General features: G+C 60.9%; 58 protein-coding genes (1 of these 58 cut by a window edge). 27 read left to right on the top strand and 31 right to left on the bottom strand.

Going from position 1 to position 54,603, the window contains the following annotated elements:
• Together HX801_RS27655 and HX801_RS27650 are read left to right on the top strand one after the other, a co-directional pair.
• Positions 1–607, top strand: partial view of an AzlC family ABC transporter permease gene (locus HX801_RS27655; protein ID WP_177023090.1) — the 3' portion only. It extends 86 nt beyond the left edge of the window; only the last 607 of its 693 coding nucleotides appear in the window; its start codon lies off the left edge, out of view; it ends in the stop codon at positions 605–607.
• Positions 607–918, top strand: coding sequence for an AzlD domain-containing protein (locus tag HX801_RS27650; RefSeq protein WP_008432487.1), 312 nt, complete (start codon positions 607–609; stop codon positions 916–918). Before HX801_RS27655 ends, HX801_RS27650 begins: the two co-directional genes overlap by 1 nt.
• A 152-nt stretch (positions 919–1,070) precedes the next feature.
• On the opposite strand, the gene HX801_RS27645 is transcribed toward HX801_RS27650, so the two are convergent.
• Positions 1,071–1,331, bottom strand: coding sequence for a hypothetical protein (locus HX801_RS27645; protein ID WP_003212600.1), 261 nt, complete (start codon positions 1,329–1,331; stop codon positions 1,071–1,073).
• Between the two features lie 109 nt (positions 1,332–1,440).
• On the opposite strand from HX801_RS27645, the gene HX801_RS27640 reads away from it, so the two are divergent.
• Positions 1,441–1,794 (top strand): hypothetical protein, encoded by a 354-nt coding sequence (locus HX801_RS27640; RefSeq protein ID WP_087693907.1) that lies wholly within the window; start codon positions 1,441–1,443, stop codon positions 1,792–1,794.
• A 141-nt stretch (positions 1,795–1,935) separates the two neighbouring features.
• On the opposite strand, the gene HX801_RS27635 is transcribed toward HX801_RS27640, so the two are convergent.
• From HX801_RS27635 to HX801_RS27605, 7 genes are all read right to left on the bottom strand, one after another.
• A complete protein-coding gene (locus HX801_RS27635) occupies positions 1,936–2,640 on the bottom strand; it encodes a YoaK family protein (protein WP_087693906.1) in 705 nt (234 codons plus the stop codon).
• A gap of 77 nt (positions 2,641–2,717) precedes the next feature.
• Positions 2,718–3,746, bottom strand: coding sequence for a DNA topoisomerase IB (locus HX801_RS27630; RefSeq protein ID WP_008432490.1), 1,029 nt, complete (start codon positions 3,744–3,746; stop codon positions 2,718–2,720).
• Between the two features lie 91 nt (positions 3,747–3,837).
• On the bottom strand, positions 3,838–4,923 hold the full coding sequence (gene modC / locus HX801_RS27625; RefSeq protein ID WP_177023089.1) for a molybdenum ABC transporter ATP-binding protein: 1,086 nt from the start codon (positions 4,921–4,923) through the stop codon (positions 3,838–3,840).
• Complete coding sequence (modB, locus tag HX801_RS27620) at positions 4,923–5,603, bottom strand: molybdate ABC transporter permease subunit (protein WP_003212595.1); 681 nt, start codon at positions 5,601–5,603, stop codon at positions 4,923–4,925. Before modB ends, modC begins: the two co-directional genes overlap by 1 nt.
• The gene (modA, locus tag HX801_RS27615; protein ID WP_256344303.1) at positions 5,604–6,371 is read right to left on the bottom strand and encodes a molybdate ABC transporter substrate-binding protein; all 768 of its coding nucleotides are present in this window, start codon (positions 6,369–6,371) and stop codon (positions 5,604–5,606) included.
• A 119-nt stretch (positions 6,372–6,490) separates the two neighbouring features.
• A complete protein-coding gene (locus tag HX801_RS27610) occupies positions 6,491–7,555 on the bottom strand; it encodes a nitronate monooxygenase family protein (RefSeq protein ID WP_177023088.1) in 1,065 nt (354 codons plus the stop codon).
• 110 nt (positions 7,556–7,665) lie between these two features.
• Entirely contained in the window at positions 7,666–8,544 is an 879-nt protein-coding gene (locus tag HX801_RS27605; RefSeq protein ID WP_177023087.1) for an alpha/beta fold hydrolase, read from the bottom strand.
• Between the two features lie 176 nt (positions 8,545–8,720).
• On the opposite strand from HX801_RS27605, the gene HX801_RS27600 reads away from it, so the two are divergent.
• On the top strand, positions 8,721–9,305 hold the full coding sequence (locus tag HX801_RS27600) for an ABATE domain-containing protein (RefSeq protein ID WP_177020092.1): 585 nt from the start codon (positions 8,721–8,723) through the stop codon (positions 9,303–9,305).
• Positions 9,306–9,311: 6 nt separating this feature from the next.
• Here the strand turns inward: HX801_RS27600 and ada are convergent, their stop codons facing one another.
• From ada to HX801_RS27575, 5 genes are all read right to left on the bottom strand, one after another.
• Positions 9,312–10,376, bottom strand: coding sequence for a bifunctional DNA-binding transcriptional regulator/O6-methylguanine-DNA methyltransferase Ada (gene ada, locus HX801_RS27595; protein ID WP_008432501.1), 1,065 nt, complete (start codon positions 10,374–10,376; stop codon positions 9,312–9,314).
• Between the two features lie 76 nt (positions 10,377–10,452).
• The gene (gene alkB, locus HX801_RS27590; RefSeq protein WP_134326567.1) at positions 10,453–11,133 is read right to left on the bottom strand and encodes a DNA oxidative demethylase AlkB; all 681 of its coding nucleotides are present in this window, start codon (positions 11,131–11,133) and stop codon (positions 10,453–10,455) included.
• Positions 11,123–11,839: a 2OG-Fe(II) oxygenase gene (locus tag HX801_RS27585; protein ID WP_177023086.1), complete on the bottom strand. Its 717-nt coding sequence runs from the start codon at positions 11,837–11,839 to the stop codon at positions 11,123–11,125. Before HX801_RS27585 ends, alkB begins: the two co-directional genes overlap by 11 nt.
• An 82-nt stretch (positions 11,840–11,921) precedes the next feature.
• A complete protein-coding gene (locus HX801_RS27580; protein ID WP_166742130.1) occupies positions 11,922–12,086 on the bottom strand; it encodes a hypothetical protein in 165 nt (54 codons plus the stop codon).
• An 11-nt stretch (positions 12,087–12,097) separates the two neighbouring features.
• Positions 12,098–12,400, bottom strand: coding sequence for a DUF1883 domain-containing protein (locus tag HX801_RS27575; RefSeq protein WP_003212586.1), 303 nt, complete (start codon positions 12,398–12,400; stop codon positions 12,098–12,100).
• Positions 12,401–12,612: 212 nt separating this feature from the next.
• Between HX801_RS27575 and HX801_RS27570 the strand changes: the two genes are divergently transcribed.
• The 4 genes from HX801_RS27570 (at position 12,613) to HX801_RS27555 (ending at position 15,023) form a co-directional block, all read left to right on the top strand.
• Positions 12,613–12,963: a hypothetical protein gene (locus HX801_RS27570; protein WP_003212585.1), complete on the top strand. Its 351-nt coding sequence runs from the start codon at positions 12,613–12,615 to the stop codon at positions 12,961–12,963.
• Between the two features lie 195 nt (positions 12,964–13,158).
• Positions 13,159–13,809, top strand: coding sequence for a c-type cytochrome (locus HX801_RS27565; protein ID WP_256344302.1), 651 nt, complete (start codon positions 13,159–13,161; stop codon positions 13,807–13,809).
• Entirely contained in the window at positions 13,806–14,729 is a 924-nt protein-coding gene (locus HX801_RS27560; RefSeq protein ID WP_177023085.1) for a c-type cytochrome, read from the top strand. Before HX801_RS27565 ends, HX801_RS27560 begins: the two co-directional genes overlap by 4 nt.
• A 63-nt stretch (positions 14,730–14,792) precedes the next feature.
• Entirely contained in the window at positions 14,793–15,023 is a 231-nt protein-coding gene (locus tag HX801_RS27555) for a hypothetical protein (protein WP_003212582.1), read from the top strand.
• Here HX801_RS27555 and HX801_RS27550 read toward each other — a convergent pair whose 3' ends face one another.
• Together HX801_RS27550 and HX801_RS27545 are read right to left on the bottom strand one after the other, a co-directional pair.
• Complete coding sequence (locus HX801_RS27550) at positions 15,024–15,308, bottom strand: hypothetical protein (protein WP_003212581.1); 285 nt, start codon at positions 15,306–15,308, stop codon at positions 15,024–15,026.
• Between the two features lie 144 nt (positions 15,309–15,452).
• Entirely contained in the window at positions 15,453–15,638 is a 186-nt protein-coding gene (locus HX801_RS27545; protein WP_003212580.1) for a hypothetical protein, read from the bottom strand.
• 307 nt (positions 15,639–15,945) lie between these two features.
• Between HX801_RS27545 and galU the strand changes: the two genes are divergently transcribed.
• Positions 15,946–16,785 (top strand): UTP--glucose-1-phosphate uridylyltransferase GalU, encoded by an 840-nt coding sequence (galU, locus tag HX801_RS27540; RefSeq protein WP_003212579.1) that lies wholly within the window; start codon positions 15,946–15,948, stop codon positions 16,783–16,785.
• Positions 16,786–16,840: 55 nt separating this feature from the next.
• Here the strand turns inward: galU and HX801_RS27535 are convergent, their stop codons facing one another.
• Positions 16,841–17,608, bottom strand: coding sequence for a helix-turn-helix domain-containing protein (locus tag HX801_RS27535; RefSeq protein WP_177020095.1), 768 nt, complete (start codon positions 17,606–17,608; stop codon positions 16,841–16,843).
• A 133-nt stretch (positions 17,609–17,741) separates the two neighbouring features.
• On the opposite strand from HX801_RS27535, the gene HX801_RS27530 reads away from it, so the two are divergent.
• Complete coding sequence (locus tag HX801_RS27530) at positions 17,742–19,880, top strand: TonB-dependent siderophore receptor (RefSeq protein ID WP_134326572.1); 2,139 nt, start codon at positions 17,742–17,744, stop codon at positions 19,878–19,880.
• 56 nt (positions 19,881–19,936) lie between these two features.
• Positions 19,937–21,295 (top strand): glutathione-disulfide reductase, encoded by a 1,359-nt coding sequence (gene gorA, locus HX801_RS27525; RefSeq protein ID WP_003212576.1) that lies wholly within the window; start codon positions 19,937–19,939, stop codon positions 21,293–21,295.
• Here the strand turns inward: gorA and HX801_RS27520 are convergent, their stop codons facing one another.
• On the bottom strand, positions 21,296–22,303 hold the full coding sequence (locus tag HX801_RS27520; protein WP_177023084.1) for a DNA-binding protein: 1,008 nt from the start codon (positions 22,301–22,303) through the stop codon (positions 21,296–21,298).
• Positions 22,304–22,464: 161 nt separating this feature from the next.
• On the opposite strand from HX801_RS27520, the gene HX801_RS27515 reads away from it, so the two are divergent.
• The 3 genes from HX801_RS27515 to ahpF all read left to right on the top strand — a co-directional run bounded on the left by HX801_RS27515 (position 22,465) and on the right by ahpF (position 25,797).
• Entirely contained in the window at positions 22,465–23,391 is a 927-nt protein-coding gene (locus tag HX801_RS27515; protein ID WP_177023083.1) for a site-specific integrase, read from the top strand.
• 149 nt (positions 23,392–23,540) lie between these two features.
• Positions 23,541–24,104, top strand: coding sequence for an alkyl hydroperoxide reductase subunit C (ahpC, locus tag HX801_RS27510; RefSeq protein WP_003173835.1), 564 nt, complete (start codon positions 23,541–23,543; stop codon positions 24,102–24,104).
• 127 nt (positions 24,105–24,231) lie between these two features.
• Positions 24,232–25,797: an alkyl hydroperoxide reductase subunit F gene (ahpF, locus tag HX801_RS27505; protein WP_003212573.1), complete on the top strand. Its 1,566-nt coding sequence runs from the start codon at positions 24,232–24,234 to the stop codon at positions 25,795–25,797.
• A 63-nt stretch (positions 25,798–25,860) separates the two neighbouring features.
• On the opposite strand, the gene gloA is transcribed toward ahpF, so the two are convergent.
• Positions 25,861–26,382, bottom strand: coding sequence for a lactoylglutathione lyase (gene gloA / locus HX801_RS27500; protein ID WP_008432524.1), 522 nt, complete (start codon positions 26,380–26,382; stop codon positions 25,861–25,863).
• Between the two features lie 193 nt (positions 26,383–26,575).
• Here gloA and HX801_RS27495 point away from each other — a divergent pair, with 193 nt between their 5' ends.
• Complete coding sequence (locus HX801_RS27495) at positions 26,576–27,112, top strand: DUF4946 domain-containing protein (protein WP_008432526.1); 537 nt, start codon at positions 26,576–26,578, stop codon at positions 27,110–27,112.
• Between the two features lie 170 nt (positions 27,113–27,282).
• On the opposite strand, the gene HX801_RS27490 is transcribed toward HX801_RS27495, so the two are convergent.
• The 3 genes from HX801_RS27490 to HX801_RS27480 all read right to left on the bottom strand — a co-directional run bounded on the left by HX801_RS27490 (position 27,283) and on the right by HX801_RS27480 (position 30,386).
• Positions 27,283–27,648 (bottom strand): histone-like nucleoid-structuring protein, MvaT/MvaU family, encoded by a 366-nt coding sequence (locus tag HX801_RS27490; protein WP_003212570.1) that lies wholly within the window; start codon positions 27,646–27,648, stop codon positions 27,283–27,285.
• Between the two features lie 196 nt (positions 27,649–27,844).
• Entirely contained in the window at positions 27,845–29,389 is a 1,545-nt protein-coding gene (locus HX801_RS27485) for an EAL domain-containing protein (RefSeq protein ID WP_134326575.1), read from the bottom strand.
• 124 nt (positions 29,390–29,513) lie between these two features.
• Entirely contained in the window at positions 29,514–30,386 is an 873-nt protein-coding gene (locus HX801_RS27480; RefSeq protein WP_003212568.1) for a LysR family transcriptional regulator, read from the bottom strand.
• Positions 30,387–30,463: 77 nt separating this feature from the next.
• Here HX801_RS27480 and HX801_RS27475 point away from each other — a divergent pair, with 77 nt between their 5' ends.
• The 3 genes from HX801_RS27475 (at position 30,464) to HX801_RS27465 (ending at position 34,104) form a co-directional block, all read left to right on the top strand.
• Positions 30,464–31,387 (top strand): DMT family transporter, encoded by a 924-nt coding sequence (locus tag HX801_RS27475; protein WP_008432530.1) that lies wholly within the window; start codon positions 30,464–30,466, stop codon positions 31,385–31,387.
• A gap of 249 nt (positions 31,388–31,636) precedes the next feature.
• Complete coding sequence (gene hppD / locus HX801_RS27470; RefSeq protein WP_003212566.1) at positions 31,637–32,713, top strand: 4-hydroxyphenylpyruvate dioxygenase; 1,077 nt, start codon at positions 31,637–31,639, stop codon at positions 32,711–32,713.
• Between the two features lie 158 nt (positions 32,714–32,871).
• Positions 32,872–34,104, top strand: a complete 1,233-nt coding sequence (locus HX801_RS27465; RefSeq protein WP_256344301.1) for a dermonecrotic toxin domain-containing protein — start codon at positions 32,872–32,874, stop codon at positions 34,102–34,104.
• Here the strand turns inward: HX801_RS27465 and rarD are convergent.
• From rarD to HX801_RS27450, 3 genes are all read right to left on the bottom strand, one after another.
• The gene (gene rarD, locus HX801_RS27460; RefSeq protein ID WP_023658818.1) at positions 34,073–34,954 is read right to left on the bottom strand and encodes an EamA family transporter RarD; all 882 of its coding nucleotides are present in this window, start codon (positions 34,952–34,954) and stop codon (positions 34,073–34,075) included. The genes HX801_RS27465 and rarD overlap by 32 nt on opposite strands.
• Before the next feature lie 137 nt (positions 34,955–35,091).
• On the bottom strand, positions 35,092–36,102 hold the full coding sequence (locus tag HX801_RS27455) for an aldo/keto reductase (RefSeq protein WP_177023082.1): 1,011 nt from the start codon (positions 36,100–36,102) through the stop codon (positions 35,092–35,094).
• Positions 36,103–36,178: 76 nt separating this feature from the next.
• Positions 36,179–37,081: a LysR family transcriptional regulator gene (locus HX801_RS27450; RefSeq protein ID WP_008432540.1), complete on the bottom strand. Its 903-nt coding sequence runs from the start codon at positions 37,079–37,081 to the stop codon at positions 36,179–36,181.
• Between the two features lie 100 nt (positions 37,082–37,181).
• Here HX801_RS27450 and HX801_RS27445 point away from each other — a divergent pair, with 100 nt between their 5' ends.
• Positions 37,182–37,886, top strand: a complete 705-nt coding sequence (locus HX801_RS27445; RefSeq protein ID WP_177023081.1) for an SDR family oxidoreductase — start codon at positions 37,182–37,184, stop codon at positions 37,884–37,886.
• A gap of 65 nt (positions 37,887–37,951) precedes the next feature.
• Here HX801_RS27445 and HX801_RS27440 read toward each other — a convergent pair whose 3' ends face one another.
• Positions 37,952–38,305 (bottom strand): hypothetical protein, encoded by a 354-nt coding sequence (locus HX801_RS27440; RefSeq protein ID WP_023658819.1) that lies wholly within the window; start codon positions 38,303–38,305, stop codon positions 37,952–37,954.
• Between the two features lie 254 nt (positions 38,306–38,559).
• On the bottom strand, positions 38,560–39,870 hold the full coding sequence (locus HX801_RS27435) for an MFS transporter (RefSeq protein WP_177023080.1): 1,311 nt from the start codon (positions 39,868–39,870) through the stop codon (positions 38,560–38,562).
• 161 nt (positions 39,871–40,031) lie between these two features.
• On the opposite strand from HX801_RS27435, the gene HX801_RS27430 reads away from it, so the two are divergent.
• The 3 genes from HX801_RS27430 (at position 40,032) to HX801_RS27420 (ending at position 42,966) form a co-directional block, all read left to right on the top strand.
• Positions 40,032–41,138, top strand: coding sequence for a sugar diacid recognition domain-containing protein (locus HX801_RS27430; protein ID WP_003212558.1), 1,107 nt, complete (start codon positions 40,032–40,034; stop codon positions 41,136–41,138).
• A 91-nt stretch (positions 41,139–41,229) separates the two neighbouring features.
• Positions 41,230–42,375 (top strand): glycerate kinase, encoded by a 1,146-nt coding sequence (locus HX801_RS27425; RefSeq protein ID WP_177023079.1) that lies wholly within the window; start codon positions 41,230–41,232, stop codon positions 42,373–42,375.
• A gap of 78 nt (positions 42,376–42,453) precedes the next feature.
• Complete coding sequence (locus HX801_RS27420) at positions 42,454–42,966, top strand: GNAT family N-acetyltransferase (RefSeq protein ID WP_003212556.1); 513 nt, start codon at positions 42,454–42,456, stop codon at positions 42,964–42,966.
• Here HX801_RS27420 and HX801_RS27415 read toward each other — a convergent pair.
• Positions 42,963–43,658, bottom strand: a complete 696-nt coding sequence (locus HX801_RS27415; RefSeq protein WP_177023078.1) for an aspartate/glutamate racemase family protein — start codon at positions 43,656–43,658, stop codon at positions 42,963–42,965. The genes HX801_RS27420 and HX801_RS27415 overlap by 4 nt on opposite strands.
• 126 nt (positions 43,659–43,784) lie before the next feature.
• Between HX801_RS27415 and HX801_RS27410 the strand changes: the two genes are divergently transcribed.
• Complete coding sequence (locus HX801_RS27410; protein ID WP_003212554.1) at positions 43,785–44,279, top strand: hypothetical protein; 495 nt, start codon at positions 43,785–43,787, stop codon at positions 44,277–44,279.
• 110 nt (positions 44,280–44,389) lie between these two features.
• Here the strand turns inward: HX801_RS27410 and HX801_RS27405 are convergent, their stop codons facing one another.
• Both HX801_RS27405 and ccoN read right to left on the bottom strand, forming a co-directional pair.
• Positions 44,390–44,611: a cbb3-type cytochrome c oxidase subunit 3 gene (locus tag HX801_RS27405; protein ID WP_177020105.1), complete on the bottom strand. Its 222-nt coding sequence runs from the start codon at positions 44,609–44,611 to the stop codon at positions 44,390–44,392.
• The gene (gene ccoN, locus HX801_RS27400; RefSeq protein WP_008432550.1) at positions 44,611–46,038 is read right to left on the bottom strand and encodes a cytochrome-c oxidase, cbb3-type subunit I; all 1,428 of its coding nucleotides are present in this window, start codon (positions 46,036–46,038) and stop codon (positions 44,611–44,613) included. The genes HX801_RS27405 and ccoN overlap by 1 nt, the downstream gene beginning before the upstream one ends.
• Positions 46,039–46,246: 208 nt before the next feature.
• On the opposite strand from ccoN, the gene aldA reads away from it, so the two are divergent.
• From aldA to HX801_RS27380, 4 genes are all read left to right on the top strand, one after another.
• Positions 46,247–47,671: an aldehyde dehydrogenase gene (gene aldA, locus HX801_RS27395; RefSeq protein ID WP_177023077.1), complete on the top strand. Its 1,425-nt coding sequence runs from the start codon at positions 46,247–46,249 to the stop codon at positions 47,669–47,671.
• A 76-nt stretch (positions 47,672–47,747) separates the two neighbouring features.
• Positions 47,748–49,058, top strand: a complete 1,311-nt coding sequence (locus HX801_RS27390) for a nitrate/nitrite transporter (RefSeq protein WP_003212550.1) — start codon at positions 47,748–47,750, stop codon at positions 49,056–49,058.
• Position 49,059: 1 nt separating this feature from the next.
• Positions 49,060–50,277 carry a mandelate racemase/muconate lactonizing enzyme family protein gene (locus HX801_RS27385; RefSeq protein WP_008432553.1) on the top strand — a complete coding sequence of 406 codons (1,218 nt, stop codon included), beginning with the start codon at positions 49,060–49,062 and terminating at the stop codon, positions 50,275–50,277.
• A 27-nt stretch (positions 50,278–50,304) separates the two neighbouring features.
• Positions 50,305–51,915 (top strand): GMC family oxidoreductase, encoded by a 1,611-nt coding sequence (locus HX801_RS27380; RefSeq protein ID WP_177023076.1) that lies wholly within the window; start codon positions 50,305–50,307, stop codon positions 51,913–51,915.
• Between the two features lie 114 nt (positions 51,916–52,029).
• On the opposite strand, the gene HX801_RS27375 is transcribed toward HX801_RS27380, so the two are convergent.
• Both HX801_RS27375 and HX801_RS27370 read right to left on the bottom strand, forming a co-directional pair.
• Positions 52,030–52,950, bottom strand: coding sequence for a pyridoxal-phosphate dependent enzyme (locus HX801_RS27375; protein WP_177023075.1), 921 nt, complete (start codon positions 52,948–52,950; stop codon positions 52,030–52,032).
• A gap of 37 nt (positions 52,951–52,987) precedes the next feature.
• A complete protein-coding gene (locus tag HX801_RS27370) occupies positions 52,988–54,391 on the bottom strand; it encodes a sodium:solute symporter family protein (RefSeq protein WP_134326584.1) in 1,404 nt (467 codons plus the stop codon).
• Positions 54,392–54,603 lie beyond the last annotated feature (212 nt).

Below are 54,603 nucleotides of genomic sequence, written 5' to 3'. Positions count from 1 at the left end.
GCTGGCCGGTTCGACTGCAATTGATGCCCAATTCACGCCGCTGGAAGCCCAGGGGCTGTCGACCATCGTGTTTGCCGGTGCCGCACAATTGGTGGCCATCGGTATGGTCAAGAGCGGCGCCAGCCTGATTTCGATCCTGCTGACCACCTTGCTGCTGACCTCCCAGCATTTGCTCTACGGCATGCACATGCGTCCCACGCTGTCGCCGCTCAAACCACGGTGGCGCATGAGCCTGGGCTTTTTGCTGACCGACGAATTCTTCGCCCTGGTCAGCCAGTACGACCGCCAGACCTTCAATCGCTGGTACGCCCTGGGCGTCGGCCTGACGTTCTATATTATCTGGAACGTCTTTACCTTCGCCGGCATCGTGCTCGGCAAAAGCATTCCCGGGCTGGATCAACTGGGCCTGGAATTCTCGATCGCAGCGACCTTTATCGCCCTGATCACCCCGGTAGTGCGCGACGTGCCGACCATCGTCTGCGTAGCCGTGTCGTTGCTGTGCTCGGTTTGGCTGAGCTACCTGCACTGGGAATCGGCGGTGGTGGTGTCCGGTGTGTTGGGGATGAGCGCAGGGTATGCCTGCAAGCGGCTGGGAGTAGGGCAATAATGATCTTCGTGATGATTTTTGGCATGGGTTTGATCGTGTTTCTCAACCGCTACCTGTTTCTCGAGCCGCGCCTGCCGGTGCGCCTCAATCGCGGGGCGCGGGAGTTTCTCGGGTTTGCCGTACCGGGGATGCTCACCGCCATCTGCGGCCCGATCATTTTCCTGGCTGATCACAAGCTCAACCTGAGTGTGGGCAACCCCTACCTGCTGGCCGGAATCAGCGCCGTGGCGTTGATGTTCTGGACCCGTAGCGTGCTGATCACCGTGTTGCTGAGCATGGCGCTGTTCTATCTGTTCCGCTGGCTGCTCTGACCAACAAACTCCTGCTACGGGGGGAGCAAAACCAAGGCAAAAAAAAGCCTGCGGGAGGGCAGGCTGGAAGGGAGACTTCTTAAAAATGAGCCTGCCGACTATAGGCGGCGAGGTCTTCCTTCACAGTGAAACAAAGTTCATGAATCTGTCAGCTATTCGATAACCGGGGCGGCGGCTTTCTTGTTGGCTTTCGCCTCGGCCGCCAGGCATTCCAGGGCAAATTGCTCGGTGTAGGTCATCTGGATCGGGGTGCTTTCGCCCTTCACGGTGCGCTCGCCGTCAAGGATGTAGCGGATGCGCTTGTCGGTCACGCCGATGCGTTTGGCGATCCACGAAGGCGTCTGGCCGATGCGGCTGATCAGCTTGTCGGCGTAGTCGGTGGAGGGGTTGTAGCGCTCGGCATTGGGTGTCATGGGGTTTCCGGGTAAAAGCGGGTTCGTAAGTAGGCGGCAGGGTGACGCAATAATCCTTCGGTGTCGCCTGCTAATGGTACAGTCGCGTTTTTTCCAAGGAAGCTTCGGTATGCGGATGGTGGTAATTGGCGCTTTGGTCCTGGCATCGCTGGCCGGTTGCGCGGGCTCGAAGATGAAAGAGGCGCGTACCGGCGCGCCCTACAAAACCCTGGCCTCGGACAAGGCTCCGCTGGTGGTTGCCCAGTGCATCCAGTTCGGCTGGCAGGATGAAGCGGTGTTCGGGGTGGATGCCGGTGGTTTCATGGAGCCTGCACAGGCTGGTGGTTTCACCATCTACACCACGGCAGGTGACTATTTTGTCGACGTGCGCAGTGCCGGCGCCGGCGCCTCCGTCAACTATTACGCGGCCCAGGATGACTATCCGGCCAAGCGCCGCCTGGCGGCACTGGCGACCTGCCTGTAATCCATTCCGTTAGAAAAGTTCAGAAATGCCCTGCGGACAGTCCCGCAGGCATTGTTTTAGTATTTTCCCGCTCACCCGGCGTGACGGCTCTTTACCGGTACAGGGATGTCGAGGCCGGAGCGTCGGGAGGGCAACTGTTTTCTAGCGGGGCATGTACCCCAGGTGCCAGCGCCGCGGAATCTTCAGCGACACCAGCCCCAACAGCGCCGACAGCACCCCGCTGACCAGCAGCGCACGAATCCCCATGTGGTGCTCCAGCAACGCACCGATCACCGCACCCACAAACATCCCGGCCCACGGGATCAGTTGCACGCGCCAGCCGTTGCGGCGTTCACCGAGCATCCAGCGGCCCAGTCCGCGACCAAAGCGTGACAGCGCCCCGGTGACATAGGTAAGCCCCACGGGCAACCCGTTCACTTCTTCGACGGCGGCATTCAGCATGCCCATGGCGATGATCGCTGCCAGCAACGCCGGCAATTGATCGGCGAACGGCCAGGCCGCAGCCCCGCACAGCAGGGTGGCGATGCACAGCAACAAGGGCAGGGCGTGGCGCCGGCTGACGCGGCTGACCATCACGCCCAGCGCATTCCCGGCGATAAACGTCGCCACCAGCAGTGTCAGGCGCGCGGTAAGGCCCAGGTCGCCTTCGCTGATCGCCACGGCGAGGCGCGTGGTGTTGCCGCTCATGAACGACACAAAATCCCCGCTGGCCATGAAACCAATCGCATCGGTCATGCCCGCCAGCACGGAAAGGCTGGCCACCAGCAGCAACCCGACACGCCCGCGCCATTTGTGGCGATGCAGCAAGGCGGCGTTGGTGTAGGGCTTCAGGGATGAAGGCAGCATGGGGCCGGGTTCCTCGGTGAGATTATCCGGCCACTACCGTAGGGCGCTTCGTGCTCCGCTGCAATGACTTGGCGCACTTACAGGCGTTCGGCCAGTTGCTCCAGAAACATCGCCAGCCCGACTTCCTCGGCTTTCAAGCCTTTGCGCACTCGGGGCTTGGGCAGCTTCGCCAGTTCGCCCAGGCTGAAATGCTCCAGCACCGCCGGGTGGATGTAGCACTTGCGGCACACCGCCGGCGTGTTGCCCAGTTGCTTGGCAACGTTCTTGACCATCTCCACCACATGTTTCTTGGCGTCGGATTCCGGCTGCCACTCAAGCTCGCGCAGCACTGCCAGCGCCAGGGCGCTGCCGGCCCAAGTGCGGTAGTCCTTGGCGGTAAAATCCGCGCCGGTTAGGGTGTGCAGGTAGGCATTCACATCGGTTGAGCTGACGGTATGGCGCTCGCCGTTCTCGTCCAGGTACTGGAACAGGTTCTGCCCCGGCAACTCCAGGCAACGCTTGATCACCGTGGCCAGGCGCCGGTCCTTGACGCTGATCTGGTGCTCGATGCCGCTCTTGCCGCGAAACTGGAACAGGATCTCACTGCCCTTGATATCCACATGGCGGGTGCGCAGGGTGGTCAGGCCGTAGGAGCGGTTGTCGCGGGCATATTGGGTATTGCCGACGCGGATCAGGGTGGCGTCGAGCAGCAGCACCACCGTGGCCAGGACCTTTTCCCGATTGAACCCGGGCGCCTCGATCTGTGCTTCCAACTGTTTGCGCAACTTGGGCAGCGCGCTGCCGAACTGTTGCAGCCGGGAGTATTTGTCGGTGTCGCGCACCTCGCGCCAGCGCGGGTGGTAGCGGTACTGCTTGCGCCCCCGGGCATCCCGCCCGGTGGCCTGCAGATGGCCGCGCGGGTCGGCGCAGATCCACACATCGGTATAGGCCGGCGGCACTGCCAGTGCGTTGATGCGTTTGATTTCGTCGGCATCGGTTATGCGTGTGCCGTCGGCCTTGAAGTATTGGAATTTGCCCCGCAGCTTTTTGCGGGAGATCCCGGGCTGGGTATCGTCGACGTAATGCAGGTCGCGGGGCAGGTCGGCAAGCAACGCAGGATCGGGCATGGCGCAAATTCCTTGGCAGGTATTTCTGATTGACCGCAGGGTTTTGCGGTCGTGCCAACAAGTTTGCTCCCCCGTAGCAGCTGTCGGGCAGTCAGGCCAGTACCGCCACCGCCTTGATTTGCGCCCACAGCGTCTGGCCGGGATGCAGCTGCAACTGGTCCCGCGAGTAACGGGTGATGCGCGCCAGCAGCGGCGTGCCGGCGGCGTCCAGGCTCACCAGCACGTGGGCTGCGTTGTCCGCCGGGATTTCCTGGGTCACCGTCACCGGCAGGCGATTGAGGATGCTGCTGTGTTCCTCGGCCTGCAGGCTCAAGCTGACGTCCCGCGCCTGGATCTTGAAACGCAACTGTTTGCCCAGCGCCAATGGTGCATGGGCCACGCGCATCTGCAATTGGCTCGCGGGCAATTGCAGGGTGAGCAACTGGTAATGCTCGTCGTAGGCGCAGACCGTTCCGTTGATCACCACGCCGGCGTCGTCGCCCAGGGCCATGGGCAGGTCAAGCCGGGCCAGGGTTTCGCCGATGGGGCCGCTGGCCAGGGCCTTGCCGTCACTGAGCAACACGATGTGATCAGCCAGGCGCGCCACTTCGTCCTGGGCATGGCTGACGTACAGCACCGGAATCTCCAGTTCGTCATGCAGGCGTTCGAGATACGGCAGGATCTCGCTTTTGCGTTTGCTGTCCAGCGCGGCCAACGGTTCATCCATCAGCAACAGGCTCGGGCTGGTGAGCAGGGCGCGGGCGATGCCGATGCGCTGGCGCTCACCGCCGGAAAGGTGCTGCGGATGGCGGTCCAGCAGGTGGCCGATGCCCAATAGTTCGGTGGCGTGGCTCATCTCCACCCGGCGTTGCTGGCGCGGGATGCGCTTGAAGCCGAACTCCAGGTTGGCCAGTACCGACAAATGCGGGAACAGGCTGGCTTCTTGAAACACGTAGCCCAGGGCGCGTTTGTGGGGTGGCACGAACAGTCCTTTGCGGCTGTCTTGCCAGACCTCGTCGTTGATCTGCACGAAACCCTCTTCAGCCCGCTCCAGCCCGGCGATGCAACGCAGGCAGGTGGTCTTGCCGGAGCCGGAATGGCCGTACAGCGCCGTCACCCCGCGACCGGGCAGGTGCAGGTCGACGTCCAGGGCAAACCCGGAATACTTCAGTTGCAGGCGTACCTCGATCATCGACATCAGCTCCAGCCCGCCTTGGTTTTACGGCTGGAGTAGAGCGCCAGCAACACCAGGAAAGAAAACACCACCATGGACCCGGCCAGCCAGTGGGCCTGGGCGTATTCCATGGCTTCGACGTGGTCGTAGATCTGCACCGAGACCACCCGGGTCTTGTTGGGAATATTGCCGCCGATCATCAGTACCACGCCGAACTCGCCGACGGTGTGGGCAAAACCGAGAATCGACGCGGTGATAAACCCCGGGCGCGCCAGGGGCAGGATCACCGTGAAAAAGGTGTCCCAGGGATTGGCCCGCAAGGTCGCGGCCACTTCCAGCGGGCGAGTGCCGATGGCGGAGAAGGCGTTTTGTAACGGCTGCACCACGAACGGCATCGAATAGATCACCGAGCCAATCACCAACCCGGCGAAGCTGAAGGTCAGGGTGCCCAGGCCCAGCCATTGGGTGAACTGGCCGAAGTAGCCGTTGGGGCCCATGGTCAGCAGAAGGTAGAAGCCGATCACCGTGGGTGGCAACACCAACGGCAAGGCCACCACCGCGCCAATGGGGCCGCGCCACCACGAGCGGGTGCGCGACAGCCACAGGGCGATCGGAGTGCCGATGATCAGCAGGATGACCGTGGTCAGCGACGCCAGTTTCAGGGTCAACCAGATCGCGGAAAAATCGGCACTCGACAGCGGCATTTACAGCTCGTAACCGTAGGACTTGATCACCGCGGCGGCTTTCGGACCTTTCAGGTATTCAACCAGGGCCTTGGCGGCGGCGCTGTCCTTGCCCTTGTTGAGGATTACCGCGTCCTGCTTGATCGGGTCATGCATCGACGACGGTACGATCCAGGCCGAACCGCTGGTGACTTTGCCGTCCTTGTAGATCTGCGACAGCGCTACAAAACCCAGTTCGGCGTTGCCGGTGGAGACGAATTGATAGGCCTGGGTGATGTTCTGGCCTTCAACGAGCTTGTCCTTGACCTTCTCGGTCAGGCCTTCCTTCGCCAGCACCTGGGTGGCGGCCAGGCCATAAGGCGCGGCTTTCGGGTTGGCGATGGACAGGTGCTGGAACTGGTTTTTCTTCAGCACTTCGCCCTTGCCATCGACGTAGCCTTCCTTGGCCGACCATAGCGCCAGGGTGCCGACCGCGTAGGTGAAGCGCGAGCCCTTGACGGTGTCGCCTTCGGCTTCGAGCTTCTGCGGGGTGGTGTCGTCGGCGCTGAGGAACACTTCAAACGGCGCGCCGTTCTTGATCTGGGTGTAGAACTGGCCGGTAGCGCCGTAGGCAGCGACCAGTTTATGGCCGGTGTCTTTTTCAAAGTCGGCGGCAATCGCCTGGATCGGTGCGGTGAAGTTGGCAGCCACGGCCACCTGTACTTCATCGGCATTCGCCGAGGAGAAGCCAAACGCGGCGATCAGGGTAGCGAGGGCCGTGGGGGCCAGGCGTGAGGCGCGAATCATCATCAAGAAGCTCCTTGGGGTTTGCGGCTTGTTATAGGCAGAAGGGGACTACCGCTATGTATGGGAATATATAGCGGTTGGCCACTGCCGGTACAGCGCAAAGTTGTCCCGGGAGTTCAGGTTCAGCGTCGGCCGAGTTTTTCCAGGGTTTGCGCGGCCAGTTGCAGCGTCAGGTCATAGCTGGAGATGTCTTTGCCGAGGCGCAGCGCCTGGCCCGACCACAAGTTGCTGAAGCCGGCTTCGTCCTTGGCCTTGAGCGGCATCAACGCACCGCCGGACAGCGGGAACGCCGGCGCCGTGGGGTTGATCGCGCCCAACTCACGCATTACGCGGTTGATGATGCCCCGCGCCGGGCGCCCGGTGAACAGGTTGGTCAGCGCGGTTTCACTGGCCTGGGCAGTGCGCAAGGCGTGGTGGTGTGACTTCGAGACGGTGGCCTCGGGGGTAAACAGGTACGCGGTGCCAATCTGCACCGCTGACGCGCCAAGGGCGAAGGCCGCGACAATGCCCCTGGCATCCCCGATGCCGCCGGCCGCAATCACCGGCACGCGAACGGCATCGACAACCTGTGGCACCAGCGCCATGGTGCCGATCTGGCTATTCAGGTCGTCGCTGAGGAACATCCCGCGATGGCCACCGGCTTCGTTGCCCATGGCGATGATTGCATCGCAGCCGTGCTGTTCCAGCCAGATGGCTTCTTCGACGGTGGTAGCCGACGACAGCACTTTCGCCCCGGTGGCCTTGACCCGGTCCAGCAGGGATTTTTCCGGCAGGCCGAAGTGAAAGCTCACCACTTCCGGGCGGAATTCTTCCACCACTTCACAGGCGGCGTCGTTGAACGGTGCGCGGTTGGAGACGGGCGTCGGCGCGTCAAAATCGGCGCCCAGCTCGCGGTAGTAGGTTTCCAGCAGGTTCTTCCACTGAAGGTCGCGGTGAGCATCCGGCGTCGGTGGCTGATGGCAGAAGAAATTTACGTTCAGCGGCCGCGAACTGGCCTGGCGAATCGTGGTGAGTGCTTCGCGCAGTTGCTCGATGCTGAGCGCCGCCGCCGGCATTGAACCGAGGGCGCCGGCCTGATTGGCCGCAATCACCATGGCCGTGCTCGTGGCATTGGCCATGGGCGCCTGAATGATCGGTAACTCGATGCCCAGCAGGTCAAGAATTCGGGTGTCTGGCCAGGTGCTCATGGGACGCTTCTCCAACGGTGGAATGCTGTTCCGTCGTTTTAGCAGGGCCAGGCAGCACCAGGCCAGTCTGTATTATTCACTGGACGAATCCAGTGTTTCATGGGCGGTTATCAGTTGATGGCGTCGCCCAGTACTTCATGAATCCGTTGGGCAATATGCGCGGCGTGGGTTTCCAGGGCGAAGTGGCCGGTGTCGAGTAATTCCACCACGGCGTTGGGGTTGTCGCCTTTGTAGGCATGGGCGCCCGGCGGGATGAAGAAGGGATCGTTCTGGCCCCAGATCACCAGCGCCGGCACTTGCGTGGCCTTGAAAAACGCCTGGAACGCCGGGTACAGCGTCAGGTTGTTGCGGTAGTCGAGGAACAGGTCCAACTGGATCTCGTCATTGCCGGGACGCTGCATCAGGAGCACGTCGAGCATGTAGGACTCCGGCGCCACCAACTCCGGTTGCGACACGCCATGCAGGTACTGATAACGCGTGCCTTCCAGGCTGATGACCGCGTTGCGAATCACCTCGCGATTGGCCTGGCTCGGCTCGGCCCAGTAGGCCCGGATCGGAGCCCAGGCGTCACCCAAACCTTCCAGGTAGGCATTGCCGTTTTGCGATATCAGCGCGCTGACCCGTTCCGGGTGGGCCACGGCCAGGCGCAGGCCCACCGGTGCGCCATAGTCGAACACATAGAGGGCATAGCGACTGAGGTTCAGGGCGTCGACGAAGTGGCCAACGGTGATCGCCAGGTTATCGAAGCTGTAGTGGTAATTGCGTTCGGCGGGGACTTCGGTGAAGCCGAAGCCTGGCAAGTCCGGGGCGATGATCCGGTAGCGGGTGGCAAGCAGCGGGATCAGGTCACGGTACATATGGGACGAACTGGGAAAGCCATGCAGCAGCAGCAACACCGGCGCGGACGGGTCGCCGGCTTCACGGTAGAAAATGCGCACACCATCGGCATCAACGTGCTGATAGCGAACAACCGGGGCTGAAATCGACATGATCGTAGTCCTCTTTGTAACTGATTAAATTGATTTGTTGGGTTACTGGTTTTGCAGGCTGCGCTTGAAAATGTAACCTGTCAAATTAATTTAATGGGTTACTGGTCGGCGAATTTAGTAACTATTCAAAAGCAAAATCAGCGGTTACGATGGCGCGGACTTGAAGAGGATTCGCCATGCCCGCCATCACCCCATCCCCATTGGAACCCTACGTCCTGGCTGATCATCCCGTGCTGGACATGCTCAATACCCGGGCGAATGTCGACGGTGTGCCCTTTGAATTCTGGCAAGGCGATGCCGATGTCGAGCGCTGGCTGGTGCGGCTTGGCTGGGCCGAGGAGGGCGCAGTACCGGTATTTGAGGAGGGGGCACTGCTGGGCGCGGCGCGGGGATTGCGGGAAGTGATCCGCGTGTTACTGGAACAGCGCAAGGCCGGCCAGCAGGGCGATCCCGGCGCGCTGAATGCGTTCCTGCGCAAGGCGGTCAGTCACCCGCAACTGGCTTGGCCGGCGCCTGGCGAGTTGCGGCTGGAGCGCCAGCGCAAGGTGCAGACTGCCGAGCAGTTCCTGGCGCCGATTGCCGAAGCCGCCGCGACGTTACTGGTGGAAGGGGATTTCGGCCTGGTCCGCACCTGCGAACATCCCGAGTGCGTGCTGTGGTTCTACGACCGCACCAAGGGCCACAGGCGCCGCTGGTGCAGCATGGCGCTGTGTGGCAATCGGCATAAGGTGGCCGAGTTTCGCAAGCGCAAACTGGTGTAGACGTCCTCAGGATTCTGCCGGGCTTTCGCGCTCCAGCAACTGCCGCTTGCGCTCGACGCCCCAGCGGTAGCCCGACAGATTGCCGTCGGCGCGCACCACGCGATGGCAGGGAATCGCCACCGCCAGGCTGTTGGCACCACATGCCTGGGCCACGGCGCGATAGGCGGTCGGCGCGCCGATGCGCTGGGCGATCTCGGCGTAGCTGGCGGTGCACCCCACCGGGATTTCCCGCAAGGCTTGCCACACGCGTTCCTGAAACGCAGTGCCGCGCAAGTCCAGGGGCAGGTCCAGGCCCAGGGCCGGCGCTTCGATGAAGCCCACCACTTGGGCGATCAATTGTTCGAAGTCGTGATCGGCACCCAGCAGATTGGCGCGGGGAAACTGGTCCTGCAGGTCGCGCACCAGTTTGTCCGGGTCATCCCCCAGCAGGATCGCGCACACACCGCGATTGCTCTGGGCCACCAGAATGGCGCCCAACGAGCATTGGCCAACGGCAAAGCGAATATCCGTGTTGGTGCCGCCGGCTTTGTAGTCGCGGGGCTTCATGCCGAGCAATTGGTCGGCAGCCTCATAAAAGCGGCTGTTGGAATTGAAGCCGGCGTCGTACAGCGCATCGGTCACCGAGTGCTGGTCCTTGAGGCCGTCGCGCACCTTGCGCGAGCGATGAGCGCTGCCGTAACGCTTTGGCGTCAGGCCGGTCACCGCCTTGAACACCCGATGAAAATGGAACGGGCTCAAGCCGGCAAGGGCGGCCAGATCTTCAAGGGGCGGCAGGGTTTCGGCCTGTTCGATGTGCCGACAGGCCGCTGCCACCAGTTGCGCATGGCGTGCGGCCACCTGGGTCTGGTCCCCCGACGCGCGCTTGTTGGGCCGGTAGCCCGCCGCTTCAGCCTGTTGCGGGGTGTCGAAGAACTCGACGTTCTCCGGGCGCGGGCGCCGTGCGGAACTGCTGGGGCGACAGTACACACCGGTGGTTTTCACACCATAGACGAAGGTCAAGTCGGCCTTGGCGTCTCGGGCGACAATCGCTGCCCAGCGGGGGTCTTGTTCGGTGGCGTGGCGCGCGGTCATGGTGGTGGCTCCTGGTTGAAGAATGCCAGGTTAGTCCCGTGGGGCATTTCCATCACTCCGATGCTTGCGGTCAAATTCATCCGGCCGTGCGAAACGTCAGGTTGATGCGCTGCGGCCCCATGACCGGATGCGTGCCGGGCTTGATCGGCATCACGCCGTGAAAGCGCAGGCGGTCCACGCCGCCCCATACCACTACGTCGCCATGGAACAGCGAGACTTTTTGCGTCTTGTCGCTGCGCTCATGGCCGCCGAACAGGAAGATCGCCGGTAAACCCAATGACACCGAGACCACCGGGGCGGCATAGCGCCGCTCGTTCTTGTCCTGGTGCAGGGACATTTTCGCGCCTGGCACATAGCGGTTGATCAAGCAGGCATCCGGCTCGAAATCGTCGAAACCTGCATCTGCTGCCGCCATCACGGCCAGTTCGCGCAATGCGGCCGGCAGGGCTGGCCAGGGTTGTTGGTTATTCGGGTCAATCGGGGAGTAGCGATAACCGGTGGAGTCGGTCGTCCAGCCCAAGTCACCGCAACTGCTTAACGCCGCCGACATGGTAAAACCACCGGGCGTGACCATTTGCCTGAAGGGCGATTGAGCCAATACCCGTCGCAGTTCCGGTAGCAAACGCTCGAGCCAGGGCAGGGCATAGCCTCTGAGGACGTAGGATTGTTCACCGATTTGCTCGCGCCCCGGGGGCTGTTGCAGCGCCTCATCGGCGAATAAATCGGCGGTTGATCCGGGAAGGGTCTTACTGCGCATCGTGAAAAATCACTCCCAAGGTATGCCGGGTACCACTGTGCAGAACACTGACCCCATGGCGCAAGGTCACCCGATGAAACCCCCTCACACTCGGCATGGGTCGCTGATTGACCGCGAAGATTACCGCGTCACCCTGGTTAAGAGGGACGACCTGAGCCCGGGATTGCATTCTTGGCCGCTGCTCCGTCAGCACCAACTCCCCGCCACGAAAGTCCTCTCCCGGCTGCGACAACAGGATGGCAACTTGTAGGGGAAACACATGTTCCCCGTACAGATCCTGATGCAGGCAGTTGTAGTCGCCTGGACCGTATTGCAGCAATAACGGGGTAGGGCGTTGCTGCCCGGCAGCGTGGCAGCGGGCAATGAAGTCGGCATGGTGCACCGGATAGGTGATCGGCAGGTTCATCTGTTCGTTCCAGCGATTGGCCTGGGGCGCCAGGAACCCATACAGCTGTTCACGCAGCGCGCAGATCGGCGCTGGCAGCGGGTAGCGGAAATATTTGTATTCGCCGCGGCCAAAGCCGTGCCTGGCCATCATCACATGGGAGCGAAACAGTTCGGGTCGGGGGTAGTGGCCGCTCAGTTCAGCGCATTCCTGCTGATCCAGCAGGGCCGGAATCAGTGCGTTACCCTGTTCATCAAGGGCTTGCTCGATGGCGGCCCAGTCCAGCTTGGCCAGGCGTTCATGCAGTGGAGTGGAAGGCATCGACAAGTTCCTGTGGCAGCGCATTAGGGCTGCCAGTCTAGAAAGTCGTCAGGGTCAGAACACTCCGATGCTTGCGCTCGAATTACAGCGCCTTGCTCACATTGATGTCGGTAATCTCATCGCTGGCATCGTGGATTTTCGCCAGGGCTTCCTTGGCTTCCTCCACGCTGCCTGCTTGCAGTTGGGCGAACTCGAAGCGGCGCTCACCGTTGAGTTTGTACTTGATCACATATTTGGTGGTAGTCACGGGCATTCCTGTCAGCTCAGTTTCGAATTGGTGCGGCGCACAATGCGGATCTTGTGGGACAACGTCGGCTTTTTGGTCACGCTGATGGCGCGGCGGGTCACGACGTCCAGGGTGATGTTCCAGAACCCGGTGCTGGGCGCAGTGATTTTTGCCGGGAACTTGTCGAACGCGCCGCCGTGGTAAGTATGGCGGCCGCCGTTCTTGAAGCTGCGAAAGTTGGCATCGCTCATCAGGCGGATGTTGCAGGTTTGCGAGCATTCAATGACGACAATATCTCCTTCATTGAGGTGCTCACGCTGGTGGATGAATTTCATAAGGTGTCTCCAGAAGGGCTTTTTCTGAAAAATCAGAACGATACGTAGGTTAAGATGGAGTTTATCAGCCCCAGCACGTTTATTATCGGACCGTCGTCGACGACTTCGACAATTTAAAACAGTTATTTACCGAGTTATCAGGGATAAATCCTACGTGGGCGGGAGAAAAATACCTTCTTCGCTGTCGTAGGGTCTTTATCGGAGGTTTTTATATGAAGTGGAGTGTGTTGGTTCTGGCCCTGGCGTTGGGTGGATGTGCTTCGGTGGCGGATATCAAGCAGACCCCACCAACGCTGGCAGTGATCTCCGGGAAAAAACCACAGGAATACGCGGCGTGCGTTGTCCAGAAATTGTCTAAAACCCGCAGGCCTTCGCAGATCGAGCCTCACAAGGATGGTGTTCAAGTTATCGTACCGCAGAAGTTTTCTGCCGACCCGTCGGCCATTTTTGAAATTGAAGAGCGCTCCAGCGGGAGCAGTATCAAGCTCTACGAGAGCATGTCCAATGTGCCTATTCGTCCAGGTGACGTGAAGGCTGCGGGGGAAGCGTGCATTTCCGGCTGAGTCTGTAGCCGCCCACCTCGAATCCGATCAAGAAGCCCGACCCTGCTGCCGCAGCGTCGGGCTTTTTTGTGCGCGAGGTTCAGTACACCGTCCTTTTGCTCGCGGATGAGTGTTGTCGCGACCGGGCCATTGCCCTACCATTTGTAGGCTTATGCCTAATTCGCCTAAGCATATAACTATAAAAATGGAGTCGTGATGATGTCTCTGGAACGAGTTCTGATGGGTAGCGCGTTGTTGCTGATGTTGGGCAATGCCCACGCGCTGGAGGGGAAAAACGTTTATATGCAGGGCGGCTCGCAGCCGGGAGCTGCGCCGTGCGTGGCCTGCCACGGGGCTGATGGCCTGGGGCTGGCAGCCGCGGGTTTTCCGCGTTTGGCCGGTTTATCGGCGGGGTATTTGCGTAAGCAACTGCACGATTTTAAAAGTGGCGCCCGGAACAGCCCGGTGATGCAGCCACTGGCCAACGCCCTCACGGAAGAGGAAGTCAGCGCTGTAACCCGGCAGCTGGCGGCAATGCCTGCGCCCGCACCTGTGCCGGTGCACCGCAGCGAGATGCCTACTGACGCTGCGCAAAAGATTGCCCTGCAAGGTGCGTGGGAGCGCCAGATTCCGGCCTGTGTCAGCTGTCATGGCCCGGCCGGCGTGGGCGTCGGCGACGGGTTTCCACCCCTGGCCGGACAATCTGCGGCCTACCTCGCGGCGCAGTTGAACGCCTGGCGCAGCGGCACGCGCCATAACGATCCGAATGATCTGATGGGCCATATCGCCAAATCCCTCAGCGCTGAAGAAGTGCAGGCCGTGGCCACCTATTTTGCCTCGTTGAGCGGCCAGGAGGCCAAGCCATGAAGCGCTTCTTGTTTGCTCCGCTGCTGGGAAGCCTGATCGGCGTACCCGTCCATGCCGCCCCTATTGCCATGGAAGACCAGTCACAGTTGCAGCCAGCCGGCGCTCATGGGGCTGCCGTGCAGTTCCAGCCGCCCAAAGAAAGCGAGCTGCCGGGCAACGCCTACGGCAAGCTGGTGAAACAGGGCTACGCGCTGTTTGTCGACACCAAGCGCCTGGCGCCGCAATTTGTCGGTAATGGCCTCAATTGCAGCAATTGCCACCTGGACCAGGGTCGCCTGGCCAATTCGGCGCCGCTGTGGGGTGCCTACCCGATGTACCCGGCGTATCGGAAAAAGAACGACAAGGTCAACACCTTCGCCGAGCGTTTGCAGGGCTGTTTCCAGTTCAGCATGAATGGCGGCACGCCACCGGCTGCAGACAGCCCGGAGATTACCGCGCTGTCGGTGTATGCCTACTGGCTGGCGAGCAAGGCTCCCTTGGGCGTCGAACTGCCGGGCCGTGGCTACCCGGACGTGCCGGCACCCGCCAAGGGTTACGACCTGGCCCAGGGCGCAGAGGTCTACAAGGGCCAGTGCGCGGTGTGCCATGGCGCCGAAGGCCAGGGCCAGAAAGTGGGCGACAACTACGTGATGCCGCCGCTCTGGGGTAAAGACTCCTACAACTGGGGCGCCGGGATGCATCGAATCAATACGGCAGCGTCCTTCATCAAGCACAACATGCCCCTGGGCCAGGGCGGCAGCCTGACCGACCAGCAAGCCTGGGACGTGGCGGCCTACGTCAACCGTCACGAGCGTCCTCAGGACCCGCGCCTCGTGGACGGCTCCGTGGAGAAAACCCGGGTGAAGTTCCACGCCAATGACGGCGTCAATCTTTACGGGCAGACGGTCGATGGCGTACTGATTGGCCAAGGCATCCGTTAAACTGTCGATAACCCATAAAAAATGCCGCTGAATCAGCGGCATTGTCTTTTCGGAAACTCAGTCATGAAACGTGAGCAAGTCAGGGAACAGCATGCAGGGGGGCATATTTCTGCGACCCATGTGATTCAAAATCCCGCGGATACGGGCGAGTGGATCGTGTTCTTCAAGAAGAGCGGCGGTCGCAGTTACTTCCTGGTGGATGACCAGGATGAAGTCGAATCGTTCTCCCGCCTGGACGACTTGATCGAGACCATTCGCGGCCTGGGCATCAAGTTCGCCGAAATTCACATGTAATTATTTGCAGACCACCGTCACGCTGCGGGTCTTGTAGTTGCCGACATCCTTGCCCAGGGTCTTGTCGCTTTCTTTCAGGGCCGGTGTGCCTTCGGTGCCGACAATCCGGTAGCCGGTGCCCGCGCAGGACGCATCAGCCTTTTCATAACAGCTGGCCCAGGAGTTGGCTTCGCCGGAGCAGTCGATGGCCAGTCCTTGTTCGCCGTTCTTCAGGACCGTGTCGGAAGTGGTGGTGCAGCCACCGGTAAGCGCCAGTACCGCAATCAGTGCCAGGATCTTGTTCATGTAGGAGTCGTCATCAGGGTGTTGGAGGGGAGCGCTGACACTGTCGTGGGGCGTTACAGGCGAGATTATAGCGAACCGCCATCAACGTACAGACAAACACAAAAAAGCCCCGTCAAACGAGGCTTGATTGGCGTTACCGCGGTGTTACTTGGTTTTCGGACGCTTGCTCGACGCGTGGCCGGCCTCATCCACAAACACTTCGGCCACGGCACAGGCTTGAGCTTCGGTAGCGAATGCGCCGGCAACGCTGTCGCCATGGAAGTTGATCAAGTGCCAGCCGTCCGCTCGCTTGGTGATCAGGTAGCCGTTCACGCCTTTTGGTTCTGACATCTATCAATCTCGTTGTCTGGTTCAAGGGCGTAATGATAGCGCCAAACGGCGTGGGACGGCGCAAGTTGTTGCAGGTCAGTGCCGATCGCCATAAAGCGTGCTAAAAAGGTTGGAGCCCTTTGAATGACGGGCACAAGCCGACGATTTCTAACAGCGGCGAAGGTACTTGATTGAATGCCGGCGGAACTTACGCCGACATTTTTTCTCTATGTTGACATCGCAACGCCAGCAGGACCCATTGTAAGGTGACTGCGGCCTGATTAGACTGCGCCGAATTTCGTACGCACAGCCCTTTGTAAGGACTCATATGATCAAGAAATGCTTGTTCCCAGCAGCCGGTTACGGCACTCGCTTCCTGCCAGCGACCAAGGCCATGCCCAAAGAAATGCTGCCGGTGGTGAACAAGCCACTGATCCAGTATGGCGTGGAAGAAGCACTGGATGCCGGCCTGAACGAAATCTCGATCGTGACCGGCCGTGGCAAACGCGCCCTGGAAGACCACTTCGACATCAGCTACGAGCTGGAAAACCAGATCAAGGGCACCGACAAGGAAAAATACCTGGTCGGCATCCGTAAGCTGCTCGACGAGTGCTCGTTCTCCTACACCCGCCAGACCCAAATGAAAGGCCTGGGGCACGCGATCCTGACCGGTCGTCCGCTGATCGGTGACGAACCGTTCGCCGTGGTACTGGCCGATGACCTGTGTGTAAACCTGGAAGGCGACGGCGTCCTGACCCAGATGGTCAAGCTGTACCAGAAGTACCGTTGCACCATCGTCGCGGTTCAAGAGGTCGATCCTCAGGAAACCAACAAGTACGGCGTGATTGCCGGCGACGATATCGGTGATGGCCTGATCCGCGTACGCGACATGGTTGAAAAGCCAGCGCCGGAAGATGCTCCGTCGAACCTGGCGATCATCGGCCGCTACATCCTGACCCCTGACATCTTCAAGCTGATCGAAGAAACCGAGCCAGGCAAGGGTGGCGAGATCCAGATCACCGACGCCCTGCTGAAGCAGGCAAAAGACGGTTGCGTGATTGCCTACAAGTTCAAGGGTCGTCGTTTTGACTGCGGTGGCGCTGAAGGCTACATCGAAGCGACCAACTTCTGCTACGAGCACTTCTACAAGACTGGCAAGGCTTACTGATTCATCGTTGCCAGCCCGTTGAAAAAGCCTGCGAGTCGAAAGACCGCAGGTTTTTTTATGCCTTGCCCAAATAGCGGCTGGGGGCTTCGCCCAGTACCCGCTTGAACATTGCACCAAACGCATTGCCGTTGGCATAGCCCATGTCCCGTGCAATAGCCCCCAATGGTCGGCCCTGGGCTAACTGGCAAACGGCTTCGGCAATCCGTAGCTGCTGGCGCCATTGGTTGAAGCTCAGCCCGGTTTCATCCCGAAACCGCCGGCGCAGGGTGCGCACGCTGGCGCCGATGGATTCACTCCAGTCTTCCAGGGTGGCCGGGTTCGCCGGGTCTTCCAGAAGCATTTCACACACACTGAGCACGCGTTTGTCCCGGGGCAATGGCAGGCTGCAGCCTTCGGTTTCAGTCGCGGATATCAACTGGTGCAGCAGCAATGGCGTGAGCAGGGCAGTGTGGGCGTCGGGTGCGAGCATGCCCAGAATCAGCTCCCGCAGCAGCGGCTCTACCCTGATCAATCGGCAGGATTGCCACGCCGTGGGTAATTGATCGCTTTCCACGTACAGTGCGCGCATCGCAACCTCACCGACCATGTGCAATTCATGGTCGACACCCGGCGCAATCCAAAAGCCGTATGCCGGCGGGACGGTCCAGGCGCCCATGCGGGTCAGCACCCGGATCACGCCTTGGGTGGCGTGCACCAGTTGGCCATATTCATGGCTGTGCCAAATCTCCCGTGCGCCATCGACATAGTCATGGGCCCGAACCCGCAATTCCTCGCTGGTGCTGCGAGCGGGCGCCCCAAAGCGTTTACGCCAGATGTTGTCCAATCAAGAATGATTCCTGAGATGTAGGTTGGAACGGTCATTAATTGACCCGTGCGCGTAGAAGAATGACCGGATCTTTAACGCGATTCAATATTAAATAAGAACGATTAACAAAAAGACTTTTCAAGGAATCGTCATGTCCGGTGCGTTGTCTTCTCCTCCGTTTTACCTTTCCAGGCTGGCGCTGGTGGTGTTGGCGCTTGCTCCTGTTGTGTGGGCCGATGACGCGCCCATCGTGTTGAAGGACACCGCGGTGACAGCCGCCGAGGCCGAGCCGGCAGACGGCGTGGTGCCAGGCTATGTGGCGCGCAACACCACCGTGGGCACCAAAACCGGCGCGCCGATCGTGGAGACGCCGCAATCGATCTCGGTGGTCAGCCGCCAGCAGATGGATGACCAGGCGGCGCAAACCGTCGACCAGGCATTGCGCTACACACCAGGGGTTTACTCCCAGGATAACGACCTGCGGTTTGACCAGTTGAGCATTCGCGGCTTCGATGCCGACTCCTACCTCGACGGGCTCAAGCTCAATCGCACGACCTGGTTCGCTACGCCTCGGGTCGACCCTTGGTTTCTGGAGCGCATCGACGTGCTGCGCGGGCCAGCTTCCGTGCTGTACGGCCAGAGCGGGCCGGGCGGCCTGGTGGACATGCAGAGCAAGCGGCCGACGGATGAGCCACTGCACGTGTTGCAAATGAGCGTGGGCAATGACAACCGCTATCAGGCCGGCTTCGATTTTGGCGGGCGCCTGGACGAGCAGGGCGATGTGACCTATCGGCTGACCGGGCTGGGCCGCATGGCCGATACCCAGACCGATCACATCAAGGACCAGCGCATCGCCATCGCGCCGGCCATCACCTGGAACATCGACGACGACACCAGCCTGACCTTGCTGGCCAACTATCAATACGACCCGGAAGGTGGGCTGTTCAACCCGGTACCCGCGTATGGCACCGCGCTGCACAACCCGAATGGGCGCTTGCGCCCCGATGATTACCTGGGCGACCCGGACCGCGATCGCTTCAAGCGCAATCAGTTTTCCCTGGGCTACGCGTTCAGTCACCGGTTCAACGACACCTGGAGCTTTCGCCAGCACCTGCGCTATATGCATGATGACGTCGACTACTACCAGACTTCCCTCACCGGGCCGCTGGACGCCAACCTTGCCACCGCGCCGCTGTGGGCCAACGTCAATCATGAGCACCTTGGCCAGTTCGCCCTTGATAACCAGTTGCAGTCCGACTTCAGCACCGGCCCGGTCAAGCACACTGTGCTGATGGGGGCGGACTTCCAGCGGCTGTTGCAGACCATCAACCGGGGCGGTCAGTATTTCCCGAGTGCGATCAATATCTACAACCCCGACTTCAGCGCCTTGCCGAGGGTGCCGGTGTCCATCAACCAATACACCACCCAGAGCCAGTTTGGCGTGTACCTGCAGGACCAGCTCAGCTTCGACCATTGGCGCTGGCTGATCGGTGTGCGGCAAGACTGGGCGCGTACCTACGACAATCAGGACAGCGCGTTGACCGGCGCCAACCTGAGCAACACGCGCCAGCACGACGAGAAACTCACCTGGCGTTCGGGCCTGAGCTACGTGTTTGATAACGGCGTTGCGCCGTATGTCAGCTACAGCGAATCGTTCCAGCCGCAACTGGGCACTGACCGGCTGGGCGCGACATTTGTGCCGACCACCGGCAAGCAGTACGAAGCCGGCGTTAAATACCAGCCTGTGGGCTCCCGCAGCCTGTACAGCGCGGCAGTGTTCGACCTGCGTCAGCAAAACGTCCTGACCACCGACGATGTCGACCCCAATTTTGCCACCCAGAAAGGCGAAATCCGCTCCCGCGGCATCGAGCTGGAAGCCCATGCCGAGGTCACCTCGAACCTCAGCCTGATCGGTTTTTACACCTGGATGGACCAGCGCATCCTCAAATCCAATGACGGCGACCAGGGCGAACACCCGACCGGCATCCCGGGCAAGAGTGCCTCGCTGTGGGCGGACTACACCTTCCACGACGGCCCGCTGCAGGGCGTCGGTTTCGCGGCGGGTGCGCGCTACTTCGGGCCGAGCTACGGCAGCGCCGACAACACGCTGGAGGTGTCATCGCGCACGCTGTTTGATGCCGCGGCGCACTATGACGTGCAGAACTGGCGCCTGGCCCTCAACGCCAGCAACCTGTTCAACAAGGAATACCTGGCCTACTGCAGCAACGGTTTCCTTTGCTACTGGGGCGCAACCCGTTCGTTGCAGGCCAGCGCGACGTATCGCTGGTAAGGCGCTGACCTCTGGCGCGGCAGCAGGTATGCTGTTGTCCTGCCGAGGAGAGTGAAATGGCCTACGATTTTGACCTTTATGTAATTGGTGCCGGTTCCGGCGGTGTGCGCGCTGCACGATTCGCTGCGGGTTTTGGCGCCAAAGTGGCGGTGGCTGAAAGCCGCTACCTGGGCGGTACCTGCGTGAATGTGGGCTGCGTACCGAAGAAACTGTTGGTGTACGGCGCGCATTTCGCCGAAGACTTCGAGCAGGCCAGCGGTTTTGGCTGGTCCCTGGGTGAAGCGAACTTCGATTGGGCGACCCTGATCGCCAACAAGGATCGTGAAATCAACCGTCTCAATGGCATCTACCGCAACCTGCTGGTCAACAGCGGCGTGACCCTGCACGAAGGGCATGCGCGGCTGGTGGACCCGCACCAGGTAGAAATCAACGGCGAGCGTTTTACCGCCAAACACATTCTGGTAGCCACCGGTGGCTGGCCGCAGATCCCGGAAATCCCGGGGCGCGAGCACGCCATTGGCTCCAATGAGGCGTTTTTCCTCAAGGAGCTGCCCAAGCGTGTGCTGGTAGTCGGCGGTGGCTATATCGCCGTCGAGTTCGCCGGGATTTTCCATGGCCTGGGCGCACAGACTTCGCTGCTGTATCGCGGCGACCTGTTCCTGCGCGGTTTTGACGGCTCGGTGCGCACGCACTTGAAGGAGGAGCTGACCAAGCGCGGCCTGGACCTGCAGTTCAACGCCGACATCGAGCGTATCGACAAGCAGGCCGATGGCAGCCTTAAGGCCACCTTGAAAGATGGCCGCGTGCTGGAAGCCGATTGCGTGTTCTACGCCACTGGCCGACGCCCGATGCTCGATAACCTGGGGCTGGAAAACACTGGCGTCAAGTTGGACAAGCGCGGCTTTGTCGAAGTGGATGAGCTGTACCAGACTGCCGAGCCGTCGATCCTGGCGATTGGTGATGTGATTGGTCGCGTGCAACTGACGCCGGTCGCGCTGGCTGAAGGCATGGCCGTGGCACGTCGCCTGTTCAAGCCTGAGCAATATCGTCCGGTGGACTACGCGATGATCCCGACGGCGGTGTTCAGCCTGCCGAATATCGGCACCGTGGGCCTCAGCGAAGAGCAGGCCCGTGAAGACGGGCACAAGGTGCAGGTGTTCGAAAGCCGCTTCCGGCCGATGAAACTGACCCTGACCGACTGCCAGGAAAAGACCTTGATGAAGCTGGTGGTCGACGCCGAGACCGACAAGGTCCTGGGTTGCCACATGGTCGGCCCCGACGCTGGCGAGATCGTGCAGGGCCTGGCGATCGCGCTCAAGGCGGGCGCGACCAAGCAGCATTTTGATGAAACCATCGGCGTGCACCCAACGGCGGCGGAAGAGTTCGTCACCATGCGCACGCCAGTGGCGCAGTAATCAGCCCTCGGTAGTTGCTTCCGGCACCGTCGCAACGACGGCTGCCAGGCGCAGCGCATCAATACTGGCCTGGGCCTTGACCAGGTCCAGTTCCAGGGTTTTGTTGGCCTGCTGATGCTCGGCCAGCGCTTCCTGGCGCGCCTGATTCTCCAGTTGGGCAACTCGCAAGCGCTCCTGCAACAGGGTGCGCTCGCTGTCGATCACACTCACTTGCTCGCTCAATTGACGCTGCTGTTCGCGGTCCTGGCGAGCCTGTTCCTGCAGTGCGCTCAATTCCTTCACGGTCACTCGATGCTCGATCAGCAGGCGCTCGTTATCGCGGTGCAACTGAGTGATTTCATCCTGGCGCACCATCGCGCTCTGCTGGGCCTGGCGCAGCTCTGCCTGGACCTGCTGCAACTGGCCTTCATGGCGACGCTGTTCCTGTTCACGCTGGTCCTTGATCGCATTGCGGTAATGCTCCAGGGCGTCCCGGGCATGCAGGTGCTTCTCTTCCAGTGAGCGAATCTGCTCGTCCTTGTCGTTGATCCGCAACTCGTAATCGCTGCACGCCTGGCTCAGCCCGGCGTTGCGGGTTTGCTCGGTTTGCAGGCTGGAGCGAGTGCTTTGCAAGGCCGCGCTTTCATCGGCCAGGGCGGCGGACTGGATATCGAACTGCTGCTTGAGCTGGGAGTGGGCCGCTTCCAGCTCCTCAACCTGGGCGAGCAGGGCGGTTTTCTGTTGCTGGAACTGCGCCAGGGCCAGGTCGATAGGCTCCTGGGCCTTCTCCTTCAGGCGCTGGGCCAGTCGCGCCACCAGTTCACCCAGTTCGTCGTCAATGGGCGCTTCGGTGATGGTCTGGCGGGTTTCGCTTTCGTCCAGCTCCTTCAGATAGCGATGAATCGTGGTTTTCGAGCCGGTATTGCCCATCTCGATGCGTACTGCATCGATGCTCGGGTTTTCGCCACGGGCAAGGATTGCCAGGCGTGCCGTTTGAACTACTGCTTTATTGATGCCGCCGCGAGCCATGGAGTCTCCGTCGATTTGGTACTGTGGTACGTAGTATGTATATACGTACTATATCACGATTGTTTTAAAGCCGAAATTGATGATTTATCAGATGGGATATTGGCGTATTATCCCGTGTGATACAGGTTTTGAAATGGACAACAGCCAATGGCAGTACAGGCATGAGTGAGCTGGACCGTTATCTGAATGCGGCCACCCGCGATAACACCCGCCGCAGCTATCGAGCGGCAATCGAGCATTTCGAGGTGAATTGGGGTGGATTCCTGCCGGCGACCAGCGACAGCGTGGCGCGCTATCTGGCGGCGCATGCGGGCGTGCTGTCGGTCAACACGTTGAAGCTGCGTTTATCGGCGCTGGCCCAGTGGCACACCAGCCAGGGGTTTCCTGATCCGACCAAGGCGCCAGTGGTGCGCAAAGTCCTGAAAGGCATTCGCGCCCTGCACCCGGCTCAGGAAAAACAGGCGGAGCCATTGCAACTGCAGCACCTGGAGCAGGTCATCCAGTTCCTCGAACAGGAAGGCCACGACGCCCGGCGCGCAGAAGACCATCCTCGATGGCTGCGGGCCAAGCGTGACGCGGCGTTGATCCTGCTGGGTTTCTGGCGTGGCTTTCGCAGCGATGAGTTATGCCGGTTGAATATCGAGCACGTGCAGGCGTTGCCCGGTTCGGGCATCACCCTGTATCTACCGCGCAGCAAAAGTGATCGGGAAAATATCGGCCGCACTTACCAGACGCCGGCGCTGTTGCGGCTGTGCCCGGTGCAGGCCTATAGCGAATGGCTCAGCGCTTCAGCGCTGGTGCGCGGCCCGGTGTTTCGCGGCATTGATCGCTGGGGCAACCTGGGCGAGGAGGGCTTGCACGCCAACAGCGTGATCCCGCTGTTGCGCCAGGCGCTGGAGCGTGCCGGGATTGCGGCCGATCAGTACACCAGCCACTCCCTGCGCCGGGGCTTCGCTACCTGGGCTCATCGCAGTGGCTGGGACTTGAAGTCGTTGATGACTTACGTCGGCTGGAAAGACATGAAATCGGCCATGCGCTATGTTGAAGCGACGCCCTTTCTCGGCATGACCCGGGCATCCCTCGAGTGATTCAAGGTTTCTTCTATTAATACAGTCTCTTGATAGTGAAAACCAATCGTCAGCATCAGGTTTGCCAATGAGCCATCGGCCAGGAGAGTGGGTAGGATTCACCTCATCAACTTACTAAGCCCTTCTACAAACCTGACGGAGAGTCAACGATGCCTATCATCAACAGCCAAGTAAAACCGTTCAAAGCTACCGCCTACAAAAACGGCAACTTCGTAGACGTGACTGATGCTGACCTGAAAGGCAAATGGTCTGTCGTCTTCTTCTACCCAGCCGACTTCACCTTCGTCTGCCCAACCGAACTGGAAGACCTGGCTGACAACTACGCCGAATTCCAGAAACTGGGCGTCGAAATCTACAGCGTTTCCACCGACACCCACTTTGCCCACGCTGCCTGGCACAACACCTCGCCAGCCATCGGCAAAATCCAGTACACCATGATCGGCGACCCGACCCTGACCATCTCCCGCAACTTCGACGTGCTAATCGAAGAAGCTGGCCTGGCAGACCGTGGCACCTTCGTGATCAACCCTGAAGGCCAGATCAAAATCGTTGAACTGAACGATGGCGGCGTTGGCCGTGACGCTTCCGAGCTGCTGCGCAAAATCAAGGCGGCCCAGTACGTTGCTGCTCACCCGGGCGAAGTCTGCCCAGCCAAGTGGAAAGAAGGCGAGGCCACCCTGGCTCCGTCCCTGGACCTGGTCGGCAAGATCTAAGTCTGTGAAATGCCAAGGGCGGGTTACCGCACCTAAGTAAGCTGCATCCGCCCTCGAAACGCCCGGGCGAGATTCGCTCGGGCGTTTTTTTGTCTGCAATAAACCGAATTAATAGGAAATCGCCCGTATGTTGGACGCCAATCTTAAAGCTCAGTTGAAGTCATACCTGGAACGGGTCACCCAGCCGATCGAGATCGTCGCCTCCCTCGATGACGGTGCGAAATCCCAGGAAATGCTTGCCCTCTTGCAGGATGTAGCCAGCCTTTCGACGCTGATTACCCTGAAAAGCGATGGCAATGATGCGCGCAAGCCATCGTTCTCCATCAACCGCCCGGGTGCCGATATCAGCCTGCGTTTTGCCGGCATCCCAATGGGCCATGAATTCACTTCGCTGGTGTTGGCGCTGCTGCAAGTCGGCGGCCACCCCTCGAAGGCCAGTGTCGAAGTGATTGAACAGATTCGCGCCCTTAAAGGCGAGTTCAGCTTCGAGACTTACTTCTCGCTGTCGTGCCAGAACTGCCCGGACGTGGTCCAGGCGCTGAACCTGATGGCAGTATTGAACCCGAACATCCGCCACGTCGCCATCGACGGTGCGCTGTTCCAGGCAGAAGTCGATGATCGTCAGATCATGGCCGTGCCCAGCGTTTACTTGAATGGTGTGAACTTCGGCCAGGGCCGCATGGGCCTGGAAGAAATCCTCGCCAAGCTCGACACCAGCGGTATCGAAAAAGCCGCCGAGAAAATCAGCGCCAAAGATGCGTTCGACGTACTTGTCGTCGGCGGTGGCCCAGCGGGTTCGGCAGCGGCTATCTACGCTGCACGTAAAGGCATCCGTACCGGTGTTGCAGCCGAGCGCTTCGGCGGGCAGGTGCTGGACACCATGTCGATCGAGAACTTTATCTCGGTGCAGGAAACCGAAGGGCCGAAACTCGCCAGCGCCCTGGAGGCCCACGTGCGTCAGTACGACGTGGACATCATGAACCTGCAGCGCGCTACTGCGCTGATCCCGGCGAAAAACAACGGTGAACTGCACGAAATCCGTTTCGAAAGCGGTGCGACCCTCAAGTCCAAGACCGTGATCCTGGCCACCGGTGCCCGCTGGCGTGAAATGGGTGTACCGGGCGAGCAGGAATACAAGGCCAAAGGCGTGTGCTTCTGCCCGCACTGCGACGGCCCACTGTTCAAGGGCAAGCGCGTGGCGGTGATCGGCGGCGGTAACTCCGGCGTTGAAGCAGCCATCGACCTGGCCGGTATCGTCAGCCACGTGACCTTGCTTGAGTTTGACAGCAAGTTGCGCGCCGACGCCGTGTTGCAGCGCAAGCTGTACAGCCTGCCGAACGTTGACGTGATTACCAGCGCGCTGACCAGTGAGGTCAAGGGGGATGGCCAGAAAGTTACCGGCCTGGCCTACAAGGATCGCGACAGTGGCGAATTCAAGACTATCGACCTGGAAGGCATCTTTGTACAGATCGGTTTGCTGCCCAACACCGACTGGCTCAAAGGCACTGTGGAGTTGACTCCACGTGGCGAGATCATCGTCGATGCACGTGGTGAGACTTCGCTGCCAGGCGTTTTTGCCGCCGGCGACGTAACGACTGTGCCGTACAAGCAGATCGTGATTGCAGTAGGCGAGGGCGCCAAGGCTTCCCTGAGTGCTTTCGATCACCTGATCCGCACTTCCGCCCCGGCATAAATTCCGGCCCGGAAATGAAAAACCCCATGAGTGATCATGGGGTTTTTTATTGCCGGCGGAACCTTACAGCGGCGTTGGCTGAATGATTTCAACCCAGTACGCATCCGGGTCTTTCACGAAGGCCAGGCTTTTCATGCGGCCATCACTCAGGCGCTTCTGGAAGTCGCAGCCCAGTTCTTCAAAGCGCGCGCAGGCAGCAACGATGTCCGGCACCGAGATGCAGATATGGCCAAAGCCACGCGGGTCGGTGTTGCCGTTGTGGTAGGCAAAGTCCGCGTCGTTTTCGGTGCCGTGGTTGTGGGTCAGTTCGAGGATGCCCGGGATCGACTTCATCCACTGGGTGCGGGCGGCAGCGTCGGCCGGGATCTGGGCCTTGTCGACCAGGGCCAGGAAGTACAGGCTGAATTCGGCTTCCGGGAAGTCACGTTTTTCAACCAGGGAAAAACCCAGTACGCGGGTGTAGAAATCCAGCGACTTGGTGATGTCCTTGACCCGCAGCATGGTGTGGTTGAATACGAAGTTCGTGGTGGCGGCGTCAGGCTGGGCGGTGACGCCCGGGAAAGTGTTCAGTTCGTGCAGGCTCATGGGCCCTCCAGAGAAAAATGGGGCAAACGTGGCTCCGGTTGGAGCATCCCTTGGCTTGCGGCTGGCATCCGTGCAGCCGGTCCATGATACGCAGCCCTGCCGGTTGCGCCAAATGAAAAAGGTCACGCAACCCTTGCGGCCAGCGGGTGCAGGGGCCCAAACTTTGTCGCTTGAACCTTGAGTGTTTTTCGTAATGACCGGATTTCGCGCACCGTTGTTGAGTACCCTGGGCCTGTTGCTGGGCAGCACCGCTGCATGGGCGGCTGACCCGGAAATTCATTGGCCCAGCGGCTGGCAGGTAGAGGAAGTGGCGCCCGACGACCAGGCCCCGGCACAACCGTCGGCGGTGTCCCGCCAGCGGGCCATAAAGAATGATGAGAATGGCGCGACCTTGATGGTCATGGAGTTGACGGGCACGCCAATCGAAGCGGGGCATACGGTCAACCTGCAAGGTGTGCTGCTGGAAATGCGCAAATCCATCCAGAAGGACTTTGCCCAGGGTGGTTATCAAAGTGTGTGCACCAAGATGCACCCCACAACATTGAGCCGGCTTGAGGCATTGGAAACTACCTGTGTAATCACCGAGAACGGTCGGCATGTGCTGTCGCAAACGTTGGTGGGGGCTGTCGATACCGATAAGGCCTATGTTTTTTCATACGCAGGCCAGGCCGACGCTTACGAATCAAGCAAGGATGAAGTCAGTTCGGTGCGTGACAGCCTTAAACTTTGAGCGTTGTAGGCATCGCGACAAATAAGTCGATTTGAACAAAGTGAAATGTTTTTTAAAGTTCGTTTTTGAAAGTGCCAGCGTCCTGATTTGTTTCACTATCGATGCCTGTAAACAAAAAAGCCCTGCATGTGCAGGGCTTTTCTTAGTGCGTTTGTACTAGCCGCAAAGCATTAGCCGCGAAGCCAGGAGTCTACTGTGGCTGCGCCGTACTGTTCTTTCCACGCCTTCAGGCCGCGATGGTTGCCGCCCTTGGTTTCGATCAGTTCACCCGTGTGCGGGTTGTGGTAAACCTTGACGACGCGGGCACGGCGCTGTTTGGGTGCGGCAGCGACGGAAGCGCCGGACTTGCCCGGGTTAGGATCCAGGATGGAGATGATGTCGCGCAGGCTTTTGCCGTAGGTCTTCATCAGCCCTTGCAGCTTTTCTTCGAATTCGATTTCTTTCTTCAAACCAGCATCGTTCTTCAGGGATTCCAGCTGGGCAAGCTGCTCTTGAAGGGCTTTTTCTGCTGCGCGAAATTCGGCGAGTCTGGACAAAATCTATACTCCAATAGTGTATTTGGCTGATATCTACTGCAAACAAAGCGATAAGCCAAGAGCCTTAAGGCGACTCAATGAAAGTGGCCTTCCTGCCAATTCAGCACAGGCAGGAAAAATTGTAGTAGTTAATCAGTCATGAGTAAATCATGTCTTTTGTATAAATAACAATATTTCCGTTGAAGTGGCTGGCTATTCAATGGCTGTTCAGGAATCTAATGAACTCGTCGCAAGGTACAGGCTTGCCAAACAGGTAGCCTTGCAAGAAATCAACGCCTTGGGCCGCCAGATAGTCGCATTGTTCTTGTGTTTCGACGCCTTCGGCAACGATGCCCAGGTCCAGCTTGGCAGACAGTTCAATGATGCTGTCGAGTATATGCCGTGAGAGTGCATCAACACCGATCATTGCCACGAAGCTTTGATCTATCTTCAAGTAATCGACATTGAAGTTGCGCAAATAACCCAGGCTGGAGTGGCCGGTGCCAAAGTCGTCGATCGCGATCATTACCCCCATTTCATGCAGCGCCTGGAACAGCTGGCGGGTGATATCCGTGGGCTCGATCAACTCGCGCTCGGTCAACTCCAGGACCAGGATCACCTTGCCCGGCGGGAAGGCAGCGAGGAACTCCCGGCAGTCCTCCACCAGCTCTAGGTCGTGACAATGGCGAGCGGTAATGTTGATGCCCACGTGAAAATTGTCGGCAAACTGCGCGGTGTGGGGCGCCAACTGTGCGGCGGTCTGGCGCATCAGGGCGCGGGTCATCGGTACGATCAGGCCCGAATGTTCGGCCAGGGGAATGAACAGGTCCGGGCGCACCAGGCCTTCCCTGGGATGATTCCAGCGCATCAGCACTTCACAGCCGGCCCACTGCCGGATGTTGTCGCCACGCACCACTGGCTGGTAATAGGGCACAAATTCATTGGCGCCCAGGGCCCGTTGCAGTTCCAGGGTCGGTGCCGATGAGCGCTTTTGCAGCCAGTGGGCGAGGATGCCTGCCAGCACGCCGAAAAACACCACCAGAACGAACAGTGCAGGATACCGCGCCTGCATGTAGCGCCAGGTTTCACCCTCCGGCATCCCGGCTTCCACGCTGTAGGTATACCGTGTGGAGTCGAGATGATGATGCGCGACGGAAAATGTCGGCAGCGTTGTGCTGTGCACCTTGCCATCCGCCGCCAGCCAGTTAGGCCCCACCTGCAACACCAGGTCGGTATATCGGCTGATCAGGCGCAAGGCGTTTGTCAGGTGGTAGCCATCGATGGAGGCAAAGGCCCCCCGGTCTCCCTCGGTGAGGCGATAAACAAGCAATGCGGTGTCGGGTGTTACCGGGTTGCCTTTCATCAGCCAGAGACGGCCGCCGACGTAGTCCTCAGGGTTGACCGGTGACTGGTAGTTGCCACCAAACAACGAGCTGCAATAGATGTTGCGCTGCCAGGACAAGGTGGTGGCGCGCACGAACGGCCGGCGGGTGACCTGTTCCCGCAGCTTCAGTTGAGTCGGGTTATCACATTCATGGCCGGCCAGTGGCAGCAGGTCCTGGGCGGCGAGGGCGGTGTTGTCGAGCATCAGGTCAAACTGGCGCACGGCCTCCTGGGCGGTTTGCGCGGTGCTGTGCTCGAGGGTGCGCCCGGCTTGCCAATACAGGATAAGCACACCCAGCAAAATGGGCAGCGCGCCACTGAGCAGGGTGATCAGATGGCGAGTGGAGGCCTTTCGGGGGCCTTTGACGGTCAGTGGCATTTGCGCAGCCTGTAGCGGGAGAGGGCAATAGGACGCTCAAATGCGGTCGGGACAACCTCGGTGGCCTTCCAACAAAGCGTATTGGTATTGGCCATGATAGATGGCGGCAGGCGTCTGTGCATGTTCAATAAAGCTTCAACCGTGTGGCCAGTTGAATAAATGCCAGGGTTGCCGGTGAGGACTGCCGACGGTCCAGTACCGCCAGCCCCACCTGGCGTTTGACGGCAGGCTTGAGCGGTTTGATCAGGTAATCCGCCTGCGTGGATTCAGGCAGCGACAACTCGGCGACAATGGTCACGCCGTCGCCCCGGCGCACGGTGTCCAGGGTGCTGAGCAGCTGTGAGCAGCGGTAACGCACATCCGGCTGCAACCCTGCACCGACGAACAGCCTTGAGACCAGTTCGGCCGAACCGGCCTGGGTCAGGATAAAAGGTTCACCACACAGCGCTTTCAGGCTGACACTTGGCTGCGCGCCCAAGTGATGCCCCAAGGGCAGCAGCGCGACCAGTTGGTCCTCAATCAACGGGAACGTATCGAAGCGCTCTTCAGGCAGCACCACAAACCCAACGTCGACGCGCCGCTCTTCCAGCCACTGCGTCACCTGGCGATCGGGGCCTTCGTCGACATGCACCTCGATGCCCGGATGCTGCTCGCGAAAATGCTGCAGGATCGCGGGCAACAAGCGAATCGATGAGGTCGGCCCGAACGAGCCGATGCGCAGCGTGCCGCGCTTCATCCCGCGGGCATCGGCGGCTTCCTGTTGCAGCGTGTTGGCCAACCCGAGCATGGCCCGGGCGCGCAACAGCAGTTGTTGGCCGATATCGCTGAGTTCGACCTGGGACTGATGACGTCGGATCAACTCCACACCCAGTTCCTGCTCCAGGGATTTGATCGCATGGGACACCGCCGATTGGCTGATGCCCAGGCGATTGGCGGCGCTGGTGAAACCTTGCAGTTCGGCCACCAGGGAAAAGATTTCCAGTTGGGTAAGGGTCATGAGTATTTACTCATTTTACGATGATCGGGGATTAGCCCAACAATAAGCCAATCCCGTGTCTTGTGAGTAGAAATCTGATGAACCCGAGCCCTGACCGTCTGACGTATCTGAAGCTGGCGGCCGTGACCATGATCTGGGGCGGCACCTTCGTTGCCGGGCGCTATCTGGCGGCAGGCCTGGACCCACTGTTGGCGGCGACCGTGCGCTTTGCACTGGCCAGCCTGGCGCTGCTGGCCTTCCTGGGCGTCGCGCGTATTCGCCTGGTGCGTCCGACCACCGCGCAATGGGTGCAACTGATGGTGCTGGGCTTTTTCGGGATCTTTTTCTACAACCTGTGTTTTTTCTACGGCCTGCATTACATCAATGCGTCCCGGGCGTCGTTGATCGTGGCGCTGAACCCGGCAGTGATTGGCCTGGCCTCGTGGCTGCTGTTCAAGGAACGCCTGGGCTGCTTCAAGCTGGTGGGGATCGCGCTGTGCCTGGGTGGCGCAGGGCTGGTGATCGTCAGTCGCAACCCGCAGTTGCTGCAGGGCACGGCAGATGCGTGGGTCGGTGACCTGCTGATTTTCGGCTGCGTGGTGGGGTGGGGCGTGTACTCGCTGTTTTCCCGGAGTCTCAACCAGCGCCTGGGGCCGTTGCAAACCGTGACCTGGTCGATCCTGCTGGGCACGCTGATGCTGACGATCACCACGCTGGTGACGGGTCGGCTAACGATGGCCGCATTGGGCCGGATTGATCTGCCCCAACTGATGAGTTTGCTGTACCTGGGCGTGCTGGGCTCGGCACTGGCCTACATCGGCTACTACGATGGCCTGCGCCGCATCGGCGCCACCCGTGCGGGTGTATTTATCGCCCTCAATCCGCTGACGGCAGTGATCTGCGGCGCATTGCTGCTTGGCGAGCAACTGACCGTGCCGATGCTGCTGGGTGGGGCGGTCATTCTGCTGGGCATCTATCTGTGCAACAAACCCCTTGCGCGGGCCAGGGCAATGGGGATTTGATAAGAGTACGGACAAATCTGTTTACGCTGTGTAGAATCGATTTACGCATACAAGAATAAGGACTTGCGCTAACGCAAGCCTCGCCCGTCAGAGACTGATGTAACCATGAAGCTACTCGGGTCCCCCCTCATCTTTGGTGACTTCCTCGCCCGCAGCGTGCGGGGTATCTCCTGTGCGCCACCCGCTGACCTCATCCTTGCTCGCAAATAAACATTTGTTAATTACAAGAATGATGATGAGGCACCAAAAATGGCAGACCTGTACGAAAACCCAATGGGCCTGATGGGCTTTGAGTTCATCGAATTCGCATCGCCAACCCCGGGCACCCTGGAGCCGATCTTCGAGATCATGGGCTTCACCAAGGTCGCGACCCACCGTTCCAAGAACGTACACCTGTACCGGCAGGGCGAGATCAACCTGATCCTCAACAACGAACCCAACAGCATCGCCTCCTACTTTGCGGCCGAGCACGGCCCGTCGGTGTGCGGCATGGCGTTTCGCGTCAAGGACTCGCAACAGGCCTACAACCGGGCCCTGGAACTGGGCGCCCAGCCTATCCATATCGAAACCGGCCCGATGGAGTTGAACCTGCCGGCGATCAAGGGCATTGGCGGCGCGCCGCTGTACCTGATCGACCGCTTTGGTGAAGGCAGCTCGATCTATGACATCGACTTCGTGTACCTCGAAGGTGTCGAGCGCAACCCGGTGGGCGCGGGCCTCAAGGTCATCGACCACTTGACCCACAACGTGTACCGCGGCCGCATGGCCTACTGGGCGAACTTCTACGAGAAGCTGTTCAATTTCCGTGAGGCGCGCTATTTCGACATCAAGGGCGAATACACCGGCCTGACCTCCAAGGCCATGAGCGCACCGGACGGCATGATCCGCATCCCGCTGAACGAAGAATCGTCCAAGGGTGCCGGGCAGATCGAAGAGTTCCTGATGCAGTTCAACGGCGAGGGCATCCAGCACGTTGCCTTCCTCACCGATGACCTGGTCAAGACCTGGGATGCGTTGAAGAAGATCGGCATGCGCTTCATGACCGCGCCGCCAGACACCTATTATGAGATGCTCGAAGGCCGCCTGCCGAACCACGGCGAGCCGGTGGATCAACTGCAGGCACGCGGCATCCTGCTGGACGGCTCGTCAGTGGCGGGGGACAAGCGCCTGCTGCTGCAGATCTTCTCGGAAACCCTGATGGGCCCGGTGTTCTTCGAGTTCATCCAGCGTAAGGGTGACGACGGCTTTGGTGAAGGCAACTTCAAGGCGCTGTTCGAATCCATCGAGCGCGACCAAGTGCGTCGTGGTGTGTTGACCGCTGACTGATCGCCTGGGCGATACACAAAAAAGCCCGACCGGGATTGCACCCGGCCGGGCTTTTTGTTGCCCGGCAGAAACATCGGGACACAGGCGGTTGCTAGCGGCCAGGAACGGAATTCACTGCCAGCGTTACTCAGTGTCATATGCCCAGTTGAGGTTCATGTATGACAGTCATTGCGCACACCGGTAGTCCACCTCCAGGTTTGAATCAGGCAGCAGCCGTCAACGACGAACCGGCCATCAGTCCCTTGGCCCCAACTGTTCCCTCCCCATTAAGTCCTGCCACTGTCGCCCGCGTGACGTTTTCCTCGAACGTGGAATGGAGCAGTGCGCAGGGCGAACTGACCGCCGCAGGCGTCGAACTGGCCAATGCCGTATTGGCCCCGGGTACCTCATCAACCGTCGGCGCGCAGGTCTGCACGTTCGCGGTGGACGGGATCCAGTCGAGCGACATTCTGGTGGTCAAACGCGTACCCGCCTCTGAAACCGGAACGAATATCCTGTTGTACATTCCTGACGAGGAGGGCAATTCGTTCTTCGAATTCAATAACCTTGAAGAAATGAACGCCTGGCTCAAAGAGGTCGCCACCGACCCTGACACGTTGGATGTATTTGCCGGGCATTTTTCCCGCAATGCGCCTGCCGATCAGACAAAGCGGGTAAAAGACACGATGACGCGCTTCGCCGCAGGCGATATCAATGCCGTGGTCGGGCCTTTTGGCTACGAAAAGGGCGATATTTTCAATCGCCTGGACAAGCACCCAAGCGTGCCGCCGGTACCGGTCAACGGGCTGACGGGGACCTACCTGAAAGTTGAGACCCGTGATGGCCGGGTGACTTTCGCAGGCACACGTCCGGACGGAGAAACCGTACTCTATCAGTACGATGCCTACGGCAACTTCCATGGAGGAGGTAACAAGGGCAACTTCTACTTTGTGAAAAACGGCCTGAACAATGACCAGCCGCTGTCGCCTGTTTCGCGAGAGCAATACTTGAAAACGGTCGTCAGTGTCAGCCTGGATAATGTGGGTGCCAACGATTTATGGGGGCTGTTCGACGAGTTCATCCGCCAACTGAAGAATCCGGGTTCAGGCATTGGGACGGCCTTGATCGCGCTGGGCGTGCCTGAGGATGTGGCGCAGTCCATCGAAAAAATCGTCAAAAACCCCGTCACCGGCACCTTGCTTGAACTCAACCAGGACAACCGGCTCGGTAAGCTGTTTGGCGTTGAAAAGGCGCAAATGGACGCCGCACTGACGCAAATAGGCGACGAAATCCAAGGCAGGATTCCGTATTACGGGGCCATCCGAGGGGGGTTGTCGCAAACGGCTGTAATGCTCGAAATGGCAGCAAAAAAAAGCGCTGTCAGGCCTTCTGCTGACGCACCAAATGCTTGAAGCCTTCAAACACCAGCACCATCACCGCGAGCCAGATCGGAAGATACGTCAGCCATTCCCCCGCCTTGATGCTTTCGCCCAACAACAAGGCCACGCCGAGCAGCAGCACCGGTTCTACATAGCTGAGCAGCCCGAACAGGCTGAAGGCCAACAAGCGGCTGGCGACGACGTAGCACACCAGCGCCGACGCACTGATCAAGCCCAACATCGGGATCAAGGCGTACAAGCCCTTGTGGGCGTCGAGCACGGCAAAACCCTGTTCGCCGCTTTGCACGAACCACAGTGCCACCGGCAACATCAGCGCCATATCGAGCCACAGCCCGCCGAGGTGGTCGGTCTTCAGGCGTTTGCGCAGTACGAAGTAAACCGGGTAGCCGATGATCACTACCAGGGTTGCCCAGGAGAATCCGCCCACCTGATACAACTCGTTCAGCACACCAGCACCGGCGAAGAACACCGCAATCTTTTGCAGGCGTGACAATTGTTCGCCATACACCAGCCGACCGGTCAGCACCATCGTCAATGGCAGCAGGAAATAGCCCAGCGATACATCCAGGCTGCGACCGTTGAGCGGCGCCCACATGAACAGCCACAACTGCACCCCCAGCAGGGCCGAAGACACCACGACCCCGCCGATCAGCGCGGGTTTGGCCGCAACCAGCCGAACCAGTTCCCACACCCGTCGCCACTCGCCGCTGACAATCATGAACACGGTCATGCAGGGCACCGTCAACAACATGCGCCAGCCGAAGATCTCCAGGCCGCTCAAGGGCGTAAGCAGCGACGTGAAGTAATACATCACGGCAAACAACACCGAGGCCAAGACCGATAACACAACACCTTTAGACACACTGTCCTCACGAAAGCCGATTGATACAAAAGAAGGGGGGATTTCAGGGAGGGAATATAGTGCTTTTGAGGTGAGATGTTTGCTCTGTTTTGGAGCGGTTTATGGGAGGATTTCTCAGGTCCCCCCATAAAAGGGACTTATGGCCGGGCAACTCGCCCCGACACAAAGTGGCTCACATCATTGAACCCTGGCGTCGACGCATGCCCTGGCGTGACCAGCGAGTCGATGAATGCTTCGTCCTCCGCCGTGATCTCCACCTCCAGCGCGCCGGTGTAGGCATCCCACTGCGCCTCGGTGCGCGGCCCGACAATCGCCGAACTGACCGCCGAGTTGTTCAGGACCCAGGCAATCGCGAACTCGACAATCCCCACGCCACGGCCCTGGGTGTATTGCTGGATCTGCTGGGCGATGCGCAGGGATTCAACGCGCCATTCGGTTTCCAGGATGCGCTTGTCCTGGCGCCCGGCACGGCTGCCGGCTTCAGGCGTTACGTCCGGCGCATATTTGCCGCTGAGCACGCCACGGGCCAGCGGGCTGTAAGGCACCACGCCCAGGCCATACGCGGCGGCGGCGGTGATCTGCTCCACCTCGGCCTGGCGGTTGACGATGTTGTACAGCGGCTGGCTGATGATCGGTTTGTCCACCCCGAGGCGCTCGGCCACGCGGATCACTTCGGCGATCCGCCAGCCGCGGTAGTTGGACAGGCCCCAGTGGCGGATCTTGCCCTCGCGGATCAAGTCGCCAATCGCTGAAACCGTGACTTCCAGTGGCGTGTTGTGGTCTTCGCGGTGCAGGTAATAGATGTCCAGGTAATCGGTGTCGAGGCGCGTCAGGCTGGCTTCCAGCGCATTGAAAATCCGCTTGCGACTCAGGCCGCTGCGGTTCGGCAGGCCATCCGCCGGGCCGATGCCGACCTTCGAGGCCAGCACCCAATCCTGGCGCTGGCGGGCGATGGCTTCGCCGACGATTTCCTCGGAGCGCCCTGCGGTGTAGACGTCGGCGGTGTCGATAAAGTTGATGCCTTGATCCCAGGCCTTGTCGATGATGCGCAGCGAGTCCTCGGTGTTGGTCTGCTCGCCAAACATCATGCTGCCCAGGGTCAGTGCGCTGACCTTCAACCCGGACCGGCCCAGTGTGCGGTAAATCATCGTGAACACCTCAAAAGGGGGAGACAGGCCCTATCCAATACCAGAGAGCAAGGCTCTGGAACAAGCCCCGCGACGGTTATTGCGGTAATAGTTCGGCGCAGCGCAGTTGCAGGAAGCGGTGCAGTACCTTGACCCGCTCCGACACCTGCAACCGATGGGGACACATCAGATTGAACGGGGTCGGTTCGCCTTGCCAATCGGTGAGCAACGGCACCAGTCGCCCGGCCTTGATATCGCGCGCTACATCCAGCCGCGCTTTATAGGCGATGCCGTGCCCGGCCAATGCCCAGCGCCGCACGATCTCGCCGTCATCACTGAGGTAGTCGCCGCCGACCTCGACTTCCTGCAGCACCTCGCCCTGGCGAAAGTACCAGGTGTTGTTCGCCCGACCCTGGCGCATATAGCGCAGCGTGCTGTGTTGTGCCAGGTCCTGGGGGAGGCGTGGCGTACCGTGGCGCGCGAGGTAGTCGGGGCTGGCGCACGCCACCCGCGTGTGGTCGGGCACCACCGGCAACGCGACCAGGCTGGAGTCCCGTGGTACGCCGAAGCGCAGGGCGATGTCGACGGTTTCGCGGAACAGGTCGGCATTGCTGTCATTGAGCAGCAACTGAAGGCGCACGTTCGGGTGTTCGAGCTTGAACTCATCCAGCCAGCCCAGCAGCACATTGCGCCCGAAATCCGAGGGCGCGGCCAATTGCAGCAATCCGCTCAGGCTCTGGCCTTGCTGCTTGACCGCCTGTTCGCCTTCCGACAGCGCCTCCAGGGCCACGCGCACACTGTCGAGGTAGCGCCGGCCTTCTTCGGTCAGGCGCATGCTGCGGGTGGAACGCGCCAGCAGCCGGATGCCCAGGCGGGTTTCCAGGCGCTTGAGGGCAATGCTCGCTGCGGCCGGGGTCAGGCTGAGGCTGCGGGCGGCTGCCGACAGGCTGCCGGTGTCAGCAGTGCGCACGAACACTTCAAGGTCGAGGATTGAGCTCATTTGTAAAAATCCTTTAAAGATCTTGTCGTTTTACCGGGATTTTTCAACGATTGCCAAGCTGGGAAGATGAAAGCTCATTTTCTCAGCCAGGTATTTCCCCATGACATCTCCCCTCAACGGTAAAACCATCATCGTCATTGGCGGCAGCAGCGGCATTGGTGCCGCGGTGGCCAAGCAGGCCGTGGCACGCGGTGCCCATGTGGTGCTGGCCGGGCGGCGCTTGTCTTCAACCGTGGAGAACGGGGTGCGCAGCGAGCAGGTGGACGTGACCGACGCAGCCTCATTACAGCGCTTGTTCGAAACCGTGGGGCCGTTTGACCATCTGGTCTACACCGCAGGGCCTGCGGTGCAGGCCAAGGCGTTGATCGAGACCGACCTGAACCTGGCGCAAGACAACTTCAACGTGAAGCTCTGGGGTTCGCTGCGGGCGATCCAGTCGGCGCTGCCATTTCTCGCCGAGCGCGGCAGCATCACCCTGACGTCGGGGCAGTTGGGGCGCAAAACGGTTGCGGGGCAATTCATCAAGACCGGCATCAATGCGGCGACCGAAGCGCTGGGCAAGCAACTGGCCAAGGAACTGGCGCCACGGCGGGTCAATGTGGTCAGCCCGGGGGTGATCGACACCGAGGCGTATGCCGGGTTGTCCGATGAGCAGCGACTGGCAATGTTTGCCAAGGCGGGCGGGGCGTTGCCGGTGGGGCGCGTGGGGCAGGCCGAAGAAGTGGCTGCCGGGTATGTGTTGGCGATGGAGAACGGGTTTATCACCGGTAGCGTGATTGATGTCGACGGCGGCGGATTACTCTAAAGGCAGCTGAATAAAAAAGGTCCCGCTTTCAGGCGGGACCTGCATTATCAGTAATAGGGCCGTGCTTAATAACGTGGCACCGGAACCGGTTGTGGCGGGTAGTAATAGCCTGGAGGCGGCGCCTGGTAATAGACCGGTGGCGGCTGTTGGATGTACACCGGCTGCGGTTGCACGTAAACCGGTTGCTGCTGCACATAGACCGGAGGCTGGGAGTTGGCGACCACCGAACCCACTACGAGACCGCCGACAACCGCACCCAGCAAAGCCGGGCCACCCCAGCCCCAACCACCGCCATGCCCGTACCCATAACCGTGACCCCAGCCATAGCCATATCCTCCACGGGCTTCTGCTTGCCCTGCGATGGCGAGGGTGGCAATGAGCAACATGGCTACTTTCATTTTTGAGAGTCGACTGATCATGATAAGTCCTCTACGTATGCACCGAACCGGTCTTGATAATATCCCCGGGCATAGGCTTCAGACAGCGGTTTCGGACGGGATGATGGAGTACGAAAGTAAAGGCTGGGTAAAGGTTGTAGCCTATTTGTTACCTGGAATGGGCGTAGAGGTTAATACGGCTGTCAGGCAGTTGTTTGCCTATAAAAACACGCCTTTATATGAGCAGATAGATGACCGGCGCCGCCCTCGATATCGCGGCACCGGTCAGCGCTGATTCAAGCCTTGAGTGTGCGCGTCATGCGCAACGCCAACACACTGCCCGCGACGATCACCGCCGCCAGCAGGTACAGCGCCAGGTCCGTAGACCCGGTGGCATCTTTCACAAACCCGACGATATACGGGCTGAGGAACCCCGCCATCTGGCCCATGGAGTTGATCAACGCCAGACCGCCCGCTGCCGCACCTGCGCTGAGCATCGCGGTTGGCACCGGCCAGAACATCGGCAGGCCGGTGAGGGCACCCATGGTGGCGATGGTCAGGCCGAGGATCGCAATGGCCGGCGTGGTTGCAAAGTTCACCGCAATCACGAGCCCGATCGCGCCCATCAGCATCGGCACCACCAGGTGCCAGCGACGCTCCTTGCGCAAGTCGGCAGAGCGGCCCACCAGCAGTATGAACACCGCCGCCAGCAGGTACGGGATCGCACTCAGCCAGCCAATCACCAGGTTATCGCTGAAGCCCATGTTCTTGATGATCGATGGCAGCCAGAAGTTGATGGCGTACACACCGCTCTGAATGCAGAAGTAGATCAGGCCGAACGCCCAGATCGCCGGGTTCTTGAACACTTCCAGCAGCGAGTCGCTGGTGGTCTTCGGTTTGTTGGCCAGGTCGGTCGCCTGGTCGGCTTCCAGCACCGCGCGCTCATGGGGCGTGAGCCACTTGGCGTTGGCAAAGCTGTCGCTGAGCAGGAAGTAGGCGAGGGCGCCGAGGATCACCGTCGGCACGCCTTGCAGCAGGAACATCCACTGCCAGCCCGCAAGCCCGCCCTGGCCGGCGGCGAAGTGGTTGAGGATCCAGCCGGAGAACGGGCTGCCGAGCAGGCCGGATACCGGAATTGCCGACATGAACAGCGCCATGATCCGCCCACGGCGGAAGGTCGGGAACCACTGCGAGAGGTACAGCACCACGCCCGGGAAGAACCCGGCTTCAGCGGCGCCGGTCAGCAGGCGCAAGCCGTAGAAGTGCGTCGGTGTGGTAACGAACAACAGGCAGGTGGACAGGGCGCCCCAGACGATCATCATCAGCGCAATCCAGCGCCGTGGACCGAATTTGGTCAGCGCCAGGTTGCTCGGCACGCCGCACAGCACGTAGCCGATAAAGAAGATCCCGGCACCGAGGCCGTACACGGTCTCGCTGAATTTCAGGTCGTCGAGCATCTGCAACTTGGCAAAGCCGACGTTGACGCGGTCGAGGTAGTTGAACAGGTAGCAGATGAAAATGAAGGGGATCAGGCGCAGGGTGATGCGCTTGTATACGGCGTTTTTATCGTCATCGGTGGCCTGGGTAACAGCGGCGCTCTGTGACATGGCAGTCTCTCTTTATTATGATTTTTCGCGATGCGAGGGTAACGTTGATCGCCCAACGAGTCTCGGCCACCTCAAGGGGTGCTGTCTTTGTGCTCGCGCACAGTGAAGCATGGTTTGCGCTGTGCCTATGAACAACCGGTTTTTTTCAGGAATTTAGCCCCATGTTCGAGTTGGATCATGACCTGGCGCAGGATATCGTCAATCGCACCATGGCGATCCTGCCTTATAACGTCAACGTCATGGACAGCCAGGGCCTGATACTGGGCAGCGGCGAACCCGAGCGGATCAACACCCGCCACGAAGGCGCGCAGTTGGTGCTGGCCAACGGGCGGGTGGTGGAAATCGACGGCCAGACCGCCAAGCACCTCAAGGGCGTGCAACCCGGGATCAACCTGCCGCTGCTGCACGACCAGCGCCTGATCGGCGTGCTGGGCATTACCGGTGAGCCGGAATTGCTGCGCACCTATGCCGAACTGGTGCGCATGACCGCCGAAATGCTGGTCAGCCAGCGTCACCAGCAAGCCGAGCAACAATGGCGGCGCCAGCGCTGCGATGATCTGCTGGCACTGCTGCTGGCCGAGACCGGCGATTCGCCGCGCCTGGTGGATGAAGCCCAGCAACTGGGCCTCAAGCCGCAGCTGGCGCGCACGCCGTACCTGTTCGAGCTGGGCAGCGGCCAGTCGGCCGAGGCCTTGAGCGCCTGGCTGACCTCGCGCTACCCCGACAGCTGGTGCGTCAGCTCCGCGCAGTTTTCCCTGCTGTGGTGCCGGCCGGCGTCGGTGCAAGTCGATAACCCGCGCCTGCTGGAAAAGCTCGACGGCCTGGGCTGGAACATCCTGCGGGTCGCCGTCGGCGGGCAAGCGGACGGGCTGGCCGGCCTGCGCCGTTGTTACCGGCGAGTCGGCGACCTGCTCGCCTATGGCCGTGATGTGCTGCCCGAATCGCGGTTGCTGACCCTCAATCGCTACCGCCTGCCGGTCATGCTCTGGCGCCACCGCAACGACGACGCCCTCGATGAATTGCTCAACCCGCTGCGCAAGGTACTGGCCAAGGACAGCAACGGCCAGTTGCTGGCGACCCTGCGCAGCTGGTGCGACCACGACGGCCAAAGCCAGGCGTGCGCCGATGCCCTGGGGATCCACCGCAACAGCCTGCGCTACCGCATGGAACGCATCGCCGAGCTGAGCGGCGTCGACCCGCTGACCCTCGACGGCATGCTCGCGTTGTACCTCGGCGTGCAGCTATTGCCGCAAGCTTTGTCCAAATGAACAACAAACCCCAGCCACTCTTGTGCAATGGACCGGCGTCATTGCCGGTGCCAACTGGCAGCATGGGCGTTATAAAAACCGGAGAAAGCCCATGAAAATCATCATCGCCCCCGACTCGTTCAAGGACAGCCTGAGTGCTGAAGGCGTGGCGAATGCCATTGCCGAGGGGTTGGCCAGCGTGTGGCCCGACGCCGAGCTGATCAAGTGCCCAATGGCGGACGGTGGTGAGGGCACGGTGGAATCGGTACTCGCCGCCTGCCAGGGCGAGCTGCGCACCAGCCGTGTGCAAGGGCCATTGGGCGGCAGTGTCGACGCGCATTGGGGCTGGTTGGCCGAGAGCCACACCGCAATCATCGAAATGGCCGAAGCCAGCGGCCTGCAACTCGTGCCACCGGGTCAGCGAAATGCGTGTTCCAGCAGCACCTTCGGCACTGGCGAACTGATCCGCGCCGCCCTGGATGCCGGCGCCCAGCGCATCATCCTGGCCATTGGCGGCAGCGCCACCAACGACGGCGGCGCCGGGGCGATGCTAGCCCTGGGTGTGCAGTTGTTTGATGCCGAGGGAGCAGCGCTGCCCCTTGGCGGCCTGGCGCTGGGCAAGCTGTCGCGCATCAGCCTTGAGCAACTGGACCCCCGCCTGAACGAAGTGCGCTTCGAAATCGCCGCCGACGTGAACAACCCTCTATGCGGTCCTCACGGGGCCTCGGCGATTTTCGGCCCGCAAAAGGGCGCCACTCCCCAGCAAGTCGAGCAACTGGATGCGGCCCTCGGCCATTTTGCCGATCACTGCGCCAGGGTATTGCCCAAAGACGTACGCGACGAACCCGGCAGCGGCGCCGCCGGTGGCTTGGGTTTCGCCGCCAAGGCGTTCCTTGGCGCGCAGTTTCGCGCGGGTGTTGAAGTGGTCGCAGAGCTTGTTGGGCTTGAGCAAGCCGTGCGTGGCGCCGACCTGGTGATCACCGGCGAAGGCAGGTTTGATGCCCAGACCCTGCGCGGCAAGACCCCGTTTGGCGTGGCGCGAATCGCCAGGCAGCACAACGTGCCGGTGATCGTGATCGCCGGCACCCTGGGTGATGGCTATGAGCAGATGTACGCCCACGGTGTGGATGCCGCGTTCGCCTTGCCGTCCGGCCCGACTACCCTGGAGCAGGCCTGCAGCGAGGCACCGCGCCTGTTGCGCGAGCGCGCCTCGGACATCGCGCGGGTCTGGAAATTGGTGGCTTCGCGTTCCCGATGAGTGCAGTGCAGGGCTCGCCATTCTGAGGCTTTGCCGCCTACACTGGTCGGCCACGTGTTTTTCAAAGGACGAAACACCATGCACACACCTGAACCCAAGATCGTTATCACGCGCTTCACCGAGGCCCACCTTGAAGGCGTCGCTGCGCTCTACAACGACCCGGCTGTCTGCCGTCAGGTGCTGCAAATGCCTTTCCAGTCAGTCGAGGCCTGGCGCAAACGCCTGGTGCAGGACAACGAGCGGCGGCTACAGCTGGTGGCGCTGCATGCCGGTGAAGTGATCGGCCAGCTGGGTTTGGAACAGTATTTGCGCGTGCGCCAAAGCCACGTCGGTTCATTCGGCATGGGCGTCGCCACCGCCTGGCAGGGCAAGGGCGTGGGCTCCCGGCTGCTGGGCGCGGCGCTGGAGGTGGCGGATAACTGGATGAACCTGCACCGGGTGGAACTCACGGTGTACGCAGACAACGAAGCCGCCCACCGGCTGTACCACAAGTTCGGCTTCGAGACCGAAGGCCTGCTGCGCGACTACGCCGTGCGTGACGGCGCGTTCGTCGACACCCTGACCATGGCGCGCATCCGCAAGCCGGCCTAGTCGTCCTGCAACGCAAACGCCACCGCAGCCTGCGCATGCAGCTCGGTGGTGTCCAGCAAGGGCAGGTTGCTGTGCTGCGGCTTGATCAACAGGCTGATTTCCGTACAGCCGAGGATGATGGCCTGGGCGCCACGGGCGGCCAAAGACTCGATCACCCGCTGGTACACCTCGCGCGATGCGTCGCTGATCATCCCGACGCACAACTCTTCGTAAATGATCCGGTGCACGGCCTGGCGCTCTTCAGCGTCCGGCACCAGCACGGTCAGCCCCTGCGCCGCCAGGCGTGACTTGAGAAACTCCTGCTCCATGGTAAATGCGGTACCCAGCAGGCCAACGCTCAGGGTGCCAGCTTCCACGGCCGCCGCGCCGGCAGCGTCTGCAATATGCAGAAACGGTATCGACACCGCCGCTTCAATCTGCGGCGCTACCAGGTGCATGGTGTTGGTACACAGCACGATGCACTCGGCGCCCCCGGCTTGCAGGCGGCGGGCGGCGTCTTCGAGGATCAGCGCCGCGTCGTCCCAGCGCCCGGCGTGCTGGGCCTGCTCCACCGGGCCGAAGTCGACGCTGTACATCAACAGTTGTGCCGAGCGCAGCGGCCCGAGCTGGTCGCGCACGTTCTGGTTGATGATGCGGTAATACTCGGCGCTGGACTCCCAGCTCATGCCGCCGATAAGGCCGATGGTGCGCATGCGATGCTCCTGAATTGGACGGGCGAGGGCACCACATTACCCGCGCGCTGCGCTTTAGTCATACGCCGGTGTGCGGCATCTGCCATGATCAAGGCTCGCAACATGGGTCACCCAAGGAACACGGCAATGGACGATGTACAACAACTGGGCGAGATGCTGCGTCATTACGCCGACAGCGAAGCTCACAAGAAACAGCAGTTCGAAGTGCAGTCGGCCCATTGGGCGCAGAAGATCGGCGAGTTGTTCGGCCAGATCGAGCAGTGGCTTGCGCCTGTGAAGACGGTCGGTTTGCTGGAAGTGCAGCGCGAGGCGTACGTGGCTTCCGGTCCCAGCGTGCCGGTGGAGACCTCCACCTTCAAGACCGAGAAACTGACCATCCATATCGCCGGCAAACCGGTGGAGTTCGTGCCGGATGTGATGGGCGCCGGCGGTTTGATTTCGCTGTCGGTGATGGGCTTGACCGCCGCCCGCTACGGCAGCATTTCCCTGGTATTGCTGCCGGGGAAAAACGACTGGCTGTGGAAGAAAACCAATGGTTTGAAAGACCCGGATACGTTCGGCTTCGATGCCAACTTCCTGGCGTTGCAGTTGCAGAGCCTGATTCCCCGCGAACGCGGCTAGTCGCTCAATGTGGTGCTTGTGTGGGAGCGGGCTTGCTCGCGAAAGCGGTGTGTCAGTCGCTGTATATGTTGACTGAACCACCGCATTCGCGAGCAAGCCCGCTCCCACAATTAGATCTCTATATTGCCCCAGTCCTGCTTTGTTTCCTCAGGCGCCACCGCGTTGACCCGCTTGCCCGTGGCCAGCTCCACCCGCCGTGCCACCTCCGGGTCATCGGCGAACGGCATCAGGCTGGCCTCATCCAGGCTCTCCTTCGACTGGCCCCGCAGGCAATACTCAACCGCGCCATACAGACTGATCACCGCCGCCAGGTTCAGCGCTATCTCCCACATCAGGCGATCTGCGCGTCAAGCTGCGCCACCTTCAAATCCGCCACTCGCACCGTGCGCCAGGTGTTGTACGCCATCAGCAACATGCCGCTGAGGAAGAACACCCCGCCGACGAATCGCACCACAAATCCCGGATGGCTGGCCTGTAACGCTTCCACAAACGAGTAGGTGAGGGTGCCGTCATCGTTCACCGCCCGCCACATCAGGCCCTGGGTGATGCCGTTGACCCACATCGACGCGATGTACAGCACCGTGCCAATGGTCGCCAGCCAGAAGTGCATATTGATCAGCCCCACACTGTGCATCTGCGCGCGCCCGAAGATTTTCGGGATCATGTGGTACAGCGAGCCAAACGTGATCATCGCCACCCAGCCCAGGGCGCCGGCGTGGACGTGGCCGATGGTCCAGTCGGTGTAATGGGAGAGGGCGTTGACGGTCTTGATCGCCATCATCGGCCCTTCAAAGGTCGACATCCCGTAGAACGCCAGCGACAGCACCAGGAAGCGCAGGATCGGGTCGGTGCGCAATTTATGCCAGGCCCCGGAAAGCGTCATCATGCCGTTGATCATCCCGCCCCAGCTCGGCGCCAGCAGGATCAGCGACATCGCCATCCCCAGCGACTGCGCCCAGTCCGGCAGCGCGGTGTAGTGCAGGTGGTGCGGACCGGCCCAGATGTACAGGGTGATCAGCGCCCAGAAGTGCACGATGGACAGGCGATAGGAATACACCGGCCGCCCGACCTGCTTCGGCACGAAGTAGTACATCATCCCCAGGAAACCGGTGGTCAGGAAGAACCCCACGGCGTTGTGCCCGTACCACCACTGCACCATGGCGTCGGTGGCCCCGGAGTACACCGGGTAGGACTTGAACCAGTCCACCGGGATCGACAGGTGATTGACCACGTGCAGCATGGCGATCACCACGATGAACGCACCGAAGAACCAGTTGCCGACGTAGATGTGCTGGGTCTTGCGCTGCACCACAGTGGTGAAAAACACGATCGCATAGGCCACCCACACCACGGTCATCCACACCGCGCCGCTGAACTCGATCTCGGCGTATTCCTTGGTGGTGGTGTAACCCAGTGGCAGGCTGACCAGCATGATCACGATCACCGACTGCCAGCCCCAAAAGGTAAAGGCAGCGAGCTTGTCCGAGTACAGCCGTACCTGGCAGGTGCGCTGTACTGCGTAGTAGCTGGCGGCGAATTGCGCGCTGCCGGCAAAGCCGAAAATCACCAGGCTGGTGTGCAGCGGGCGCAGGCGGCCGAAGGTGGTCCACGGCAGGTCGAGGTTCATCTCGGGCCACACCAGTTGCGAGGCGATCCACACGCCCATGGCCATGCCGACCACGCCCCAGACGATAGTTGCAATGACGAATTGACGCACGACCTTGTAGTTGTAGGCCTGTGCGGTTGATGGTGGTTGCATGCTTAGTCCTCCCACGGTTCCAAGTGGGCGGCACTGTAGGAAGTATGGGTAGAACAATACAGACTCAGACCCGGGTCATTACTACGGATCAGCCACTAACCTGCATTTTTCGCACGTTACCCCCGTCAATAAATCGTTTGTCCAACCCCCGCCCAATGACAAAACTGCAAGTCACTCGCAAAACAACAACGATTGGGCAAAAAACCATATGCAAATCGAGCGCAACTTTTACAACGGCCACTTCGCCGAACCTGCCAGCACCGCCCAAATCGCGGTCTACAACCCCGCGACCGAGGCCCAGGTAGGCCGGGTGTCCGCCGCCACCCCTGATGAAGCCATTGCGGCCGTCGATGCCGCCGCCAGCGCACAGAAAACCTGGGGCAAGCTCACCAGCATCCAGCGCGCCGAACACCTGCGGGCTTTCGCCGCCGCCCTCGAAACCTGCGCTGAAAGCATAGGCCGGGCGCTGGCCAGCGAATCCGGCAAAAGCCTCGACGACGCCAGCAACGAAGCGCGCTACGCCGCCCAGATCACCCGCTACCACGCCGAATGGGCACGCCGCATCGAAGGCGAAATCATCCCCAGCGACACCCCGGACGAAAACCTGTTCCTGCAACGCGAGCCGATTGGCGTCGTGGCTTGCCTGATTCCGTTCAACTACCCGGTCTATACCCTGCTGCGCAAAATCGCCCCGGCGCTGATTGCCGGCAACACCGTGGTGGTGCGCCCGAGCAACAACACGCCGTTGTCCGCCTTTGAAATCGCCCGTGCCGTCGAGCAGTCGGGCATGCCGGCCGGCGTGATCAACATCCTGACCATGGACCACGCCACCGCCGCCGCCCTGTGCACCCACAAGGCCGTGGGCCTGATCACCCTGACCGGCAGCGTCAACGCCGGGCGCATCGTGCTCGACTACTGCAAGGCCAACATCGCCAAGCCGTCCCTGGAGCTGGGCGGCAAGACCCCGGCGATCATCGAGGCCGACGCCGACCTGGAAAAAGCCGCCAGCGACATCATCGCTTCCAAGACCACCCACTGCGGCCAACTGTGCACGGCCGTCGAGCGGGTGTATGTGCAGGAAAGCGTCTATGACCGATTCCTGGCCCTGCTCAAGGCCAAGATCGGCGCCGTCAAATTCGGTGACCGTGCCACGGATGCGGGCCTGATGGGCCCACTGGTCAACGCCAGCTCCCGGCAGAATATTCACGCCATGGTCGAGCGCGCCATCGCCGACGGTGCTGTACTGGAAACAGGCGGCGTACGCCCCGACGGCCCGGGCCATTTCTACCCGCCGACGCTGCTCAGCGCCTGCCGCCAGGACATGGAAATCATCCAGGAAGAAATCTTCGGCCCGGTGCTGCCGGTGCTCAAGTACCGCGATATCGACGAAGCGCTGGCTATGGCCAACGATCACCAGTTCGGCCTGTCGTCGGTGCTCTATACCGAGAACTACCGCACGGCCATGAAAGTCGCCAACGCCATCGAGGCCGGCGAGTTGTACGTCAATCGCACCCCGGCCGACCCTTACCAGGGTTTCCACGCCGGCTGGAAACGCTCAGGGCTGGGCGGCGATGACGGCAAGCACGGGATGCTTGAATTCACCCAGACCCGTTTGGTGGTCATGAAGTACTGATTCACCGACCACCGGCTTCACCTCAATAAAAACAATTATCGGGGCACCTGCACAGTGGGTGCCCGAGGTCTACAAGATGTCCAAGCCTGCACCCGTTGCCCAGGGTTTCGATGCCGTGTCCGCGGCTAAAAGCGACAAAGCCAGTCGCTACTTCCAATTGATGTTGCTGGTATTGGCTGCCGGGGCGATCTACCCGATCCTCTACCTGCGCCAGGTCTACCAGACCACCATGCTCGAGGTGTTCCAGATCAACCACAGCCAGCTGGGTTATCTGTACTCGATGCTCGGTACGATCTTCCTGCTCAGCTACCTGCCGAGCGGCTGGTTGGCCGATCGCCTGCCGCCACGCTTCCTGATCTTCTTTTCGTTGGTGGCCACCGGGGCCCTGGGTATCTGGTACTCCACTGTGCCGTCGATGACCGGCCTGATGATCATCTTCGGCTGCTGGGGCCTGACCACCGGCCTGACCTTCTGGGCTTCGGTGCTCAAGCGGGTGAAGATGATCGCCCATCACAGTGAGCAGGGCCGTTTCTTCGGCATCCTCGACGGCGGCCGTGGCCTGGTGGAAGCCTTGCTGGCGACCGTGGCCCTGGGGCTGTTCGCCTACGCCACCGAGACCCGCAGCCAAACTGCGGCCGAAGGCTTCAAGCACGTGGTCTACCTGTATTCGTTCGTGTGTATCGCCATTGGTTGTGTGCTGGTGCTGCTCAAGGACCCCAAGTCCATGGCCGAAACTGCGGCGGTCGAGAAGGGCAAGTTCAACCTGATCGCCGACCTCACCACCCTGGTGAAAATCCCCGAGCTGTGGCTGGTGACCGCCATCGTGTTCTGCGGTTACCACATGTTCTGGGCCACCTACAGCTTCTCCGATTACCTGCAAGGCAGCGGCATGACCGCCGTGATGGCCGGCACCATCACCACCATCAAGTTGTGGATGCGACCCATCGGCGGGATCGGCGGCGGCTGGCTGGGGGACAAGTTTTCGAACATCTCGGTGCTGATCGTCGCGCTGCTGCTGGTGACCCTGGCGATGGTCGGCCTGATCGTGTTCCCGGCCATTGGCAGCCTCGGCTTGCTGATCGGCACGGTGATCTTTATCGGCCTGATGACCTACGCGATTCGCGGCCTGTACTGGGCGATCCTCGACAGCTGCGACATCCCGCTGCGCATCACCGGCCTGGCCATCGGCATCGTCTCGGTGGTGGGTTACCTGCCGGACACCTTTATCCCGCTGATCAATGGCTACCTCACCGACACATACCCGGGGCAGGTCGGCTACAACCTGTACTTCGGCTACATCGCCTTCATCGGCGTGCTCGGGACCCTCGCGGCCCTGACCTTGCGCGCCCGGATCAATCGTAAAAAATTCAACCAGACAGGTGCCTGAGATGAAAATCGTCGCCCTTGAAACCCATATTGTCGCCGTACCGCCACCGCACATCGGCGGCATGTATTGGCTGTTCGTCAAACTGAAAACCGACTGCGGCATCGAAGGCGTGGGCGAGATCTACGCCGCCACCTTCGGCCCCAAGGCCATGCTGCCGATCATCGAGGACGTGTTCGAGCGCTACCTGCTCAACCACGACCCGCACCACATCGAGCGCTTCTTCCGCCAGGCGTACTCCAGCGGTTTCACCCAGCGCCCCGACCTGACCATGATGGGCGTGGTCAGCGGCCTGGAAATGGCCTGCTGGGACATCATCGGCAAGGCCGCCAACAAGCCGGTCTATGAGTTGCTGGGGGGCAAGGTCAACGAGCGCCTGCGTTCCTACACCTATCTGTACCCGGTCAACAGCAAGGGCGAGTACGACTATGACGACCCGGACCTGGCCGCCGAATGCGCGATCGAGAACATGAACAAGGGCTTCACCGCCGTGAAGTTCGACCCGGCAGGCCCGTACACCGCGTACTCCGGCCACCAGATCTCCCTGGAAGTGCTGGAACGCTGCGAAACCTTCTGCCGCAAGATTCGCGAGGCGGTGGGCGACAAGTGCGACCTGCTGTTCGGCACCCACGGGCAGATGGTGCCGTCGTCGGCGATTCGCCTGGCCAAGCGCCTGGAGAAATACGACCCGCTGTGGTTCGAAGAACCGGTGCCACCAGGCCAGGAAGAGGCCATGGCCCAGGTCGCGGCGAAGACCAGCATTCCCATCGCCACCGGCGAGCGCCTGACCACCAAGTACGAGTTCTTCAAGCTCTTGCAGGCCGGTGGTGCATCGATCCTGCAAATGAACGTGGCCCGCTGCGGCGGCCTGCTGGAAGCCAAGAAAATCGCGAGCATGGCCGAGGCCTACTACGCGCAGATCGCCCCGCACCTGTACAACGGACCGATCGGCGCAGCGGCGAGTTTCCAGTTGGCCACGTGCACGCCGAACTTCCTGATCCAGGAAAGCATCATGACCTGGGGCGGCTTCCATGCCGAAGTGCTGACCAAGCCGCTGCAATGGGAGGACGGCTACATCATCCCGTCCACCGAGCCGGGCCTTGGGGTGGAGCTGAACATGGACGTGGTGCGCAAGCACACGCCGTACACCGGCGAGCGGCTGCACCTGCAAATGGCGCCCACGCCTGCTGACGTGAAAGACACTTCGCCCGCCAAGGGCTAAAAAAAACGACTTATGCGGTAACCGTGAATGACATACGACTACATCATCGCCGGCGCCGGCGCCGCAGGTTGCGTCCTGGCCAACCGACTCTCCGCCTCGGGCGAGCATTCGGTATTGCTGCTGGAAGCCGGCGGCAAGGACAGCTCCTGGTGGTTCAAGATCCCGGTCGGTTTCGCCAAGATGTACTACAACCCGACCTTCAACTGGATGTACTACAGCCAGCCGCAAAAACAACTGGCCGACCGTGCCATCTATGCCCCGCGGGGCAAGGTGCAGGGCGGTTCCGGCTCGATCAACGCCATGATCTACGTGCGCGGCCAGGCCCATGATTTCGATGACTGGGCGGCCAATGGCAACGACGGCTGGGGCTTCAAGGACGTGCTGCCGTACTTCCGCAAGCTGGAAAATCACCCCCTGGGCGACACCGAATACCACGGCAGCAGCGGCCCCATCAGCATCACCCCGATGAAGGGCCAGACCCATGCCATCTGCGATGTATTTCTCAAGGGCTGCGAGCAATTGGGCTATGGCCTGAGCGATGACTTCAACGGGCCGAACTTCGAAGGTGCGGGCCTCTACGACGTCAACACCCGCAACGGTGAGCGCTGCTCCAGCAGCTTTGCGCACCTGCACCCGGCGTTGGGTAGGCCGAACCTGACCGTGGAGTTGCATGCGCTGGTAGACCGCGTGCTGTTCGACGATCAACAACGCGCCACCGGCATCAGCGTGACCCAGCACGGCGTGGTTCGCACCTTCAGCGCGCGCAAGGAAGTGATCCTGTGCGCCGGGGCGGTGGATACGCCGAAGATCCTGCAACTGTCGGGTGTGGCGGACAAGCAATTGCTCGCCGAACACAACATCCCGCTGGTCAAGGACCTGCCTGCAGTGGGGCAGAACCTGCAGGACCACCTCTGCGCCAGTTATTACTACAAGGCCAATATCCCGACCTTGAACGACCAGCTCAGCTCGCTGTTTGGCCAGGTCAAACTCGGTCTCAAATACCTGCTGACCCGCAAGGGCGCGCTGGCCATGAGCGTCAACCAGGCCGGCGGGTTCTTTCGCGGCAACGAAGGGCAGGCGCACCCCAATCTGCAGCTGTACTTCAACCCGCTGTCGTACCAGATCCCGAAAAACAACAAGGCCAGCCTCAAGCCCGAGCCGTATTCAGGCTTCCTGCTGTGCTTCAACCCGTGCCGGCCTACCAGCCGCGGGACGATCCGCATCGCCTCGAAAAACCCACGGGACGCGGCCTTGATCGACCCCAACTACCTGAGCACCCAAAAGGACATCGACGAGGTGATCCAGGGCAGCCGGCTGATGCGCAAGATCATGCAGGCGCCGGCGCTCAAGGGCGTGACGGTGGCCGAGGTGTTGCCGGGGCCGGCGGTGCAAACCGATGAGCAGATGCTGCAGTACTTCCGCGAGAACAGCGGCTCGATCTATCACCTGTGTGGCTCTTGCGCCATGGGCTCGGACCCGCTGGTGTCGGTGGTGGACAAGCGCCTGAAGGTGCACGGGATGCAAGGGCTGCGGATTGTCGATGCGTCGATTTTCCCCAACGTGACCTCGGGCAATACCCATGCGGCGGTGTTGATGGTGGCGGAGAAGGGCGCGGATCTGATCCTGCAGGATGCCTGAATTGATCGTTCCCACGCTCTGCGTGGGAATGCATCCTGTGACGCTCCGCGTCACGACTTCAAGAGCAGACGCGGAGCGTCCAGGGCGGCGTTCCCACGCGGAGCGTGGGAACGATCATAGAGAGACCGTGTTTTGCCACTGGGCAACCGTTTCGGCACTGATGCTTACCCCACCACACACAATCACCACCACATCCTCAATCCCGGCAATCGCCCCATGCTCCAGATACGCCACGGCCAACGAAACCCCACATGCCGGTTCCACCAACTGGCGTAAATCATCGGCGTACCGCGCCACGCCCATCATCGCGTCGGCATCACTCAACACCACGCATTGATGGGCAAACCTGCCGATATGCTGCACCGGCCACGCCGCCACCTGGGTCGCGGCCAACGACTTGGCCACGGTATCGATCTTCGCCAGCCGCACGGGCTTTCCAGCCTCTACGGCAGCAGCAAACGAAGCCGCGCCCGCCGTTTCACACGCAATCACCTTGCAGCCGAACCGCCCATGACGCTCCAGGCCCGTCAGAACGCCCGCGAGCAGTCCACCGCCACCCACCGAGGTCACGATGGCGCCCACCTGAGGGCAGTCCTCGAGAATCTCATCGATCATGCTGCTGTGGCCTTCCCACAACAGCGGGTGATCAAAGGCCGGCACATACAGTGCCTCAGGTGATTCGGAGAGTTGCAGCGCCAGCTCATTGGATTGATCCCACAGATCACCGTGCACCACCACCTCGGCCCCGGCCTGGCGGATGCGTGCGCAGGTGGCTTCGGGGGTGGTGGTCGGCACCACGATCCGCGCCTGCAACCCCAGGCCGCGCGCCGCGAAGGCCGTGGCCAGCCCGGCATTGCCGCCGGAGGGGCATACCACCGTGGTCTTGCCCTGGCTCGCCGCGTAGGCGCACAGCGTGGTCATGCCGCGCAACTTGAACGAGCCACAGGGTTGCAGGTTCTCGAGCTTCAGCCAGACCCGCCGGGTAGCGGTAGACAAGCCGGGGTGCAGGATCAACGGGGTGCGAATCGGCAGCATTTCACAAGTTCCTTTTGGGTGAGGCTGCCATCCTACCTCAGCTCGTGGCTGCCACCAGGGGGGCGGCCGGTGTCCTGCGGCGCGTCACATGGCTGATGCCCATGATGATCAACGGCGTGAACAGGGCGATGTAGGCGTTGTCGATGCCCCACGGATTACCGGCGAGGAACCAGCCCACGGTCGCGAGCAACGAGGCAATGATGCTCAGGAATGCCCCGGCCGCCGTGCCGAATTTCGGCGCGTAGAACACCATCAACACCAGCACGGCCAGGGAGGCGCGCAACGCCTTGCCGAGGAAGGCGATCATCAGCACCTTGTCCGAGGTCAGTGCCAGGGCAATCGGCAACAGGCCGACAGCGATGGTCGCCAGGCGCACGAAGCGCAGGGACTTGGCGTCGCTTTTTTCCGGGTTGAACCATGGCTCGTAGAAGTCCCGCAGCAACAACGTCGCCGAGCCCATGCTCACCGCCGAAATGGTGCCGAACAGCGAGCCGGCAAGGCCTGCCACCACCAGCCCGGCCGTCAGTTGGTCCATGCTGGCGATCAGGGTGGGGAAGGCTTGCAGGGAGTCGACATGGGGGAACAGCACCGCGCTGCACATACCGATCAGTGCTGCGCCGATGCCGAACGGCACCATCAGCACCGCCACGTAGAAGCAGGCGCGCTGGGCCTTGCCTGCGTGGCTGACGGTGTTCACCGCCTGGATTACGTATTGGGTGGAGAAGATCGAACCGATCCCGGCGATCATCCAGGCGATGATCTGGCCCCAACCCACGGCGGTCCAGTCAAACATGCTGGCAGGCAATTGCGCTTGCAGCTGGCCGATGCCGCCCACCTGCTTCAAGCCGAACCACAAGGCCAAGCCGACGCCCAGGTATTTCAGGGCGGCGTGGACGAAGTTGGTGTAGATCACTGAGCGCATGCCGCCGATGCTGACGTATGCCACCGAGACTACGCCGACGATCACGATCGCCAGGGTTCGGTCTACTTGCATCACGCTGGCCAATACGGCGCCGCCGCTGGCGTAGATCGAGACGGCGACGATCTCCAGGGCAAAGATGGTGATGATCGACGTGGCGAAGCGGGTGCGTTGGCCGTAGTTGCGCGCGAGTACGCCGGAGATGGTGTTGTCGCCCAGGTCCTTGTATTTGCGCGCCAGTAGCCAGGCGAAGAGTACGAAGCCCAGGGCCAGGGCGAACAGGTTCCATGCGGCGGAGATGCCGACCTTGAAGCCGGTTTGGGCGGTGCCGATGCTGACTGCGGTGCCGATAAATTCCGAGAGCATCAGGAAGCCGATCAGGAACGCCGGGAAGTGGCCGCCGCCGGTGGTGTAGTTGTTGGCGCTGCGGGAGTGGCGGCGCACGCCGTAGCTGATCAGTGCCAGGCTGAGCATGTACAGGCCGGTGATGGACAGTACGATCCATGAGGAGTGGGTGGGCATTTTTTATACTCTTTAGGTATTTTTGTAATTGTGGGTAGTTTCCTCTGCTGGTTTTGCTTTCGTCTAATATCGGGTTGGTATGGTTTGATACTCTTTTGGTATGGGTGTATATCCGTTATCTGGGTAACGGCTACCTATGGTTTCGCTCTTACAGCGAGGGCCGCTGCGCAATACCTGCGTTCGGCCTCGAGCTTATTGGGGCAGTCAGATCA

Origin of the sequence: Pseudomonas sp. G1002, from assembly GCF_013385455.1 — a bacterium.
Taxonomy (GTDB): domain Bacteria; phylum Pseudomonadota; class Gammaproteobacteria; order Pseudomonadales; family Pseudomonadaceae; genus Aquipseudomonas.
This window is presented reverse-complemented; position numbering and strand designations above follow the sequence as displayed.

Coding starts and splice junctions, on each gene's coding strand:
- HX801_RS27390 (WP_003212550.1), top strand. CDS start 47,748: ATGTCCAAGCCTGCACCCGTTGCCCAGGGTTTCGATGCCGTGTCCGCG.
- HX801_RS27650 (WP_008432487.1), top strand. CDS start 607: ATGATCTTCGTGATGATTTTTGGCATGGGTTTGATCGTGTTTCTCAAC.
- HX801_RS27565 (WP_256344302.1), top strand. CDS start 13,159: ATGATGTCTCTGGAACGAGTTCTGATGGGTAGCGCGTTGTTGCTGATG.
- aldA (WP_177023077.1), top strand. CDS start 46,247: ATGCAAATCGAGCGCAACTTTTACAACGGCCACTTCGCCGAACCTGCC.
- HX801_RS27560 (WP_177023085.1), top strand. CDS start 13,806: ATGAAGCGCTTCTTGTTTGCTCCGCTGCTGGGAAGCCTGATCGGCGTA.
- HX801_RS27410 (WP_003212554.1), top strand. CDS start 43,785: ATGGACGATGTACAACAACTGGGCGAGATGCTGCGTCATTACGCCGAC.
- HX801_RS27420 (WP_003212556.1), top strand. CDS start 42,454: ATGCACACACCTGAACCCAAGATCGTTATCACGCGCTTCACCGAGGCC.
- HX801_RS27520 (WP_177023084.1), bottom strand. CDS start 22,303: ATGGCTCGCGGCGGCATCAATAAAGCAGTAGTTCAAACGGCACGCCTG.
- HX801_RS27585 (WP_177023086.1), bottom strand. CDS start 11,839: ATGCCTTCCACTCCACTGCATGAACGCCTGGCCAAGCTGGACTGGGCC.
- HX801_RS27515 (WP_177023083.1), top strand. CDS start 22,465: ATGAGTGAGCTGGACCGTTATCTGAATGCGGCCACCCGCGATAACACC.
- gloA (WP_008432524.1), bottom strand. CDS start 26,382: ATGAGCCTGCACGAACTGAACACTTTCCCGGGCGTCACCGCCCAGCCT.
- HX801_RS27455 (WP_177023082.1), bottom strand. CDS start 36,102: ATGATTTACCGCACACTGGGCCGGTCCGGGTTGAAGGTCAGCGCACTG.
- HX801_RS27570 (WP_003212585.1), top strand. CDS start 12,613: ATGAAGTGGAGTGTGTTGGTTCTGGCCCTGGCGTTGGGTGGATGTGCT.
- HX801_RS27440 (WP_023658819.1), bottom strand. CDS start 38,305: ATGATCAGTCGACTCTCAAAAATGAAAGTAGCCATGTTGCTCATTGCC.
- ada (WP_008432501.1), bottom strand. CDS start 10,376: ATGACCGCGCGCCACGCCACCGAACAAGACCCCCGCTGGGCAGCGATT.
- HX801_RS27635 (WP_087693906.1), bottom strand. CDS start 2,640: ATGCTGCCTTCATCCCTGAAGCCCTACACCAACGCCGCCTTGCTGCAT.
- alkB (WP_134326567.1), bottom strand. CDS start 11,133: ATGCGCAGTAAGACCCTTCCCGGATCAACCGCCGATTTATTCGCCGAT.
- HX801_RS27575 (WP_003212586.1), bottom strand. CDS start 12,400: ATGAAATTCATCCACCAGCGTGAGCACCTCAATGAAGGAGATATTGTC.
- HX801_RS27555 (WP_003212582.1), top strand. CDS start 14,793: ATGAAACGTGAGCAAGTCAGGGAACAGCATGCAGGGGGGCATATTTCT.
- HX801_RS27480 (WP_003212568.1), bottom strand. CDS start 30,386: ATGACCCTTACCCAACTGGAAATCTTTTCCCTGGTGGCCGAACTGCAA.
- HX801_RS27430 (WP_003212558.1), top strand. CDS start 40,032: ATGTTCGAGTTGGATCATGACCTGGCGCAGGATATCGTCAATCGCACC.
- HX801_RS27435 (WP_177023080.1), bottom strand. CDS start 39,870: ATGTCACAGAGCGCCGCTGTTACCCAGGCCACCGATGACGATAAAAAC.
- HX801_RS27465 (WP_256344301.1), top strand. CDS start 32,872: ATGACAGTCATTGCGCACACCGGTAGTCCACCTCCAGGTTTGAATCAG.
- ccoN (WP_008432550.1), bottom strand. CDS start 46,038: ATGCAACCACCATCAACCGCACAGGCCTACAACTACAAGGTCGTGCGT.
- HX801_RS27630 (WP_008432490.1), bottom strand. CDS start 3,746: ATGCCCGATCCTGCGTTGCTTGCCGACCTGCCCCGCGACCTGCATTAC.
- HX801_RS27485 (WP_134326575.1), bottom strand. CDS start 29,389: ATGCCACTGACCGTCAAAGGCCCCCGAAAGGCCTCCACTCGCCATCTG.
- HX801_RS27385 (WP_008432553.1), top strand. CDS start 49,060: ATGAAAATCGTCGCCCTTGAAACCCATATTGTCGCCGTACCGCCACCG.
- ahpF (WP_003212573.1), top strand. CDS start 24,232: ATGTTGGACGCCAATCTTAAAGCTCAGTTGAAGTCATACCTGGAACGG.
- HX801_RS27415 (WP_177023078.1), bottom strand. CDS start 43,658: ATGCGCACCATCGGCCTTATCGGCGGCATGAGCTGGGAGTCCAGCGCC.
- hppD (WP_003212566.1), top strand. CDS start 31,637: ATGGCAGACCTGTACGAAAACCCAATGGGCCTGATGGGCTTTGAGTTC.
- HX801_RS27370 (WP_134326584.1), bottom strand. CDS start 54,391: ATGCCCACCCACTCCTCATGGATCGTACTGTCCATCACCGGCCTGTAC.
- HX801_RS27380 (WP_177023076.1), top strand. CDS start 50,305: ATGACATACGACTACATCATCGCCGGCGCCGGCGCCGCAGGTTGCGTC.
- HX801_RS27550 (WP_003212581.1), bottom strand. CDS start 15,308: ATGAACAAGATCCTGGCACTGATTGCGGTACTGGCGCTTACCGGTGGC.
- gorA (WP_003212576.1), top strand. CDS start 19,937: ATGGCCTACGATTTTGACCTTTATGTAATTGGTGCCGGTTCCGGCGGT.
- HX801_RS27645 (WP_003212600.1), bottom strand. CDS start 1,331: ATGACACCCAATGCCGAGCGCTACAACCCCTCCACCGACTACGCCGAC.
- HX801_RS27495 (WP_008432526.1), top strand. CDS start 26,576: ATGACCGGATTTCGCGCACCGTTGTTGAGTACCCTGGGCCTGTTGCTG.
- modC (WP_177023089.1), bottom strand. CDS start 4,923: ATGTCGATGATCGAGGTACGCCTGCAACTGAAGTATTCCGGGTTTGCC.
- HX801_RS27450 (WP_008432540.1), bottom strand. CDS start 37,081: ATGAGCTCAATCCTCGACCTTGAAGTGTTCGTGCGCACTGCTGACACC.
- HX801_RS27445 (WP_177023081.1), top strand. CDS start 37,182: ATGACATCTCCCCTCAACGGTAAAACCATCATCGTCATTGGCGGCAGC.
- modB (WP_003212595.1), bottom strand. CDS start 5,603: ATGCCGCTGTCGAGTGCCGATTTTTCCGCGATCTGGTTGACCCTGAAA.
- HX801_RS27405 (WP_177020105.1), bottom strand. CDS start 44,611: ATGTGGGAGATAGCGCTGAACCTGGCGGCGGTGATCAGTCTGTATGGC.
- galU (WP_003212579.1), top strand. CDS start 15,946: ATGATCAAGAAATGCTTGTTCCCAGCAGCCGGTTACGGCACTCGCTTC.
- HX801_RS27545 (WP_003212580.1), bottom strand. CDS start 15,638: ATGTCAGAACCAAAAGGCGTGAACGGCTACCTGATCACCAAGCGAGCG.
- HX801_RS27530 (WP_134326572.1), top strand. CDS start 17,742: ATGTCCGGTGCGTTGTCTTCTCCTCCGTTTTACCTTTCCAGGCTGGCG.
- HX801_RS27610 (WP_177023088.1), bottom strand. CDS start 7,555: ATGAGCACCTGGCCAGACACCCGAATTCTTGACCTGCTGGGCATCGAG.
- HX801_RS27600 (WP_177020092.1), top strand. CDS start 8,721: ATGCCCGCCATCACCCCATCCCCATTGGAACCCTACGTCCTGGCTGAT.
- HX801_RS27475 (WP_008432530.1), top strand. CDS start 30,464: ATGAACCCGAGCCCTGACCGTCTGACGTATCTGAAGCTGGCGGCCGTG.
- HX801_RS27640 (WP_087693907.1), top strand. CDS start 1,441: ATGCGGATGGTGGTAATTGGCGCTTTGGTCCTGGCATCGCTGGCCGGT.
- HX801_RS27375 (WP_177023075.1), bottom strand. CDS start 52,950: ATGCTGCCGATTCGCACCCCGTTGATCCTGCACCCCGGCTTGTCTACC.
- ahpC (WP_003173835.1), top strand. CDS start 23,541: ATGCCTATCATCAACAGCCAAGTAAAACCGTTCAAAGCTACCGCCTAC.
- modA (WP_256344303.1), bottom strand. CDS start 6,371: ATGATGATTCGCGCCTCACGCCTGGCCCCCACGGCCCTCGCTACCCTG.
- HX801_RS27425 (WP_177023079.1), top strand. CDS start 41,230: ATGAAAATCATCATCGCCCCCGACTCGTTCAAGGACAGCCTGAGTGCT.
- HX801_RS27605 (WP_177023087.1), bottom strand. CDS start 8,544: ATGTCGATTTCAGCCCCGGTTGTTCGCTATCAGCACGTTGATGCCGAT.